Origin of the sequence: Streptomyces shenzhenensis (assembly GCF_021462265.1) — a bacterium.
Taxonomy (GTDB): Bacteria; Actinomycetota; Actinomycetes; order Streptomycetales; family Streptomycetaceae; genus Streptomyces; species Streptomyces shenzhenensis.
This window is the reverse complement of sequence record NZ_JAJONF010000001.1, coordinates 281581-336659: the sequence shown is the minus strand read 5'-3', so window position 1 is coordinate 336659 and position 55079 is coordinate 281581. Positions and strand designations below refer to the sequence as shown.

Annotated in this window: 52 protein-coding genes and 5 tRNA genes (1 of these 57 running past the window's edge); 20 read left to right on the top strand and 37 right to left on the bottom strand. The window is 72.1% G+C overall.

The window, feature by feature from the left end:
* Nucleotides 1–54: 54 nt before the first annotated feature.
* Together LQ326_RS01610 and LQ326_RS01605 are read right to left on the bottom strand one after the other, a co-directional pair.
* On the bottom strand, nucleotides 55–876 hold the full coding sequence (locus LQ326_RS01610; RefSeq protein WP_234531630.1) for an aminotransferase class IV: 822 nt from the start codon (nucleotides 874–876) through the stop codon (nucleotides 55–57).
* A 1-nt stretch (nucleotide 877) separates the two neighbouring features.
* A complete protein-coding gene (locus tag LQ326_RS01605) occupies nucleotides 878–1915 on the bottom strand; it encodes a chorismate-binding protein (protein ID WP_234531629.1) in 1038 nt (345 codons plus the stop codon).
* 178 nt (nucleotides 1916–2093) lie between these two features.
* Between LQ326_RS01605 and LQ326_RS01600 the strand changes: the two genes are divergently transcribed.
* From LQ326_RS01600 to LQ326_RS01580, 5 genes are all read left to right on the top strand, one after another.
* A tRNA-Gly gene (locus LQ326_RS01600) sits at nucleotides 2094–2166 on the top strand.
* 39 nt (nucleotides 2167–2205) lie between these two features.
* A tRNA-Cys gene (locus LQ326_RS01595) sits at nucleotides 2206–2279 on the top strand.
* Nucleotide 2280: 1 nt separating this feature from the next.
* Nucleotides 2281–2352: transfer RNA gene (locus LQ326_RS01590), tRNA-Val, on the top strand.
* Between the two features lie 34 nt (nucleotides 2353–2386).
* Nucleotides 2387–2458: transfer RNA gene (locus LQ326_RS01585), tRNA-Val, on the top strand.
* A gap of 34 nt (nucleotides 2459–2492) precedes the next feature.
* Nucleotides 2493–2564, top strand: a tRNA-Val gene (locus LQ326_RS01580).
* Nucleotides 2565–2614: 50 nt separating this feature from the next.
* Here LQ326_RS01580 and LQ326_RS01575 read toward each other — a convergent pair.
* The 4 genes from LQ326_RS01575 to LQ326_RS01560 all read right to left on the bottom strand — a co-directional run bounded on the left by LQ326_RS01575 (nucleotide 2615) and on the right by LQ326_RS01560 (nucleotide 5197).
* On the bottom strand, nucleotides 2615–2914 hold the full coding sequence (locus LQ326_RS01575; RefSeq protein ID WP_234531628.1) for a TFIIB-type zinc ribbon-containing protein: 300 nt from the start codon (nucleotides 2912–2914) through the stop codon (nucleotides 2615–2617).
* A gap of 196 nt (nucleotides 2915–3110) precedes the next feature.
* Nucleotides 3111–4034: a phosphotransferase family protein gene (locus LQ326_RS01570; protein ID WP_234531627.1), complete on the bottom strand. Its 924-nt coding sequence runs from the start codon at nucleotides 4032–4034 to the stop codon at nucleotides 3111–3113.
* 500 nt (nucleotides 4035–4534) lie between these two features.
* Nucleotides 4535–4711: a hypothetical protein gene (locus LQ326_RS01565; RefSeq protein ID WP_046726640.1), complete on the bottom strand. Its 177-nt coding sequence runs from the start codon at nucleotides 4709–4711 to the stop codon at nucleotides 4535–4537.
* 210 nt (nucleotides 4712–4921) lie between these two features.
* Nucleotides 4922–5197, bottom strand: coding sequence for a DUF8836 family protein (locus LQ326_RS01560; RefSeq protein WP_234531626.1), 276 nt, complete (start codon nucleotides 5195–5197; stop codon nucleotides 4922–4924).
* A gap of 196 nt (nucleotides 5198–5393) precedes the next feature.
* Here LQ326_RS01560 and LQ326_RS01555 point away from each other — a divergent pair, with 196 nt between their 5' ends.
* Nucleotides 5394–6725, top strand: a complete 1332-nt coding sequence (locus tag LQ326_RS01555) for a serine/threonine-protein kinase (RefSeq protein ID WP_234531625.1) — start codon at nucleotides 5394–5396, stop codon at nucleotides 6723–6725.
* A 6-nt stretch (nucleotides 6726–6731) separates the two neighbouring features.
* On the opposite strand, the gene LQ326_RS01550 is transcribed toward LQ326_RS01555, so the two are convergent.
* From LQ326_RS01550 to LQ326_RS01510, 9 genes are all read right to left on the bottom strand, one after another.
* Complete coding sequence (locus LQ326_RS01550; RefSeq protein ID WP_089103193.1) at nucleotides 6732–7550, bottom strand: TrmH family RNA methyltransferase; 819 nt, start codon at nucleotides 7548–7550, stop codon at nucleotides 6732–6734.
* A gap of 79 nt (nucleotides 7551–7629) precedes the next feature.
* Entirely contained in the window at nucleotides 7630–8862 is a 1233-nt protein-coding gene (gene cobA, locus LQ326_RS01545; protein WP_234531624.1) for a uroporphyrinogen-III C-methyltransferase, read from the bottom strand.
* Between the two features lie 363 nt (nucleotides 8863–9225).
* Nucleotides 9226–12993, bottom strand: coding sequence for a nicotinate-nucleotide--dimethylbenzimidazole phosphoribosyltransferase (cobT, locus tag LQ326_RS01540; protein ID WP_234531623.1), 3768 nt, complete (start codon nucleotides 12991–12993; stop codon nucleotides 9226–9228).
* A gap of 344 nt (nucleotides 12994–13337) precedes the next feature.
* A complete protein-coding gene (gene cbiE / locus LQ326_RS01535) occupies nucleotides 13338–14564 on the bottom strand; it encodes a precorrin-6y C5,15-methyltransferase (decarboxylating) subunit CbiE (RefSeq protein ID WP_234531622.1) in 1227 nt (408 codons plus the stop codon).
* Nucleotides 14565–14678: 114 nt separating this feature from the next.
* A complete protein-coding gene (locus LQ326_RS01530) occupies nucleotides 14679–15308 on the bottom strand; it encodes a GNAT family N-acetyltransferase (protein WP_234531620.1) in 630 nt (209 codons plus the stop codon).
* 173 nt (nucleotides 15309–15481) lie between these two features.
* Nucleotides 15482–16315 (bottom strand): MetQ/NlpA family ABC transporter substrate-binding protein, encoded by an 834-nt coding sequence (locus LQ326_RS01525; RefSeq protein ID WP_234531618.1) that lies wholly within the window; start codon nucleotides 16313–16315, stop codon nucleotides 15482–15484.
* 76 nt (nucleotides 16316–16391) lie between these two features.
* Nucleotides 16392–17102 carry a methionine ABC transporter permease gene (locus LQ326_RS01520; RefSeq protein ID WP_234531907.1) on the bottom strand — a complete coding sequence of 237 codons (711 nt, stop codon included), beginning with the start codon at nucleotides 17100–17102 and terminating at the stop codon, nucleotides 16392–16394.
* 20 nt (nucleotides 17103–17122) lie between these two features.
* On the bottom strand, nucleotides 17123–18166 hold the full coding sequence (locus LQ326_RS01515; protein WP_234531617.1) for a methionine ABC transporter ATP-binding protein: 1044 nt from the start codon (nucleotides 18164–18166) through the stop codon (nucleotides 17123–17125).
* 378 nt (nucleotides 18167–18544) lie between these two features.
* A complete protein-coding gene (locus LQ326_RS01510) occupies nucleotides 18545–19192 on the bottom strand; it encodes an HAD family hydrolase (RefSeq protein WP_234531616.1) in 648 nt (215 codons plus the stop codon).
* Between the two features lie 69 nt (nucleotides 19193–19261).
* Here LQ326_RS01510 and LQ326_RS01505 point away from each other — a divergent pair, with 69 nt between their 5' ends.
* Both LQ326_RS01505 and LQ326_RS01500 read left to right on the top strand, forming a co-directional pair.
* Entirely contained in the window at nucleotides 19262–19621 is a 360-nt protein-coding gene (locus tag LQ326_RS01505) for a hypothetical protein (RefSeq protein WP_234531615.1), read from the top strand.
* Complete coding sequence (locus LQ326_RS01500; RefSeq protein WP_234531614.1) at nucleotides 19602–20051, top strand: hypothetical protein; 450 nt, start codon at nucleotides 19602–19604, stop codon at nucleotides 20049–20051. The genes LQ326_RS01505 and LQ326_RS01500 overlap by 20 nt, the downstream gene beginning before the upstream one ends.
* Nucleotides 20052–20165: 114 nt before the next feature.
* On the opposite strand, the gene LQ326_RS01495 is transcribed toward LQ326_RS01500, so the two are convergent.
* From LQ326_RS01495 to LQ326_RS01485, 3 genes are all read right to left on the bottom strand, one after another.
* Nucleotides 20166–20663 carry a GNAT family N-acetyltransferase gene (locus LQ326_RS01495; RefSeq protein WP_181806979.1) on the bottom strand — a complete coding sequence of 166 codons (498 nt, stop codon included), beginning with the start codon at nucleotides 20661–20663 and terminating at the stop codon, nucleotides 20166–20168.
* A gap of 44 nt (nucleotides 20664–20707) precedes the next feature.
* Nucleotides 20708–21214 carry a sigma-70 family RNA polymerase sigma factor gene (locus LQ326_RS01490; RefSeq protein WP_234531613.1) on the bottom strand — a complete coding sequence of 169 codons (507 nt, stop codon included), beginning with the start codon at nucleotides 21212–21214 and terminating at the stop codon, nucleotides 20708–20710.
* 73 nt (nucleotides 21215–21287) lie between these two features.
* Nucleotides 21288–22472, bottom strand: a complete 1185-nt coding sequence (locus LQ326_RS01485) for a glycerophosphodiester phosphodiesterase (protein WP_234531612.1) — start codon at nucleotides 22470–22472, stop codon at nucleotides 21288–21290.
* Between the two features lie 320 nt (nucleotides 22473–22792).
* Between LQ326_RS01485 and LQ326_RS01480 the strand changes: the two genes are divergently transcribed.
* Both LQ326_RS01480 and LQ326_RS01475 read left to right on the top strand, forming a co-directional pair.
* Nucleotides 22793–23464, top strand: a complete 672-nt coding sequence (locus LQ326_RS01480) for a lysophospholipid acyltransferase family protein (protein WP_308401844.1) — start codon at nucleotides 22793–22795, stop codon at nucleotides 23462–23464.
* 180 nt (nucleotides 23465–23644) lie between these two features.
* A complete protein-coding gene (locus LQ326_RS01475) occupies nucleotides 23645–25291 on the top strand; it encodes a multicopper oxidase family protein (protein ID WP_234531611.1) in 1647 nt (548 codons plus the stop codon).
* A gap of 121 nt (nucleotides 25292–25412) precedes the next feature.
* Here LQ326_RS01475 and LQ326_RS01470 read toward each other — a convergent pair whose 3' ends face one another.
* From LQ326_RS01470 to LQ326_RS01450, 5 genes are all read right to left on the bottom strand, one after another.
* Nucleotides 25413–26927 (bottom strand): MFS transporter, encoded by a 1515-nt coding sequence (locus tag LQ326_RS01470; protein WP_234531610.1) that lies wholly within the window; start codon nucleotides 26925–26927, stop codon nucleotides 25413–25415.
* Nucleotides 26924–27475, bottom strand: a complete 552-nt coding sequence (locus LQ326_RS01465; RefSeq protein ID WP_234531609.1) for a TetR/AcrR family transcriptional regulator — start codon at nucleotides 27473–27475, stop codon at nucleotides 26924–26926. Before LQ326_RS01465 ends, LQ326_RS01470 begins: the two co-directional genes overlap by 4 nt.
* Before the next feature lie 84 nt (nucleotides 27476–27559).
* Nucleotides 27560–28531 carry an aldo/keto reductase gene (locus LQ326_RS01460; protein ID WP_234531607.1) on the bottom strand — a complete coding sequence of 324 codons (972 nt, stop codon included), beginning with the start codon at nucleotides 28529–28531 and terminating at the stop codon, nucleotides 27560–27562.
* A 115-nt stretch (nucleotides 28532–28646) separates the two neighbouring features.
* Nucleotides 28647–30074: an argininosuccinate lyase gene (gene argH, locus LQ326_RS01455; RefSeq protein ID WP_234531605.1), complete on the bottom strand. Its 1428-nt coding sequence runs from the start codon at nucleotides 30072–30074 to the stop codon at nucleotides 28647–28649.
* 70 nt (nucleotides 30075–30144) lie between these two features.
* Complete coding sequence (locus tag LQ326_RS01450; RefSeq protein WP_234531603.1) at nucleotides 30145–31341, bottom strand: argininosuccinate synthase; 1197 nt, start codon at nucleotides 31339–31341, stop codon at nucleotides 30145–30147.
* Nucleotides 31342–31525: 184 nt separating this feature from the next.
* Between LQ326_RS01450 and LQ326_RS01445 the strand changes: the two genes are divergently transcribed.
* From LQ326_RS01445 to LQ326_RS01435, 3 genes are all read left to right on the top strand, one after another.
* Nucleotides 31526–32389 (top strand): hypothetical protein, encoded by an 864-nt coding sequence (locus tag LQ326_RS01445; protein WP_234531601.1) that lies wholly within the window; start codon nucleotides 31526–31528, stop codon nucleotides 32387–32389.
* Nucleotides 32390–32508: 119 nt separating this feature from the next.
* Nucleotides 32509–33096: a pyridoxamine 5'-phosphate oxidase family protein gene (locus LQ326_RS01440; protein ID WP_234531599.1), complete on the top strand. Its 588-nt coding sequence runs from the start codon at nucleotides 32509–32511 to the stop codon at nucleotides 33094–33096.
* 3 nt (nucleotides 33097–33099) lie between these two features.
* Nucleotides 33100–33801 (top strand): L,D-transpeptidase family protein, encoded by a 702-nt coding sequence (locus tag LQ326_RS01435; protein ID WP_234531598.1) that lies wholly within the window; start codon nucleotides 33100–33102, stop codon nucleotides 33799–33801.
* A gap of 110 nt (nucleotides 33802–33911) precedes the next feature.
* Here LQ326_RS01435 and LQ326_RS01430 read toward each other — a convergent pair whose 3' ends face one another.
* Nucleotides 33912–35393 (bottom strand): sensor histidine kinase, encoded by a 1482-nt coding sequence (locus LQ326_RS01430; protein WP_234531596.1) that lies wholly within the window; start codon nucleotides 35391–35393, stop codon nucleotides 33912–33914.
* Entirely contained in the window at nucleotides 35390–36133 is a 744-nt protein-coding gene (locus LQ326_RS01425) for a response regulator transcription factor (RefSeq protein ID WP_234531905.1), read from the bottom strand. Before LQ326_RS01425 ends, LQ326_RS01430 begins: the two co-directional genes overlap by 4 nt.
* A gap of 150 nt (nucleotides 36134–36283) precedes the next feature.
* Here LQ326_RS01425 and LQ326_RS01420 point away from each other — a divergent pair, with 150 nt between their 5' ends.
* The 7 genes from LQ326_RS01420 (at nucleotide 36284) to LQ326_RS01390 (ending at nucleotide 43613) form a co-directional block, all read left to right on the top strand.
* Nucleotides 36284–37639 (top strand): ferredoxin reductase family protein, encoded by a 1356-nt coding sequence (locus LQ326_RS01420; RefSeq protein ID WP_234531594.1) that lies wholly within the window; start codon nucleotides 36284–36286, stop codon nucleotides 37637–37639.
* Nucleotides 37640–37649: 10 nt separating this feature from the next.
* Nucleotides 37650–38162 carry an FMN-binding protein gene (locus LQ326_RS01415; protein WP_234531584.1) on the top strand — a complete coding sequence of 171 codons (513 nt, stop codon included), beginning with the start codon at nucleotides 37650–37652 and terminating at the stop codon, nucleotides 38160–38162.
* A 60-nt stretch (nucleotides 38163–38222) separates the two neighbouring features.
* Nucleotides 38223–39605 (top strand): ferredoxin reductase family protein, encoded by a 1383-nt coding sequence (locus LQ326_RS01410; RefSeq protein WP_234531582.1) that lies wholly within the window; start codon nucleotides 38223–38225, stop codon nucleotides 39603–39605.
* A 46-nt stretch (nucleotides 39606–39651) separates the two neighbouring features.
* Nucleotides 39652–40473 (top strand): FMN-binding protein, encoded by an 822-nt coding sequence (locus LQ326_RS01405; protein ID WP_234531580.1) that lies wholly within the window; start codon nucleotides 39652–39654, stop codon nucleotides 40471–40473.
* Entirely contained in the window at nucleotides 40466–41269 is an 804-nt protein-coding gene (locus LQ326_RS01400; protein WP_234531577.1) for an FAD:protein FMN transferase, read from the top strand. The genes LQ326_RS01405 and LQ326_RS01400 overlap by 8 nt, the downstream gene beginning before the upstream one ends.
* Nucleotides 41270–41555: 286 nt before the next feature.
* Nucleotides 41556–41723, top strand: a complete 168-nt coding sequence (locus tag LQ326_RS01395; protein ID WP_234531575.1) for a hypothetical protein — start codon at nucleotides 41556–41558, stop codon at nucleotides 41721–41723.
* Nucleotides 41724–41798: 75 nt separating this feature from the next.
* Nucleotides 41799–43613 carry an ABC transporter ATP-binding protein gene (locus tag LQ326_RS01390; protein ID WP_234531573.1) on the top strand — a complete coding sequence of 605 codons (1815 nt, stop codon included), beginning with the start codon at nucleotides 41799–41801 and terminating at the stop codon, nucleotides 43611–43613.
* A gap of 65 nt (nucleotides 43614–43678) precedes the next feature.
* Here the strand turns inward: LQ326_RS01390 and LQ326_RS01385 are convergent, their stop codons facing one another.
* The 12 genes from LQ326_RS01385 to LQ326_RS01330 all read right to left on the bottom strand — a co-directional run.
* On the bottom strand, nucleotides 43679–44434 hold the full coding sequence (locus tag LQ326_RS01385) for a zf-HC2 domain-containing protein (RefSeq protein WP_234531571.1): 756 nt from the start codon (nucleotides 44432–44434) through the stop codon (nucleotides 43679–43681).
* A complete protein-coding gene (locus LQ326_RS01380; RefSeq protein ID WP_234531570.1) occupies nucleotides 44424–45011 on the bottom strand; it encodes an RNA polymerase sigma factor in 588 nt (195 codons plus the stop codon). The genes LQ326_RS01385 and LQ326_RS01380 overlap by 11 nt, the downstream gene beginning before the upstream one ends.
* A gap of 133 nt (nucleotides 45012–45144) precedes the next feature.
* A complete protein-coding gene (locus tag LQ326_RS01375; protein ID WP_181804439.1) occupies nucleotides 45145–45690 on the bottom strand; it encodes an arginine repressor in 546 nt (181 codons plus the stop codon).
* Nucleotides 45691–45697: 7 nt separating this feature from the next.
* Nucleotides 45698–46894 (bottom strand): acetylornithine transaminase, encoded by a 1197-nt coding sequence (locus LQ326_RS01370; protein WP_234531568.1) that lies wholly within the window; start codon nucleotides 46892–46894, stop codon nucleotides 45698–45700.
* Nucleotides 46891–47808 (bottom strand): acetylglutamate kinase, encoded by a 918-nt coding sequence (argB, locus tag LQ326_RS01365; protein ID WP_234531567.1) that lies wholly within the window; start codon nucleotides 47806–47808, stop codon nucleotides 46891–46893. The genes LQ326_RS01370 and argB overlap by 4 nt, the downstream gene beginning before the upstream one ends.
* Nucleotides 47805–48956 carry a bifunctional glutamate N-acetyltransferase/amino-acid acetyltransferase ArgJ gene (gene argJ / locus LQ326_RS01360; protein WP_234531566.1) on the bottom strand — a complete coding sequence of 384 codons (1152 nt, stop codon included), beginning with the start codon at nucleotides 48954–48956 and terminating at the stop codon, nucleotides 47805–47807. The genes argB and argJ overlap by 4 nt, the downstream gene beginning before the upstream one ends.
* Entirely contained in the window at nucleotides 48953–49981 is a 1029-nt protein-coding gene (gene argC, locus LQ326_RS01355; RefSeq protein ID WP_234531565.1) for an N-acetyl-gamma-glutamyl-phosphate reductase, read from the bottom strand. Before argC ends, argJ begins: the two co-directional genes overlap by 4 nt.
* Nucleotides 49982–50218: 237 nt before the next feature.
* A complete protein-coding gene (locus tag LQ326_RS01350; RefSeq protein WP_234531564.1) occupies nucleotides 50219–51040 on the bottom strand; it encodes a citryl-CoA lyase in 822 nt (273 codons plus the stop codon).
* Nucleotides 51033–52247 (bottom strand): CaiB/BaiF CoA transferase family protein, encoded by a 1215-nt coding sequence (locus LQ326_RS01345; protein ID WP_234531562.1) that lies wholly within the window; start codon nucleotides 52245–52247, stop codon nucleotides 51033–51035. The genes LQ326_RS01350 and LQ326_RS01345 overlap by 8 nt, the downstream gene beginning before the upstream one ends.
* Nucleotides 52248–52250: 3 nt before the next feature.
* Nucleotides 52251–53753 (bottom strand): amidohydrolase family protein, encoded by a 1503-nt coding sequence (locus LQ326_RS01340; RefSeq protein WP_234531560.1) that lies wholly within the window; start codon nucleotides 53751–53753, stop codon nucleotides 52251–52253.
* Complete coding sequence (locus LQ326_RS01335) at nucleotides 53753–54274, bottom strand: DoxX family protein (RefSeq protein WP_234531559.1); 522 nt, start codon at nucleotides 54272–54274, stop codon at nucleotides 53753–53755. Before LQ326_RS01335 ends, LQ326_RS01340 begins: the two co-directional genes overlap by 1 nt.
* On the bottom strand, nucleotides 54271–55079 hold the 3' portion of the coding sequence (locus LQ326_RS01330) for a dioxygenase family protein (RefSeq protein WP_234531558.1). 70 nt of this gene lie beyond the right edge of the window; the window shows 809 of its 879 coding nt (coding positions 71–879); its start codon lies off the right edge, out of view; the stop codon is at nucleotides 54271–54273. Before LQ326_RS01330 ends, LQ326_RS01335 begins: the two co-directional genes overlap by 4 nt.

The following is a 55079-nucleotide window of genomic DNA, read 5'->3' as shown; positions in this document are numbered from 1 at the left end:
CCCGACCAAGGACTCGGCCAAGGCCCGCCCGAATCGGCCGGCCGGGCAGGGCTCTCAGGGGTCCAGGTCCTCGCCCGACCGCTCGTCGAAGATGCGCATGGCCTTGGCGGTCACCGGGCCGGGAGCGCCGGGGAGTTCACGGTCGTCGACACGGTGCACGGCCTGGATGTCGCGCAGGGTGGAGGTGAGGAAGATCTCGTCGGCCCGTTCCAGGACGTCCAGGGGCAGATCGGACTCCCGGGCGCCGGTCCACTCGACGGTCAGGGCGCGGGTGATGCCGGCCAGGCAGCCGGAGGCGACCGGCGGGGTGTGGATCTCGCCGTCGAGGACGACGAAGACGTTGGAGCCGGTGCCCTCGCAGAGCTGCCCGACGGTGTTGGCGAACAGGGCCTCCGACGCGCCGTGTTGGTGGGCGCGCGCCAGGGCGACGACGTTCTCGGCGTACGAGGTGGTCTTCAGGCCGGTGAGCGCGCCGCGCTCGTTGCGGGTCCAGGGGACCGTGATCACGGCCGTGGAGTCGGCGCGGCGGCCGGTCTCGCCCAGGGCGACCACGAGGGTCGGGCCGCGGTCTCCGCGGTCGGAGCCGAGGGGGCCGTGGCCGCCGGTGTAGGTGATGCGCAGCCGGCCCAGCGGCATCGGGTTGGCCGCGAGGACCGCCTCGCAGGCCCGGCGGACCTCGTCGTGGTCGGGGTCGGGCAGGCCGAGGCCCCGGGCGGAACGGGTCAGCCGGTCGAGGTGCCGGGTGAGCGCGAAGGGCCGGCCCCCGGTCGCCTTCACCGTCTCGAAAATGCCGTCCCCCACGGTCAGCCCGTGGTCGAAGACGGAGACACGCGCGGACTCCACGTCCCGCAGTCCGCCGTCCAGCCAGATCTTCAACTCAGACCCCTCCGTTCACGTCGTACCTGCCCGACGCTACCGCGAGCAGCCGGGCGGCCTTCAGCTCGGTCTCCCGCCATTCGCCCTCGGGGTCGGAACCCCAGGTGATCCCGGCCCCGGTACCGAACCGGAGCGCGCCCGCGTCCCGGTCGATCCAGAAGGTGCGGATGCCCACGGCCAGCTCGCCGGTCCCCCGGTCCGCGTCCACCCAGCCGATGCCGCCGCAGTACGGGCCGCGCGGCGTGGTCTCCAGGGCCTCGATGATCCGCAGGGCGCTGGACTTCGGCGCACCGGTGACGGAACCGGGCGGGAAGGCCGCGGCGAGCAGTTCGGGCCAGCCGGCGTCCGCGTCCAGCTCGCCCCGGACCGTGGAGACGAGATGGACCAGCCCCGGGTGTTTCTCCACGGCGCACAGGTCGGGGACGGTCACGGTGCCGGTGGCGCAGACCCGCCCGACGTCGTTGCGGACCAGGTCCACGATCATCACGTTCTCGGCGTAGTCCTTCTCCAGGAGGTCCGCCTCGGTGCGGCCGGTGCCCTTGATGGGCCCGCTCTCGACGGTCCGCCCCCTCCGGCGCAGGAACAGTTCGGGCGAGGCGGTGGCTATCTCCACCTTGTGCTCCGGCAGGCGAATCGTTCCGGCATACGGCGCCGGGTTGCCGCGGGCCAGCAGGGCGGTCAGGGCGTCCACGTCGGCGTCCGGGGCGACCGGCGCGGACAGCACGCGGCAGAGGTTGGCCTGGTAGACCTCGCCGGCCGCGATGTGCGTGCGGATCCGCCGCACCGCGGACGTGTACGCGGCGCGGTCGAGGGACGACCTCCAGTCAGCGGCCGCCGGCCCGCGCCACTGCCCCGGCACCGGCGCGGGCACCGGCTCCTCCCGTACGTCACCGAAGCGGGCGCAGGTCAGGTGGCCCTCGAAATCCGCGCAGACGGCCCAGAAACCGGAGGAGTCGAGGGCCGCGGGATCGCTGGTGACGTCGAGCAGGCCGGTGGCGACGCGGCCGCCGAACCGGGCGAGAGGAGGGTGATGGAGCACGTCGTCGAGTCTATGGCGGGTGTCCTGGGGGTGACCCGGGCATGTCGTCAAGGGTGCCCTGACCACGTCATCCGCCGGGCCAGGCGCAGCACGCTGCGCAAACGCGTTTTTGTGCTGGCCCGGGAATCCGCTAGAGTTCAACACGTCGCCGGGCCGCGAGAGCGGTCCGAAACGACAGGCGGACGTAGCTCAGTTGGTAGAGCGCAACCTTGCCAAGGTTGAGGTCGCGAGTTCGAGCCTCGTCGTCCGCTCGAAGGAACCTAGGGGTCGTCCAGATCCCCTACACTCCTGGTGGAGTGGCCGAGAGGCGAGGCAACGGCCTGCAAAGCCGTCTACACGGGTTCAAATCCCGTCTCCACCTCCAAGGACGATTAGCTCAGCGGGAGAGCGCTTCCCTGACACGGAAGAGGTCACTGGTTCAATCCCAGTATCGTCCACTGGATCTTGGTCGGCAGACCGGAGATCTACCCCGCGCGATTAGCTCAGCGGGAGAGCGCTTCCCTGACACGGAAGAGGTCACTGGTTCAATCCCAGTATCGCGCACGCAGTGCCCGTGATCCCCGGATCGCGGCCCCGAGGACGATTAGCTCAGCGGGAGAGCGCTTCCCTGACACGGAAGAGGTCACTGGTTCAATCCCAGTATCGTCCACACAGCAAAGAGCCCCGGCCGTTCCACACGGCCGGGGCTTCTTCGTGCGGTCAGCTGGAGAAGAGCATGTGCGCCCAGCTCTTGTGGCCGTGACCGTGGCCGCCATAATGTCCGCCGTGGCCTCCGCCGTGGTGACCGCCACCGTGCGGGGCGCCCCAGGCAGGCGCGGGCGGGGCCGGGTACGCCTGCGGAGCCGGCGGGGCGGGCTTGGACCACTGCGCCTCCAGCTGGGTCAGCGCCTCCAGCTCGCCGTAGTCGAGGAAGATGCCCCGGCAGCCGCTGCACTGCTCGATCTGGACGCCGTTGCGGTTGTAGGTGTGCATCGGCGCATGACACTTCGGACACTGCATGGTCGGCTCAACTCCTCGCCGGTAAAAACTGCTTCGCGTTTCCCCCAGGACAGACTCCGTCCGTTCCCGGTCGGTTGCACCTTACTTCGGGAAATCGTGGATCAACCGCCCAGGGACCGAGGTCGTTCGGGAGCGGCGGGACCGTTCCGGGTTTGATCCGGCCTCGATCCGCGTTCGGTCCGGGATCAATCCAGGATCATTCCGGAGCCATCCGGGCACACGCGTCGATCAGGGACTGCTCGACCTCGTCCAGCGGGCGGTTCGCCGCGATCGCCTTCGCGAGGTAGCGGGCGCCGGTCTGGACGGTGAGGGCGCGAGCCGGGACGTCCAGGGCGGGCCACGGGTCGCCGTCCTCCGGCACGGCCGGACCGCCGGCCGCGCGGTAGGCGGTGAGGAAGCGGGTCCACGCGTCGGGCGGAAGCAGGCCGCAGGCATACCAGGACGCGGGGCGGGCCAGGTCCCAGGCAGGGGCGCCGACGCCGAGATCGTCGACGTCGATGAGCCGCCAGGGGCCGTTCGGCGCCGGATACCGGACCAGCTGGCCGAGGTGCAGGTCGCCGTGGCAGAGGGTGCCGGGGTGGTGGCCGGGCACGGGAGCCTCGGCGCGGGCCCACGCGGGCAGGGCGGACCAGGCACGGAAGACGGGCGGGGCGGCGGGGTGGGAGCCCGCGCCGGTCAGGGCTTTCCGGAGGCGGGCTATCGCGTGGGCCGCCTTGGCGGGGCCGCGCATCGGCGGTGTCGCGGGAGCGGGCGGGGTCCGGTGGAGCCGGGCGAGGAGGGTGGCGGCGGCTTCCCAGGGGGCGGCGTCCGGGGCGTCGGGGTCCACGGGGGCGCCGTACGGCCAGAGGGTGACCGGGCGGTCGTCGACGAAGGCGGCGGGGGCCGGGGCGAGAGGCGGGAGGAAGACGTCGGGGAGACGGGCGGCGGTGGCCAGGCGGAGGGTGAGGGCGGCGGGGTCGGTGCCGGGGGCGTGGACCTTGGCGACGGTTTCCGCGTGCCGGAGGACCGTGGTGTCGGGACGGTGGGCGAGGGTGGTGGTGGCGCAGGCACAGGGGGCCGCGTCGGGGTGGGCGGCGGCTCTGATCCTGGCGGTCAGCTGGGGTGTCACGTCTGTGGTCATGGGGTCCCCCGGGAAGTGCGGCTGTGCTGCGGTGAGGGTACGGGGGCGGGGCGGGCCGGGGTTCACAGCGGGTCGGGGCCGGGGTCGGAGCCTGGGTACCGGGATGCCGCTCACCCGCGCTCGCGGGGTGCTCCCCCAGGGGGAACCCAGCGCCCCACGCTTGGCTTCGCGCACGCGGAGGACCCTCAGCTCCCCAGCGTCACGACTGCCATCAGCCGAGCAGCCGACACTGCTGCCGACAGCTGAGGGGAGCCCCGTACGGCTGAGGTGCCCCGTGAGGGGCGTGGGGCTGAGCCGATGCGCGGCTCAGCGCGGTGGGCGCGGCCGGCCCCACCGGGCCGCGGGGCGCACAGCGAACGCCGCGGCCCCGCGGAAAAAGCAATGCCGGCGCAGCTCCCCAGCTGCGCCGGCATTTTGCCGTCCGCCGCACCCCCGTCCCCACGGGGTTTCATGGGTGGATGTCCCCGCCCGGACCGCTCTTCCGGGCCTGGGGTCGCCGCTCAGCGCCCCAGCATCACTCCCACGGACGACGCCTGTGTGGCCACCGTCTCCCAGCCGTCGAAGACGAGGAGGAGCAAGGCCGCCAGGGGAAGGGCCATCAGCGTCGCCACCAGCGGGTGGCGACGGCCCTGTCGGCGGGGGCGGGTGGTGTGTGTCCGCTGTGCCGTAAGGGCCATGGTCCCTCTCCTGACCGTTCTCAGTTGTCGTTGGCAGCGGCGGGTGTCTGACCTCGGGGGACGAGTGCTGCACCCGCCGCTTGACCTCAAATCTAGGCGCGTGGAGTCTTGCGGACGTCATGCCCTCGTATCGAATCGCGGGCCTCCGAGAGGATGAGCCGTGACCTGCGGTCTACTCCCCTGGGTGGAGACGGGGTACTGCGTCTCCACCTACCCCTCGGGGTCTTCCCGGAGGGGGTGCCCGGTCCTTCCCGGTATTTCCGAGCTGTCCTCGCGGGGCACCGGCTGCTCGACGAGAGCCAGGACCCGGGTCGCCATGAAGCGGGCGGTCCTGACGACCGTCCCGTTTCTCGTGACTTCGCTCACTTCCACCACCCCCCGCCGTACCGCTGTCTCCACCCGGCGCCCCGCCCTGGTAGCCACCACCTCATAGGTGCGGGTCGTGTCGCCGGCGTCCACGACTATCTCCACGCGGTCACCCTTCACAGCATCAATCCCCCTTCTGTGACGGCTTGTTGGAGCAGACGGGTGCTCAAAGGAGCAAATAACGGCACCTTCCTGAGCACTCCTCAAGTCTCGCACCCGACACTGACAATCCATCGGGCCGAGAGGGCGCGGCCTCTGCGCACGGGCGGCCCGGTAAACGTAAGCTGTGCCACGTCAAACGGACCGGGCAGCGGGGATGAACATGGCGATGATGCGCCTGAGGCGCGAGGACCCGCGCGTCGTCGGCTCGTTCAGGCTTCACAGAAGGCTCGGCGCCGGCGGCATGGGCGTGGTCTACCTCGGCTCCGACAAGAAAGGGCAGCGGGTCGCGCTGAAGGTGATCCGGCCCGATCTGGCCGAGGACCAGGAGTTCCGCTCCCGTTTCGCCCGTGAGGTCTCGGCGGCCCGGCGGATCAGGGGCGGTTGCACGGCACGGCTGGTCGCGGCGGATCTCGACGCCGAGCGGCCGTGGTTCGCCACCCAGTACGTACCCGGCCCCTCGCTGCACGACAAGGTAGCCGACGACGGCCCGCTGGGCGCGGCGGACGCGGCGGCGGTCGGCGCCGCGCTGTCCGAGGGCCTGGTCGCCGTGCACGAGGCCGGGGTCGTGCACCGGGACCTCAAACCGTCCAACATCCTGCTGTCCCCGAAGGGGCCGCGGATCATCGACTTCGGCATCGCCTGGGCCACCGGCGCCTCCACCCTCACCCACGTCGGTACGGCGGTCGGCTCCCCCGGGTTCCTCGCGCCCGAGCAGGTACGCGGAGCGGCCGTCACCCCCGCCACGGACGTCTTCTCGCTCGGCGCGACCCTCGCCTACGCCTCGACCGGTGACTCGCCCTTCGGGCACGGCAGTTCCGAGGTGATGCTTTACCGGGTCGTCCACGAGGAGCCGCAGCTGCACGGGGTGCCGGACGCGCTCGCGCCACTGGTGCGGGCCTGCCTGGCCAAGGACCCGGAGGAGCGGCCGAGCACGCTGCAGCTGTCGCTCCGGCTGAAGGAGATCGCCGCACGCGAGGCGCAGGGGCTGGCCGACGCACGGCCGCCCGCGCCGCGTGCCGCGGAGGCGGACCGGCCCACCGGGCGGCTCACCGACACCTACCCGGATCCGCAGCGCACCCAGCGCCGGCCGCGGTCCTCGTCGGGCGCGTCGGGCGCGCCGATGCGGGGCAACGCCCCCTCGCGCGGCGGCAGCGGTCCGCGCCCGACCGGCGGGCTGCCGTCACGGCCGAACGGCTCGCGCCCCACACCCGCCCCGCGCGGCAACGGCACCCGGCCCGGGAACGGAACCGGGAGCCGGCCCGCGTCGCGCGCCGGTGCCGGGCGTCCGGCGCCGCGTCCCACGGGTACCGGACGGCGTCCGGCCAATCCGCGGTTGCTGCGCCAGCGGCTCTTCGTGTTCGTCGTGGTGACCCTGCTGGTGGCGCTCGGGATCGCGCTGGCCCAGGGCTGTTCCGGGCCCGCGCACGGGCTGGGCGTGCCCGGTTCCGGTGTCGTGCCGGCGAAGGCCACGGCCCTCGAGGAGTAGGCAGTCCTACGCCTCGGGGCGGCCGGTGGTCACCGCGTAGAAGGCGACCGCGGCCGCCGCGCCCACGTTGAGGGAGTCGACGCCGTGGGACATCGGGATGCGCACCCATTCGTCGGCGGCGACCAGGGCCTGGGTGGAGAGGCCGTCGCCCTCCGCGCCGAGCATCAGGGCGACCCTGTCCATCCGGTGCGGGGCGGCCTCGTCAAGGCTGCGGGCCTTCTCGTCCGGAGTGAGGGCGAGCAGCGTGAACCCGGCCTCGCGGACCGAGTCCAGCCCCTTGGGCCAGGTGTCGAGACGGGCGTACGGCACGGAGAAGACCGCGCCCATCGAGACCTTCACGCTGCGCCGGTAGAGCGGGTCCGCGCAGTCCGGTGACAGCAGCACCGCGTCCATGCCGAGGGCGGCCGCCGAGCGGAAGATCGCGCCGATGTTGGTGTGGTCGTTGACCGACTCCATGACGACGACCCGGCGGGTGGTGCGCAGCAACTCGGCCGCCGTCGGCAGCGGCTTGCGCTGCATGGAGGCGAGCGCGCCGCGATGCACGTGGTAGCCGGTGACCTTCTCGGCGAGCTCCGGGCTGACCGCGTAGACGGGGGCCGGGAGTTCGTCTATGACGTCGCGCATGACGTCGACCCACTTGGCGGACAGCAGCATGGAACGCATCTCGTAACCCGCGTCCTTCGCCCTGCGGATGACCTTCTCGCCCTCGGCGATGAACAGGCCCTCGGCCGGTTCGCGCTTGCGGCGCAACTCGACGTCGGTCAGGCCCGTGTAGTCACGCAGGCGCGGGTCGTCGGGATCCTCAACGGTGATGAGATCGGCCACAGGGTGATACTGCCTTGTCCTGGGTGTGGTGCCAACGGGCTGGAAGGAGTTGTGTTACCCGGGGTTACGTCAGTGCTCTTCAGGACGCCGTCCGCGGGCCCACGGTCACGACCTCGCCGATCACGATGACCGCCGGGGGTTTCACTTCCTCCGCGCGGACGACCTCGGCGACCGTGGCGAGGGTCGCGTCGACCCGGCGTTGAGCGGCCGTCGTGCCTTCCTGGACCAGGGCGACGGGCGTGTCCGGGGACTTCCCGTGTGCGACCAGGGTCTCGGCGATCTTCCCTATCTTGTCGACGCCCATCAGGACGACGAGGGTCCCGGTGAGCTTGGCGAGGGACGGCCAGTCGGCCAGCGAGCGCTCGTCGTCCGGCGCGACGTGACCGCTGACCACCGTGAACTCGTGTGCGACGCCCCGGTGGGTGACCGGGATGCCCGCGGCGGACGGTACGGAGATCGAGCTGGAGATGCCGGGGACGACCGTGCAGGGGATCCCGGCCTCGGCGAGCGCCTGGACCTCCTCCATGCCCCGGCCGAAGACGTAGGGGTCGCCACCCTTCAGCCGTACGACCGACTTGCCCTGCTTGGCGTGCTCGATCAGGGCGTTGTTGATGGCCTCCTGGGCCATGTAGCGGCCGTACGGGATCTTCGCCGCGTCGATCACCTCGACGTGCGGCGGGAGTTCGGCGAGGAGGTCGCGGGGGCCGAGGCGGTCGGCGATGACGACGTCGGCGGCCGCGAGCAGGCGGCGGCCGCGGACCGTGATGAGGTCGGGGTCGCCGGGGCCGCCGCCCACCAGGGCGACGCCGGGGATCCGGGTGCGGTGGTGGGGGGCGACCAGGGTGCCGTCGCGCAGGCCCTCGACGACCGCGTCCCTGATGGCGGCGGTGTGCCGGGGGTCGCGGCCGCGCGCGTCGGTGGTGAGGACGGCGACGGTGACGCCCTCGCTGTGGCCGGTCGCCGGGGTCCAGGCGGTGGCCTGGTCGGCGTCGTCGGAGCGGACGCACCAGACCCGGTGGCGCTCCGCTTCGGCGGAGGCGGCGGTGTTGGCGGCGGGGTCGCTGGTCGCGATCAGCGCGTACCAGGCTTCGCCGAGGTCGCCGTCCTGGTAAGGGCGCCTGGCCCAGGTGATCTCGCCGGCGTCCGCCATCGCCTCGACGGAAGGGGTGGCTTCCGGGGACACGAGGGTGATGTCGGCGCCTGCCGCGATGAGGGCGGGGAGGCGGCGCTGGGCCACCTGGCCGCCGCCGAGGACGACCACCTTGCGACCGGTGAGGCGGAGGCCTACGGGGTAGGCGGGGTGTTCGGCCATGAGGTGCGGCTCCTCTTTCGGCGGCGGTGCGGTGGCCCTGACGTGCAGATTTTACGGGGCGGGGGCTGGGGACGGTTCCGGTGTCCAGTGGCTGGGCTGCGTGACCGGGTGCGCGGCTGTCGGTGGTTGTGCCCACCCGTTCCGCCAGAGGGAGTCCCCCGGGCCCTTGAGACAGAGGGGAGGAGCGACTGCCCACAAGCACCGGTCGGCCGCCAAGGAACCCGGCGCCGCCGTCCCGCAGCCGCCGGCCGCCGGGCCACAGCCACAGCCACAGCCACAGCCACAGCCACAGCCACAGCCACAGCCACAGCCACCAACGACCGGCCGGCCGCCGCGGGAACCCGGGACCGCCGTCCCCTGCTTCTACTTCTCCGTGACGCCCGCCGAGTCGAAGGTCGCCACCTCGTGCATGGCCCTCGCCGTGCTCTGGACCAGGGGAAGCGCGAGCAGGGCGCCCGTGCCCTCGCCCAGGCGGAGGTCGAGGTCGACGAGGGGGCGCAGGCCGAGTTTGTTCAGGGCTGCCACGTGGCCCGGTTCCGCGCTGCGGTGGCCTGCGATGCAGGCCGCGAGGACCTCCGGTGCGATCGCGCGGGCCACGAGGGCGGCGGCGCCCGCGCTGACGCCGTCCAGGATCACCGGCGTACGCAGGGACGCGCCGCCCAGCAACAGGCCCACCATCGCCGCGTGTTCGAAGCCGCCGACCGCGGCGAGGACACCGATCGGGTCGGCCGGGTCCGGCTGGTGGAGTTCCAGGGCGCGGCGGACCACCTCGGTCTTGCGGGCGAGGGTCTCGTCGTTGATGCCGGTGCCGCGGCCGGTGACCTCGGCGGGGTCGGCGCCCGTGAAGACGGAGATCAGGGCCGCGGACGCGGTGGTGTTCGCGATGCCCATCTCGCCGGTGAGAAGCGCCTTGTTGCCGGCCGCCACCAGGTCGCGGGCGGTCTCGATGCCCACCTCGATGGCCTGCTTGGCCTCCTCGCGGGTCATCGCCGGGCCGGTCGTCATGTCGGAGGTGCCCGCGCGCACCTTGCGGGGCAGCAGGCCCGGCGTGGCGGGCAGTTCGGACGCGACACCGACGTCCACCACGCAGACCTCGGCGCCCACCTGACTCGCGAACGCGTTGCAGACCGCCCCGCCGCCCAGGAAGTTGGCCACCATCTGGGCGGTGACCTCCTGCGGCCACGGCGTGACGCCCTGGGCGTGCACCCCGTGGTCACCGGCGAAGATCGCGACGGCCGCGGGCTCCGGGATCGGCGGCGGGCACTGCCGGGACAGGCCGGACAGCTGGGCGGAGATGATCTCCAGCATGCCGAGCGCACCGGCCGGCTTGGTCATCCGCTTCTGCCGTTCCCAGGCCTCGCCGAGCGCCTTGGCGTCCAGCGGACGGACACTCGCGACGGTCTCGGCGAGCAGGTCGTGCGGGTCCTCACCGGGCAGCGCGCGGCGGCCGTACGTCTCCTCGTGCACCACCCAGGACAGCGGGCGGCGCCTGGACCAGCCGGCCTGCATCAGCTCGGGCTCGTCCGGGAACTCGTCGACGTACCCGACGCACAGGTAGGCGATGACCTCCAGGTGCTCAGGCAGACCGAGGGTGCGGACCATCTCGCGCTCGTCGAAGAAGCTGACCCAGCCGACACCGAGGCCTTCGGCACGCGCGGCGAGCCAGAGGTTCTCGACGGCGAGGGCGGCGGAGTAGGGCGCCATCTGCGGCTGGGTGTGCCGGCCGAGGGTGTGGCGGCCGCCGCGGGTCGGGTCGGCGGTGACGACGATGTTGACCGGGGTGTCGAGGATGGCCTCGATCTTCAGTTCCTTGAACTGCTTCGCGCGGCCCTTGGGGAGGGACTTGGCGTAGGCGTCGCGCTGGCGCATAGCCAGTTCGTGCATCGTGCGGCGGGTGTCGGCCGAGCGGATGACCACGAAGTCCCAGGGCTGGGAGTGTCCGACGGAGGGCGCGGTGTGGGCGGCCTCCAGGACGCGCAGCAGCACCTCGTGCGGGATGGGGTCGCTGCGGAAGCCGTTGCGGATGTCACGGCGTTCGCGCATGACCTTGAGAACGGCCTCGCGCTCGGCGTCGTCGTAGGCGGGTGCGGCCGGGCCGGTGGACTGACGTGCTTCTGCCACGGGGGCCGTGCTTTCTTCCTGGTCGGCCGCCCTGGTGTCCAGGTCCTCCGCCTGCTGTACGACATCGGGGTGCTCCGGCGGCGAAGCGGGTTCGGCCTCGCGGGGCGCGGGGACCGTCGCGGTCTGCTCGGGCAGCGACTCGCCGCCCTGGTCCTGCGCGGGGAGGACCAGCGGGTGGGGCGGGGTCGGGGCGAGATGCGGGGAGGTCGGAACCTGGCCGTCGACGGGGACGAACTCGCCGAGCGGCGGCTCCGGCGACGGTTGCGCCGGGACGGCGGCGGCCGGGGACTCCGGGGCCGCCGGGGCCTCGGCGGGGGCGGGCGCGGCGCCCTGGATCTGCGGGCCCGCGAGGTGGACGGGTGCGTCCACCGGCTGGGCGGGCTGCGCCTCGGGGGTCTCGGCCGGAGGTACGACAGCCGCCCCGGGGACCTGGGACGGGGCGGACGGGGCCGGCGGGGCGACCTGCTCGGCCTCCTGGACGGCCGCCGCGAGGGCTTCCGGCGACTGGGGCGGCTGCGGGACCTCGGCGGCGGGGGCTTCTGGGGCTGCGGGGGCTGCCGGGGCGGGTACCTCGGCGGCGGCCGCCTCCGGCGGCACCGGCGCGGGCGGCGCGGCGGGCACCGGCTGGGCGGGCTCGGCGGCGACAACGTCCGGGGCGGGAAGGGACTCCGGCGCGACGGCTTCCGGCGCGACGGCTTCCGGTACGACCGCTTCCGGTACGACCGCTTCCGGTACGACCGCTTCTGGCGCCGGGCCGGGCTCGGCGGCCTCGGTCTGCGTGACCTGCTCGGCCCCGGCCGCGGCCACGACCTGGGGCTCCGGATCGGTCACCACGGCCTCGGCGACCGGCTCCGCGAGCTGCTGGGCGGTCTCCTCCACCACCGGCGCGGCCTCGGTCACGGCAGGTCCACCGGACGCCGTGTCGGCGCCGGGAGCCCGCACCGCCTCCGGAGCCTCCGGGCTCACCGCGTCCGCGGGAGCCGCCTGCGTCGGCCCCCCGTCCGGCCCCTGCGGAACCTCGGCGGCCACCGAGACCTCCGGGACCTGAGGGGCCTGCGGTACCTGAGGAGCCTGCGGCACCTGCGCGACCTGCGGCGCGACCGGCTCGGCTGCCGGTTCGGACACCGGCACCGGGGCGCCCCCGTCGGCCGGCCCGGCCACGCCCTGCGGACCGTAAGCGTTCTCGGGCTGCACGGCGACGCCGGCCGCCGGGGCCTGCGGCTCGGCCGCGGCGCCGGTGGCCACGGCCGCCGTGGCGAGCCGGGCGACGGCCGCCTGCGCGGGGTCGGACGGGTCGGCCGCGTGCTGCTCGTACGCGACCGCGGGCTGCGGCTGCGGCTCCGGAACGGCGGGAGCGGCAGCGGCGGCGGGAGCCGCGACAGCAACCGGCTCCGCAACCGCGGCGACCGTTTCGGCGGCCGGGGCCTGTGCGGCCGCCTGGGCCACCGGAGCGGCCTGCGGCACCGGCTGCGGGACGCTCTGCGGCGCACCCCAGGGCGCGGCGGACTGCGGCACGGCCTCGTGCGCCGGCTGGACGTCGAGGTACTCGGGACCGCCCGCCGGTGCGCCCGGCTGCCGTGCCGGCGCGCCGGCCGGCCCGCGGTCGGCGAGGGAGCGGACCGGACTGGCGGAGGCGTCGGGGATCGGCGGTCCGAGGTGCAGCGGACGGCGCGGAGCCGGGGCGGCCGCCGGGTCGTGCGGCACGGAGAGGATCGGGGACGCCGGTACGGAGTTGGGCAGCCGGACGGCGGAGAGGTCGACCGCGCCGCTGTCCCGGCCGCTCATCTCGTGCGGGCCGGGCTCGTGGACGGCCTCGACGACCGGCTCCGGGGCCGGCGGCGGCACCTCGTTGCCCCAGGCGCCCTGGGCGCCGGGGAGCAGCAGGTCTTCGTCCTCGGCGGGCGACTCGGAGAGGTAGGTGTACGCGCCGTGCGCCGGAACGCCTGGCTGTTCCACCATGCCTGCGCTCTCCGGCAGTCCCTCGCCCGGGACCTGGCCGGTGTCCGTCATGCGTACCCCTCGCCCATCGGTTAGTGCCTTCTACGACCAGCTCGCCCGGGGCGGCGCACCGACCGCCCCACTGTGAAGAACGAGCGTGCGTGCCCAGCGGCACGAACGACCCGCCAGAAAAGGCGACAAAGCCATTCAGTGGCATTGTCCCGGCCGTCCGACCGTCGCGACAGCGTGATCCGCGACAGTCCGCTGTGGACTGCGCCACGTTGCGCGTCCCCGGTTCCGCCGTACCACACCCGCCCCAAAAGGGGCGTGTTTTCCGGACATTGACGAACGAATCTCCGGGCCACCGGTGTAGTGCAGCGATCGGCCAGCCTACCGCGCGCAGTATGACAACAGGATCACGGGGCGCGGTCGGGCAGCACGCCGCTGAGCAGGAACGCGACGTTCCGCTCGGTCTCCGTCCAGGCCCTGGTGTCGAGTTCGAGAGACTGCAGCAGGGCGCACTCGACCTGGTATCCGTGCTCGGTCAGGCCGCGGCCGACGAGTTCGGCGGCGTCGCGGGTGGCGGCATGGGTGACGATGCGCTGCGGGCGGCGGTCGGCGACCGCGTTCACCACGGCCGCTCCCCCGCCGCCGACCCGGACGACGTCGGGTTCGGGCAGGTCCTCCAGCACGTGCGGGGCGCCGCCGTGCACGATCTGCAGCTGGACCCCGAACCTGCGGGCGGCCGAGTCGCTGCGGACGCAGGCCGCGAGGTCCCGGTCGACCGCGATGACGGCGGCGCCGGCGCGCGCGGCCTCGGTGGCGAACGCGCCGCTGCCGCAGCCGATGTCCCAGACCAGGTCCCCCACCCGGGGGCCCAGCCGGACGAGTTGCGCGGCCCGCAGCAGATCCGTTTCCCCTTCGCCGAGCGCGGCCCCCTCGCCGTACTCCGCGTCGGGCTGCACCCAGCCGCGCGGGCCGGCCGCCGGATCCCGGCCGGCGATCCAGCCGCCGCCCTCGGGCACCGCCGCCGGTCCGGTCGTGCCGCCGATGACGATGACGACGTTGGGGTCGCGCCAGGCGTGGTCGGCGGCCTTGTCGGAGGTGACGACGCTGACCTGTTCGCGGTCGGTGCCGAGTTCCTCGCAGATGACGAAGGTGCGGTGAACGCCCTCCATCAGCAGACCGAGTTCGGCGGGTCCGGCGCCGGGTGAGGTGAGGACGGCGACCTTGGTGTGGGCGCGGCACACATTCACCGCGCGCCGCAGGGTGCGTCGGTGCGCGACGACCACCTGTGCGTCGTCCCAGGGCATGCCGGCACGGGCGAAGGCGGCGGCCACCGAGGAGACAGCGGGGACGACCTCGACCTCCAGGCCGAACTCGGGGGCGCGCAGGGTCCGTACCACGCCGAAGAAGCCGGGGTCGCCGTCGGCGAGCACCACGGCGGTGCCGCGGTGGCCCGCGATGCGGCGGGCGGCGAGGGCGACGCTGCCGAGGCGGATGCGTTCGGCGCCGGGCGGCACCTCGGGGAGGTCCAGATGGTGGGCCGCGCCCGCGACGAGCGTGGCGGCGCCCAGCGCCCCGCGCCCTGCGGCGGTCAGGGGCGAGCCGTCCCAGCCGATCACCGTGACCCGGTCGGCCATCTTCGTCAGTCTCCAGGGTTTTCGCGGGTCGTCAGGGTCGGGGCCCAGAGGGCGGGCTCCGTGAGAGTACCTGGCGGAGGGGTGGGGGGCGCGACGGGGCGGGTCCCGTCGCCGTCAGTTCCAGGAGGTGAAGCCGTCGCTGCCGGCGAGTTCCTCGCCCGCGCCCTCCAGGTCCTCCGGGAGCAGGCTCCACACGATGTAGTCGCTGCGCACGTCCGCCCAGGTGCCGTCCTCGGTGCGGACGTGGACTATGCAGGCGCTGCGCAGCACACCCTCACTGATACAGCCGATCTTCTGTGCCACCTGCTGCGCGGCGGCGTTGTCGGCGGCGGTGCGCAGTTCGATGCGCTCGAACTTCTGGTCACCCAACAGCCATTGGGCGGTGGCGAGCGCGGCCTCGGAGGCGTAGCCCTCGCCACGGGCCCAGGGGGCGATGATGTACGACAACTCGGTCGAGCGGATGTGCCAGTTGGTCTTGGTGAGCCGGACGAGGCCGACCAGGCGCTGGGTGAGGAACTCGGTGACGGCGAGGTCAAGGCCCCGGCCGGCGAGCCGCTCGGCCGACGCGTACTCGGTGATCCAGCGCCGGGCGGCGTCCTCGCTGTACGGCTGGGGCACGCTCGTCCAGGCCCCCACCTGCTCGTCGTTCATCATTTCGGTCAGGGCGGGCACGTCGTCCTCGTCGAGGGGCCGCAGCACCAACCGCTCCGTGCTGATGGAGATGTTGGGGAAGGTGCTTGTCATGCGCCGCTCCGTAACCTTCGGAAATCCTTCAGGGCCAAACCGTCAGGGCCTGCGAACTGCCCAGCATGCAGCATGAAACCACTGAACCGCACGACGGGGTCCACCCGTGGTGACCGAGTGGACCCCGTGCGTGGCGATACGCCGTATACGTGCCGCCGTGCGGGCGGCACGGCTCAGAAGGAGGGGATGACCGAGCCCTGGTACTTGTCCTCGATGAACTTCTTCACCTCGGGCGAGGTGAGGAGCGCCGCGAGCTTCTTCACCCGGGGGTCCTTCTCGTTGCCCTTCTTGACCGCGAGGAAGTTGCCGTACGGGCTGTTCTTCGCGGACTCCAGGACGAGGGCGTCCTGGGCGGGCTTGATGCCGGCCGAGATGGCGTAGTTGCCGTTGATCACCGCGGCGTCCACGTCGTCCAGGGAGCGCGCGGTCTGGACCGCCTCGACCTCCTTGAACTGGAGGTTCTTCGGGTTCTTCGCGATGTCCTGCGGGGTCGCCTCGCTGCCGGCGCCGCCCTTGAGGGTGATGAGTCCGTTCGCGGCGAGCAGCTTGAGGGCGCGCGCCTCGTTCACGGAGTCGTTGGGGACCGCGACGGTCGCACCGCTCTTCAGCGCGTCGACGCTCTTCACCTTGTGGGAGTAGAGGCCGAGCGGCTCCAGGTGCACCGTGACGACGGGCACGATGTGGGTGCCGCGCTTCTTGTTGAAGTCGTCGAGGTAGGGCTTGTTCTGGAAGTAGTTGGCGTCCACCGAGCCGTCCTCGGTCGCCGTGTTCGGCGTGATGTAGTCGGTGAACTCCTTGACCTCCAGGTCGAGTCCGGCCTTCTTCGCCAGGTTGTCCTTGATGTAGTCGAGGATCTCGGCGTGCGGGGTCGGGCTCGCGGCGACGACCAGCGGACCGCTGTAGTCGGCGGAACCGGCGGAGTCCTTGCCCGAGCCGCAGGCGGTGAGCCCGAAGGTGAGGGCTCCGGCGGCGAGGACGGCGGTGGTGAGCTTTGCGGTGATACGCACGAAAAGTGCCTTTCCTTGAGGGTGGAGCGACCCCGCGGCAGGTGGTGCGGGGAAAACGGAGGGGGGTGTCGGGGGCTCAGACGCTCTTGCCGGTGGCCGTCGAGGCCTTCAGCAGGCGCAGCCTCGGCACCGGGCCGGTCTGACCGCCCCGGCGGTGCAGCGAGCGGGCCGCGTAGTCGCCGGCGAACTGGATGACCGAGATGACGACGGCGAGGATGGCGACCGTGATCCACATCAGCCCGGTCTCGAACCGCTGGTAGCCGTAGCGGATGGCGATGTCGCCGAGCCCGCCGGCGCCGACCGTGCCGGCCATGGCGGAGTAGCCGATGAGCGCGACGATCGTGGTCGTGGTGGAGGAGATGAGCGAGGGCAGCGACTCGGGTACGAGGACCTTGCGTACGACGGTCCAGGTGTTGCCGCCCATCGCCTGCACGGCCTCGACCAGTCCGCCGTCCACTTCGCGGACAGCTGTCTCGACCAGGCGGGCGAAGAACGGGATGGCGCCGATCGCGAGCGGCACGATGGCGGCCTCACGCCCGATGGTCGTCCCGGTGATCCAGCGGGTGAAGTTCATCAGCGCGACCATCAGGATGATGAACGGCATCGAGCGGGCGACGTTCACGATCTGCCCGATGACCTTGTTGGCCGGCGTGTTCTGGAGCAGGCCGCCCCGGTCGGTGAGGACGAGCAGGACGCCGAGCGGCAGGCCGCCGGCGACGGCGATCAGCGTGGACCAGCCGACCATGTAGAGCGTGTCCCAACACGCCTGGGAAAGCAGCGGCCGCATCGCGGACCAGTCGGTCCAGGTCACTGGGCACCGTCCTTCACCGGCAGGGCCTCCCGGCCCAGTACGTCGATCTGCAGGCCCTGCTCGCGCAGGAAGCCGATGGGCACCACGTTGTCCTCGTAGCGGCCGGGCAGCTCGATGCGCATCCGGCCGATCTGGAGGCCGCCGACGGTGTCGACGGCGGCGCCGAGGATCGATATGTCGATGTTGTAGGTGCGGGAGAGCCGGGAGACGACCGGCTGGGTGGCGGCCTCGCCGTGGAAGGTGACGTCGAGGACGGTGCGGTCGTCGCCGGAGGCCTCGCCCGCGACCGGGAAGAGCGCGGCGGCCAGTTCGGAGCCAGGGGTCGCGAGCAGCTCGCTGACGGTGCCGTGTTCGACGATCCGGCCCTTCTCCATGAGGGCGGCCGAGTCGCAGACCGTCTTCACGTCGTCCATCTCGTGCGTGATGAGCAGGACGGTCAGGCCCAGCTGCCGGTTCAGGTCGCGCAGCAGCTGGAGGACGGAGCGGGTGGTCTCCGGGTCGAGGGCGCTGGTGGCCTCGTCGGAGAGCAGCACCTTGGGGTCGCCGGCGAGCGCGCGGGCGATGCCGACGCGCTGCTTCTGACCGCCGGAGAGCTGGGCCGGGTAGGCCTTCGCCTTGTCGGCGAGTCCGACGAGGTCGAGCAGCTCCAGCGCCTTGCGGGAACGTTCCTTCCCCGACTTCCCGAGGATTTCGAGCGGCAGCTCGACGTTGTCCTGGACGGTCCGGGAGGACAGCAGGTTGAAGTGCTGGAAGACCATGCCGATCCGGCTGCGCGCCTGCCGCAGCTCCTTTCCTGCCCGGGGACCGCGCCCGGCGAGGGCGGTGAGGTCCCGCCCGTCCACCGTCACGGTGCCGGAGGTGGGGCGCTCCAGCAGGTTGACGCAGCGGATCAGCGAGGACTTGCCGGCGCCGGACTGGCCGATGACGCCGTACACCTCGCCTTCGCGGACATGGAGATCGACGCCGTCGAGGGCGGTGACCTCGCGGCCGCGCGAGCGGGGGGACCGATAGGTTTTCGTCAGGCCCGTTGTGGTGATCACGTGGGTTTCCGTCACTGTCGAGTGCGCGGGCATGGCTGTGCCCTGGTGCACGGGTGCGTTCGTTCAGGGACGCGGCACGGTTCTCGCAGGGGCGCTGAACCGGGGAGAACAAGTGCGCGGGGGGGGGCGGCCTGAGTCACATGCGGGCGTCGTGGCGCCGTACGGACATGCCACCGGTCTCGCTTCGGGGCGCGAGCTCTGGGGTGGTGCGGGGGCCCTCTAGAAGGCGCACATTCGACACATACAACGAGCACCGGGCGTCATGGTCGCCTCGGTCGCAGGGGTGCGGTCGCTCGTCGTGGTCATGCGATCAGTAAACCAGACCTACGGTCCTGACAGGCCGCCGCTGTCCGCATCCTGGACAGCGGCGGACACCCTTCAGCCGCGGGCCGATATCTCGACGGCGCGGTCGGTGACCAGTGCGGACAAGGCCGAGAGGTCCCGCACCACGAGGTCCGCGTCCAGCTCGTGCGCCTCATGGGTTGTGGCCAACGCCACGGTGGTCATGCCGGCCGCGCGGCCCGCCTGCAGTCCGGCGGGGGCGTCCTCGAAGACCACGCAGTGCGCCGGGTCGGCGCCGAGCCGGCGGGCGGCGAGGAGGTAGGGCTCGGGGTCGGGCTTGCCGCGGGTGATGTCGTCGGCGCAGATCAGCGTCTTCGGCCGGATCCCGACCGCTTCCAGGCGGGCCTCGGCCAGCCGGCGGGTGGCGGAGGTGACGACGGCCCAGCGGTCGGCGGGCAGGGAGTCGAGGAGGGCGACGGTGCCGGGAAGCAGGCGGACACCGCCGTTTGGGACGTCCTCCACCTCCAGTTGTTCGATGCGGGCGACCGCCTCCGGCACCAGGGCCGGCGGGAGCAGGTCGGCGACGATGTCCGCGGCGGGCCGTCCGTGCAGTTCGACTCGGGCGAACTCCCCGGCGACGCCGTACTCCGCGGCCCAGAGGGTCCAGCAGCGCTCGACCGATTCGAGGGAGGAGACCAGGGTGCCGTCGTTGTCGAAGAGCAGGGCTTGTGCGTGGAGCGTCATGGTCCAGACCCTACGGTCCACGGCAGGGGCGGCGGCATCGGGCCGTTTCGGCCGTAATAAGGTCACCGCATGCTCAATGCCCTGCTGCTGGTGACCGGAGTCGCCGCGCTGCTGCTCGCCGCGTGGTGCGGCTGGGCGGCGTACCGGGACCAGCCGACGAAGGACTGGCACTTCATCGGGATGGCCGTGGTGACGGTGCTGGCGCTGATCCAACTGATCGCCGGGATCGTGCTGCTGACGCGGGGCGGGAAGCCGGAGCAGGGGACGACGATCTTCGTCGCCTATCTGCTGGGCGCGTTCGCTTGCGTGCCTGCCGCGGGGTTCATGTCGCTCGCCGAGCGGACCCGGTGGGGTTCCGTGACGGTCGCCGCGGGCGGTGTGGTGCTGGCCGTACTGGAGGTGCGGCTCTATGACATCTGGGGAAGGTGAGATGACGGCCGTGGAAGAGGGGCCGAAGCGGCAGCGGCGGCTGACCAGCGGGCCGGGGACGCTGCTGGTGTGGTTCTACGGCGTGATGGTCGTCGGCGCGGTGTCGCGGTCCGCGTACCAGATCGCGACGGAGTTCGGCCGGGCGCCGCTCGCGTACGCGCTGTCCGCCGTCGCCGGGGTGGTGTACGGGTTCATCACGTACACGCTGGTGAGGGGCGGCGAGACGGCCCGCAGGGTGGCGCAGGTGTGCTGCGCCGCCGAGCTCGCGGGGGTGCTGATCGTGGGTACCTGGACCCTCGTCGATCCTTCCGCCTTCCCGGATGCGACCGTGTGGTCGGACTACGGGATGGGGTACGTGTTCATTCCGGTGCTGTTGCCGGTCTCCGCGTTGTACTGGTTGCGGAAGGGCGCCGAGAGGGCAGGGACCTGAGGAACGTGCGCGACTACCGGTGCGTGGTGGCTTGTCGCTCCCACGCGGCGGTAGTCGCACATCAGACGCAGCCCCGCGCCCCTGAAGGGGCGCTCGGCCAAGGGGGTTGAGAAGTCACGCCGTTGTCGCGTAAGTACTGGCCGGCTTCTCCAGGACGATCATCGGGACGCCGTCCGCACCCTTCGAGGTGCCCACGGTTTCGTAGCCGACCCGGCGGTACAGGCGGAGGTTGCCCTCGCTGCGGTGGCCGGTGAACAGGCGGAACTTCTTGGCGCCCCGCTCCTCCTCCAGCGCCCCCTCGGCCGCGCGCAGCAGCCTCGCTCCGATGCCGTGGCCCTGGAGGCGGGGGTGGACGCAGAGTTTGCCGATGGCGGCGGCGCCGTCCTCGGTGACCGAGCCGCGGACCGAGCCGACGACCTCCTCGCCGAGCCGGGCGACGAAGACGCAGTCGGTGGCGAGCTCCTGGCGGACCGAGTCGAGGCTCTGGACGAGCGGGTCGATGCGATAGTTGCCGTACAGCGCCGCCTCACTCTGGAAGCACAGGTACTGGAGCCTGAAGATCTGCTCTGCATCCTGCTCGGTCGCCACCGAGATGGTCACGCTCATGCCCATGTGCGCACGCCTCCCGCTCACCTGATCACCTGTCGTTCCCACTCCTATCCCCGCGCTTCGCGGGGTGCAACCTCCGGCGTCAACAATCGGCGTAGACATCCCAGACATCTGGCACGTTCCGGGCCGATACTGCCCTGTGAGATACCCAACTCCCCCGCGATCTCCGGGTATGTCAGGTCATTGGGGGAGAGCAGGGCCTGAAGGAGACGGGGGCAGCGGCCGGGCAGGCGGGTCACCGCCTCGCGCAGGGCGCGGTGGCGGGCGGAGATGAGGACACGCTGTTCGGGGGTGAGGGTGGCCCGGTCGGCGGGGTCGGTGGCGTAGGGGCGTTCCCGGCGGGAGGTGCGGCGGGTGCGGCGGGACTCGGCGCGGACCGCCCGGCGCAGCCAGTCCTCGGGGGCGCGGGGTGGGCCGTGGGTCGCCAGGCGTTCCAGCAGGCGCAGCCAGACAGTCTGTTCCAGGTCGCGGGGGTCGCATCCGGACGCGTGTGCCTCGGCCGAGGCTTCGGCGGTGAGCAGCGGGCGCAGGGCGGTGACCAGGTCGTGCGTCATGTGCGAAACGACGCGGCCGCCCCGGGGCAGGTTGCCGGGGCGGCCGGGAGAGACCCGAACGGGGTGTGGTGGCTCAGCCGTTGACGAAGTCGGCGCGGGCCAGCAGCGCGGTGTCGGCGTTGTCGGTGAAGACGCCGTCGATGCCGGTCTCGAAGTACTTCTGGAAGACGGCGAACACGTCGCCATAGGCGTCCGCGGCGCTGCCCTTGCGGTAGGCCGGGGGCAGGAAGGGGTTCTCGTTGCGCATGGTGTACGGGTGGAGGATCAGGCCCACCTTGTGGGCGTCCGCGACCAGCGTGCTCGGCGTGGTGAGGTTGCCGGCCGCGTCCTTGGGGATGATCAGGTCGAGGGTCGGGCCGATGCCCTGCGCGTAACCGGCGATCTCCCGCAGGCCCTTGGGGGTGACCAGGTCGGCGACGGTGCGCGGGTCGCCCGTCGCGACGAAGTCGTAGGGCCGGGTGCCGGCGGCGGAGAGCAGCACCACCAGCGGGTTGTCGAGCAGTGTGTTCAGGCGCTGGATGCTGGACGGCTCGAAGGACTGCAGGATGACCGGCGAGTGCCGCTTGTCCTTGCCGTGCTTGCGCAGCAGCTTGGCGACCCGCTCCTCGAGGCCGAGGCCGAGGCCGCGGAAGTAGGTGGGGTGCTTGGTCTCGGGGTAGATCCAGACCTGCTTGCCGCGCTTGCGGGTCTGCTCGTCCTGCCACCTGAGGACTTCCTCGAAGGTGGGGATCTCCCAGCGGCCGTTGTAGAGCGTGTTGTGCGGGCGGTTGGCCGGGATGCGCTCGACCGCGCGCAGCGTCTTCAGTTCGGCGAGCGTGAAGTCCTCGGTGAACCAGCCGGTGGTGGGCACGCCGTCCAGCGTCTTGGTGGTCCTGCGGTCGGCGAACTCCTTGTGGTCGGCCACGTCCGTGGTGCCGCCGATCTCGGGCTCGTGGCGGCAGACCAGGTGACCGTCCTTGGTGGGGACGAGGTCGCCGGCCTCGACGACGTCGGCGCCGAGGTCCAGTGCGAGGTTGTAGGAGCCGAAGGTGTGCTCCGGGCGGTAGCCGCTGGAGCCCCGGTGGCCGATGATCGTCGGCTTGGGAAGGCTCTTGAGGCCGCTGCTGCCGTGGCCGGCCTGGCCGGCCTCGGCCGCCCTGGCCGCACCGGGCAGCCCGAGGACCGCGCCGCCGGCCCCGAGCACCGCGGCGCCGAGCAGCGCCCGCCGTCCGGTCGCACCGTTCGCCTGCGTCCGCTTGTCCGAGTCGTGCGTGTTCATGAGCGCTCTCCTGACCTTCGCCCTTCGATGCCGGCTGATCGTAGGGCGGCGCATGTGGCCGAAGGGAGACCGCCGGCCCAACGGCCGGATGACGCCGTATGGCTGATGGGCGGCGGGGGGTGACGGCCCGTCGGCGACTTCCGTCACATCGCCGGGCGCCCGCCGCGGCCCGGCGGCGGGGCGTCACCGCAGGTAAACCAGTGTCAACACTACGTAAGACCTCGGTGAACCGGCCGTTCCCGATGTGCGCTTCCCATGGAGCCGCGAGTAATGTCCTCACCTGCACAGACTCATACCGCCCCTCGACATCGGAGGACCCGTTGTCCCGCTTCGCGCTCATCAAGGCAGTGCTCGGACCGATCATGCGTCTGATGTTCCGCCCCCAGGTGGAGGGCGTGGAGCACATCCCGGGGGACGGCCCGGTCATCCTCGCCGGCAACCACCTCACGTTCATCGACTCGATGATCCTGCCGCTCGTGAGCAAGCGGCAGGTGTTCTTCATCGGCAAGGACGAGTACGTCACCGGGAAGGGCTTCAAGGGCCGGCTGATGGCCTGGTTCTTCACCGGTGTCGGCATGATCCCGGTGGACCGGGACGGCGCGAGCGGCGGGGTCGCGGCGCTGATGACCGGCAAGCGGATCCTGGACGAGGGCAGGATCTTCGGGATCTACCCGGAGGGCACCCGCTCCCCCGACGGCCGGCTCTACCGGGGCCGTACCGGGATCGCGCGGCTGACGCTGATGACCGGCGCGCCGGTGGTGCCGTTCGCGATGATCGGCACGGACAAGCTGCAGCCGGGCGGCGCGGGCATCCCGCGGCCGGGCAAGGTCACCGTCCGGTTCGGTGCGGCCATGGAGTTCTCGCGGTACGAGGGGATGGACCGGGACCGCTACGTGCTGCGGGCCGTGACCGACTCGGTGATGGCCGAGGTGATGCGGCTGTCCGGGCAGGAGTACGTGGACATGTACGCCACGAAGGCGAAGGCCGCCTGACGGCGCGGTCCAGCCGGCACTCTTTCGGCTCAGGGGCACGGACCAGTGGTCCGTGCCCTTCTGTCTGCCATCTGCCTGACACCCGTTCGGGGTCCGCCTGCTGGTGGAATCTGCCCCGACACATCAGTCAATCATTCGCATTTACCAGCCATATGAGCACACAGCATGTCTTATTTAGATATGCAGAAACCTTCTCGGCGTACCCTGCTCCGTGCTCCGTTCGCTGCCGCCGGCGCGGCGCTTCTCGCGGCGTGTAGCGACTTCGGCCCCGAATCCCGTTCGGGCCCGCAACACACGGCCGGCACCATGGCGTTCGTCCCACAGGGACCCAAGGGGTACGTCAACCCGTCGGACCCGGAGGTGCTCGCGGCCGAGCGGAAACGAGGGTCCGGTCCCGTCCGCATGGTCCGGTTCACGGCCGCCAGGAGCATGCTGGACCTGGGCGGGCGGTCGGTCCACAGCTGGGCGTACAACGAGACGGTCCCGGGACCGCTGGTCCGCGTCACCGCCGGTGACGTGCTCAGCCTGACCCTCTCCAACCAGCTCACCGAGAAGACCACCCTGCACGCCCACGGGGTGCGGCTGCGCAACGACATGGACGGTGTTCCGGACCTGACCCAGCCCCCCGTCGCGCCGGGGACGGACTTCGTCTACCGGTTCGTCGCCGCCCACCCGGGTACGTACCTGCTCCACTCGCACGTCGGCATGCAGCCCGACCGGGCCCTCTACGCGCCGCTGATCGTCGACGACCCGAAGGAGCCGCTCGCCTACGACCAGGAGTGGGTCGTCGTCCTGGACGACTGGGTCGACGACATCGACGGCTCCAGCCCCGAGCTGGTGCTCGACCAGCTCAAGCCGGGCGGGGCCAAGGCGATGAAGATGGGCATGGGCATGGGCCCCGGCCACGACAGTCCGAGCCCCCACGGATCGGCGCACGCGCCCGCCTCCCCGTCCAAGTCCAGGTCCAGGTCCAAGACGCCGACGGGCCCCGACCGGGTGCTGCGCAACTCCCACAGCGCTCTGCTCCACGGCGAGGGCGGCAACGTCGCCTACCCGTGCTACCTGGCCAACGGGCGTCTGCGCACCAATCCCTCCGTCTTCCGCTGCCGCCCCGGCGACCGGGTGCGGATCCGCCTCATCAACGCGGGCTCCGAGACGGCCTTCCGGGTCGCGCTCGGCGGCCACGCCATGACCGTCACCCACACCGACGGCTATCCCGTGCAGCACAGAAGGACCGACGCGCTGCTCATCGGCATGGCCGAGCGCTACGACGTCCTCGTCACCGCCAAGGACGGCGTCTTCCCGCTCGTCGCACTCGCCGAGGGCAAGAAGGGCAAGGCGCTCGCGATCCTCCGCACCGACAAGGGCAGAAACCTTCCCGCGCCGGATGTCCGCCCGGCCGAACTGGACCGCGAGATCGTACCGGCGCGCCGCCTGCTGCCGGCCGAGTCCGTCGCCATGGACGACCGGGTCCCCGACCGCGACCTGCTCATCCGGATCACGGGGACGATGGAGAGGTACGACTGGGGGTTCGACCACAAGCAGTACGACGTGCGGGAACGGCATGCGGTGCGGGCCGGGGAGCGGGTGCGGCTGACGCTCGTCAACGCGACCGACATGTGGCATCCGATGCACCTGCACGGGCACACGTTCTCGGTCACCGGGATCAGCTCGACGGGAGCGCGCAAGGACACGACGATCGTGTTGCCGCACCGCAAGCTGGTGCTCGACTTCGATGCCGACAACCCGGGGTTGTGGATGCTGCACTGTCACAACCAGTACCACTCGGAGAGCGGGATGATGACGGTGCTGGGTTACAAGAAGTGAGGAACGGCCCTCGGTGGTGTTTCGGGTGCGGGCGCGTGGGGGCTGATCGCGCCCGCGCCGCGGTGGCCGCACATCGGATACGGCCCCGCGCGCCTTACGGGGCGCTGCCCCACAGAGGTGCTCAGAGTTTCTGGTTCTTCAGCAGGAACCAGGCCACCACTGCCGTTGCCAGCAGGACCGCGGAGCCCGCGCCCGAGGCCAGGTGGAGGCCGTGGGTGAAGGAGTCGCGGGCAGCGGTCAGCATGGTGGTCGCGGCGGGGGCGGGCATGGTCGTCGACGCCTCCACCGCCGCGCCCAGCGATTCACGGGCGCCGGCCGGGGTGCCCGGCGGGGCCGTGAAGCCGCGGTAGACGCCGGTCACGATCGAGCCGAGCAGGGCGATGCCCAGCGCGGCGCCCAGTTCGTACGCCGTCTCGGAGACCGCCGAGGCGGCGCCGGCCTGGTCCTTGGGGACGCTGGAGAGGATGACGTCCGCCGTGACCGTGAAGGAGAAGCCCGCGCCGACGCCGACCACCAGGAGGGCGGCGCCGAGGACCGGGTAACCGGTGGACCGCGAGAGGGTGGTCAGGGCCGCCAGCGCCACGCCCACGGCCGCCAGGCCGCCGGAGACCACCACCCGGACCGAGTGGCGGCGGGCCTGGTGGCCGGCCACCCGGCCCGCCGCAACCGCGCCGACGGCGGCCGGGAGTTCGGCGAGGCCCGCCTCGAACGGGTGCCTGCCCTGGACCAGCTGCAGGAACTGGGAGAGGAAGAACACCAGGCCGGACATGCCGAGCACGGTCAGCAGGTCGGCCAGGACCGCGCCGCTGAAGCCGCGGTTGCGGAACAGCCGCATGTCCAGCAGGGGCCTGGGCATCGTGAGCTGGCGGCGGACGAAGCCGTGAAGGGCCGCGCTGCCGAGGAGGGCGGCGGCCGCGGTCACGCCGGTGAGGCCGTGGGCCGCGGCCTCCTTCACCGCGTACACGACGGCGATCATGCCGACCAGCGACAGCACGACGCTGAGCAGGTCCCAGGGGCCGGGGTCGGGGTTGCGGGATTCGGGGAGCGTCCTGACGCCGACGAGGACCAGGAGCACCATCACGGGCAGGTTGATCAGGAAGACCGAGCCCCACCAGAAGTGCTCGAGGAGGAAGCCGCCCGCGATCGGGCCGACGGCCGTACCGGCCGAGGCCGCCGCGCCCCAGACGCCGACGGCGAGACTGCGCTCGCGCGGGTCGTGGAAGAGGTTGCGGATCAGCGCGAGGGTGGCGGGCATCAGGGTCGCGCCCGCGACGCCGAGCAGGGCGCGGGCCGCGATCAGCATCCCGGGGGTCGTCGCGTACGCGTTCAGGACGGACACCGCGCCGAACGCCGTGGCGCCGACGAGCAGGATCCGCTTGCGGCCGATGCGGTCCCCGAGGCTGCCCATCGAGACCAGCAGACCGGCGATGACGAACGAGTACACGTCGCCGATCCAGAGCAGCTGGGTACCGGAGGGATTGAGGTCTTCGCTGATGTAGGGGGTCGCGAGACCGAGGACGGTCGCGTCGACGGCCACCAGCAGCACGGCGAGCACGAGGGCGGAGAGCGCGAGCCAGCGGCCCGGCCGCTTCTCCTCCGTCTCCGTCACGCGCGCCGGCTGCAGGGTGCTGGTCATGATTCCTCTCTTCGCAGTGCGCCGCCGAGCAACAGCTCGACGATCATGTGGGTGAAGTCCTTGCGGGCGACCCGGCCTTCGGAGACCGCCCAGGCGGCGGAGGCCAGCAGGCCGTACAGCGCCTCGGTGAGCCAGGCGGGCGTGAGGTCGATACGGAACTCGCCGCTGCGCTGACCGCGCCGGAAGAGGCCCGCGACACGGTCGTCGATCCGCGTCCAGCCCTGGTTCTGTTCCTCGCCCTCGAACAGCTGGTTCTCGGTGTAGAGGAAGGCGAGCAGGCCGGCGGCCGGTTCGATCTCGCGGACCAGGCGGTGCACGGCGTCGGTCGCGGGGCCCTCGTCCAGGCGGGCCGCGTCCAGGGCCGCCTCGCACTCCTCGATGCCGAGTGCCTCCAGCGCGCGCACCAGCGCGTCGCGTCCCGCGAAGTGCCGGTGCAGGGTGGCCCGGCTGATGCCGGCGGCCCTGGCGACCTCGTCCATGGTCGCGGTGGATTTGCGGGTCAGCAGGGCGGCTGCGCTGCGCAGGACGTGGTCACGGTCGAGGGCCATGAGACAAGGATAACCCAGGTGAGACATTCATGTCTCACCTGGGGCATGTGGGAATCATAAGGGCTGGTCGGAGGTGGTTTCGCGTCAGTGCCAGGGCAGGCTGCCGCGTCGCTCCCAGTAGACGCGCGGCTCTTCGGCCAGGGTGGCGAGGCGGGTCAGCTGGTCCGCGTCGAGGTCGACCACGGCCGCGTGCAGGTTGGAGGCCAGCTGGGCGACCGTCGCCGCGCCGGAGAGGACGACGCCGGCCCAGGGCTGGCGGAGTACGACCGCGAGGGCGACGGCGTCGCAGCCCAGGCCGGTCTCCTCGGCCACGGCCCGCACGACGTCGGGGGCGTGCGGGGCGGCCAGACGGCCGTTGGCCATGCCCTCCTTCACGATCACCGTCAGGCCGGCGTCGTGCGCCTCGGCGAGCGCGGGGCCCGCCGAGGTCTCCAGGGCGTTGTACGTCGACTGGACGGTACGGAAGAGGGGCTCGCCGTCGACCGTGACGGCGAGCGCGGCGCGAATGGCGTCGGCCTGCGCGGGGCCGCTGGTGGAGAAGCCGACGGTGATGCCGGTGGCGGCCGCTTCGGCGAGGCGGGCGTGGAGTTCCTTGTCGGTGAGCGCGGGACTGTCCGGGGTCACCGAGTGGATCTGGTAGAGGTCGAGGCGGTCGCCGAGCAGTCCGGCGGTCTCGGCCCGCTGCCGGTCGTAGGTCTGGACGCTGTGGTCCTTGACCTCGTGGGTCTCGGCGTCCGCGGACCAGCCTGCCGTGTAGGTGTAGCCCCACTTGCTGCCGATGACCACGTCGTCGATGCCGGGGTGGGCGGTCAGCCAGTCGGCCAGGAACTCCTCGCTGCGGCCGTAGGAGCGGGCCACGTCGAAGTAGCGGACGCCCTGGGCGTAGGCGGCGTCGAGGAGTTCGTGGGTCCGGGTGCGGAGCGCGGCCACGCTGCGATCAGTGCCCAGGTCCTCTTCACGGCCGAGGTTGATGTAGCCGGGGCGGCCGACCGCGGCGAGGCCCAGGCCGATGTGGCAGGTGGGGGTTGTCGCTGTTGCCAGTCGGGCGAAGGGCATCGCGGGCTCCGTTTCGGTCGGCTGCGTCGGACTGACGACCAACGTAACCCGCGATGACCTTTGGTTCGCAGTTCAGCTCGGGGGCGCGGGGCGCCCCCCGGCCGCTCGAAGCGTTCTACTTCTTCGCGTCGGCCCAGGCGTGCTGCTGGGCCACGTCCGCCTTGACCTCCGCCAGTTGTACCGCCACCGCGCTCGGTGCCGTGCCGCCGCGGCCGTCGCGGGAGGCGAGGGCACCCGGGACGTTGAGGACCGTGCGCACCTCGGGGGTCAGGTGGGCGGAGATCTTGGCGAACTGGTCGTCGGTCAGCTCGTCGAGTTCCTTGTTCTCGGCCTCCGCCGCCTTGACGCACTCGCCGGCCACCTCGTGTGCGACGCGGAACGGCACGCCCTGCTTGACCAGCCACTCCGCGATGTCGGTGGCGAGGGAGAAGCCGGCCGGGGCCAGTTCCTCCATGCGCTCGCGGTTGACGGTGAGGGTGGCCATCATGCCGGTGAAGGCCGGGAGCAGGACCTCCAGTTGGTCGCAGGAGTCGAAGACCGGCTCCTTGTCCTCCTGGAGGTCCCGGTTGTAGGCGAGGGGCAGCGCCTTGAGGGTGGCCATGAGACCGGTGAGGTTGCCGATCAGGCGGCCGGACTTGCCGCGGGCCAGCTCCGCGATGTCGGGGTTCTTCTTCTGGGGCATGATCGACGAGCCGGTGGAGAACGCGTCGTGCAGGGTCACGAAGGAGAACTCCTTCGTGTTCCAGATGATGACCTCCTCGGCGATACGGGAGAGGTTCACGCCGATCATCGCGGTGATGAAGGCGAACTCCGCCACGAAGTCGCGGGAGGCCGTGCCGTCGATGGAGTTGCCGACGCTGCCGTGCTCGAAGCCGAGGTCGGCGGCGACCGCCTCCGGGTCCAGGCCGAGGGAGGAGCCCGCGAGGGCGCCGGAGCCGTACGGGGAGACCGCCGTGCGCTCGTCCCACTGGCGCAGCCGCTCGGCGTCCCGGGACAGGGCCTGGACGTGGGCCAGGACGTGGTGGGCGAAGAGGACCGGCTGGGCGTGCTGGAGATGGGTGCGGCCGGGCATCGCCACGTCCGGGTGGGCCTCGGCGAGGCCGATCAGGGCGTCCTGGAGGTCGGCGATCAGGCCGCCGATGGTGCGGGCGTGGTCCCGCAGGTACATCCGGAAGAGGGTCGCCACCTGGTCGTTGCGGGACCGGCCGGCGCGCAGCTTGCCGCCGAGGTCGGGGCCGAGCCGCTCCAGGAGACCGCGCTCCAGAGCGGTGTGGACGTCCTCGTCGGCGATCGTGCCCACGAAGGATCCGCCGGCGACATCGGCTTCGAGCTGGTCGAGGCCGGCGATCATGCGCTGGAGTTCGTCCTCGGTGAGCAGGCCCGCCTTGTGCAGCACGCGCGCGTGGGCACGCGAACCAGCGATGTCGTAGGGCGCGAGCCGCCAGTCGAAGTGGACGGACGCGGACAGTTTCGCCAGGGCCTCGGCGGGACCGTCGGCGAAACGCCCGCCCCAGAGCCGTACGTCACCGCTGTTGCTGCTCACTTGCGTTGCTCCTAGAGAGGGTTGACGGGTAGCCGGGATCCTTGCAGATCCAGGCGAGGTCTGCGTCGGGCTATGCCCGCGGCTGACGCCGCGCCGCGATCTTCGACGAGAGGCTGTAGATGTCGATGAAGCCCTTGGCCGCGGCCTGGTCGAAGGTGTCGCCGGTGTCGTAGGTGGCGAGGTTGAAGTCGTAGAGGGAGGCCTCGGAGCGGCGGCCGGTGACGACCGCGAGGCCGCCGTGCAGGGTCATCCGGATGTCTCCGGTGACGTGCTGGTTCGCCTCGTCGACGAACCCGTCCAGGGCGCGCTTGAGCGGGGAGAACCACTGGCCGTCGTAGACGAGTTCGCCCCAGCGCTGCTCCACCTGCCGCTTGTAGCGGGCGAGTTCACGCTCGACGGTGACGTTCTCCAGCTCCTGGTGGGCGGTGATGAGCGCGATCGCGCCAGGGGCCTCGTACACCTCGCGGGACTTGATGCCGACGAGACGGTCCTCGACCATGTCGATACGGCCGACGCCCTGGGCACCCGCGCGCTCGTTCAGTTCCTGGACCGCCTGGAGCACGGTGACCGGCCTGCCGTCGATCGCGACCGGGGCGCCCGCCTCGAAGGTGACGACCACCTCGTCGGCCTCGCGCGGGGTGGCGGGGTTCTGGGTGTACTCGTAGATGTCCTCGATCGGGCCGTTCCAGATGTCTTCCAGGAAGCCGGTCTCGACGGCGCGGCCGAAGACGTTCTGGTCGACGGAGTACGGGGACTTCTTGGTGGTCGCGACCGGGAGGCGCTTCGCCTCGCAGAAGGCGATGGCCCTGTCGCGGGTCATCGCGTAGTCACGGACCGGGGCGATGCAGGTCAGGTCGGGGGCGAGGGCGACGATCCCGGCCTCGAAGCGGACCTGGTCGTTGCCCTTGCCGGTGCAGCCGTGGGCGACCGTCGTGGCGCCGTGCTTGCGGGCCGCGGCGACCAGGTGCCTGACGATGGCCGGCCGGGAGAGGGCGGAGACCAGCGGGTAGCGGTCCATGTAGAGGGCGTTGGCCTTGATCGCCGGGAGGCAGTACTCGTCGGCGAACTCGTCCCTGGCGTCGGCGACCTCCGCCTCGACCGCGCCGCAGGCCAACGCGCGCTTGCGGATGACGTCCAGGTCCTCGCCCCCCTGACCGACGTCCACCGCGACGGCGATGACCTCGGCGCCCGTCTCCTCGGCGATCCAGCCGATGGCGACGGAGGTGTCCAGCCCGCCGGAGTAGGCGAGTACGACGCGCTCGGTCATGGTTCCCTCCTCACATACAGCCGCTATGCATGAGTATGCAGAGCACTGCATGATTCGTCAATCCGGCGGGTTCTCCCGGCGGACGCAAAAAAGGTTTGAACAAACGAAACCGCTTGCCCGTACCCATCCCTGAACGCTGGCGCCGCGTTGGTAAACCCATCTCTGACCCGAGTGAGGCATCCGCATGTCCAGGGCTCTTCCGAAGTACAACAAGCGTCGTGTCGTGCTCATCGGCGGTGCCGCCGCCGTGGCCCTGTCCGGCGCGGTCATCGCCGGTTCGGCCCTCGCCGGTACGCCCGGTGGCAGCAGTGGCACGAACAACGCGCGCACCTTCGCCGCCTCGCCCGGCACCATCACCTGCCCGGACGTCGCCTCCAAGCTCCCGGCGATCCCCGCCTCCGCGCAGGCGGAGGTCTCCCGCAACCTCACGCTCCTGCAGACGCAGATCCAGGAGGCCAACAAGCGGCTGGTCGACACGGTGGGCCAGGGTGGCCCGAACTTCGTGAACAACGCGATCCTCGGTCCCCTCAAGGACAAGCGCGTGGCGACCGTCAACCGGATCGCGACCGCGATCGGCCGTACGGCCGCCAAGCCGGCCGGCCTGGACTCGCTGGCGCCGTGCGCCCTGAACGCGGGCGGAACCGGCACGAACACGGGCGGCGGTACGGCGACGGGCACCGGCTCCGCCGCGCCGGGCACGGCCGCGACCCAGCAGCAGTCCACGGGCAGCACCGGCGGCACGAACAACAGCGCCGTGGGCACCATCACCTGCCCGGACGTCGCCTCCAAGCTCCCGGCGGTCCCCGCGTCCGCGCAGGCGGAGGTCTCCCGCAACCTCACCCTGCTCCAGACGCAGATCCAGGAGGCCAACAACCGGCTCCAGAGCACGGTCGGCCAGGGCGGCCCCAACTTCGTGCAGAATGCGATCCTCGGCCCGCTGACGGACAAGCGGAAGTCGACCATCGACCGCATCGTCATCGCGATCGGCCGGACGTCGGCCAAGCCCACCGGCCTGGACTCCCTGGCCGCCTGCACGCTCACCAAGTGACGTGACAGGCAGCTGCGGCCGCCCCGTGTACAGCGCCGGCCGGGGCGGCCGCAGTGGGGCCTGTCCGGATCGCGGAATTCGTTAGACGTGCGAAGTAAGTGCGCCGATAATTTCCAGGTATGGGAAAGACCTATGAGCGCATCGACGGCAGGCTCCGCACGTTCATCGAGGAACAGCCCCTGTTCTTCACCGCCACCGCCCCGCTCGCGGGCGACGGCACGGTCAACCTCTCCCCCAAGGGCCTCAAGGGCTCCTTCGCGGTGCTCGACGAACTGACGCTCGCCTACCTGGACTTCGCCGGCTCCAACGCCGAGACCGTCGCCCATCTGCGGGAGAACGGCCGCATCACCCTGATGTGGTGCGCGTTCCAGGGCCCGCCGAACATCGTGCGGGTGCACGGCCGCGGCGAGGCGGTCTTCCGCGACGACCCGCGCTTCCCGGAACTCCTCACCCGTTTCCCGGACATCGACCCGGCCCCGCACGGCCTGCGCGCGATCATCGTCGTGCACGCCGAACTCATCCGGGACACCTGCGGTTACGCGGTCCCCTACATGGCGTACGAGGCCGACCGCGAGCTGCACGGGAAGCGCTTCGCACGCGAGGACGACGCCTCGCTGAGCGCGTACTTCGAGAAGAAGGACCACATCGCGGTGAGCCTGGACGGCCTACCCGGGCTGCCACTGCCGCTGCCTCCGTCTACCGTCTGAGCCATGCGTCCAGGCGTCGTCACCCTTGTCTCCGCGTCCCTGCTGCTGCTCGGTGCGGCACCGGGGGCCGGGGATCCGCCACCGCTGCCCGCCCGGATGGCCGACACCGGCGGCGGCAGCCAGCTGATCACCGCGGAGGCCCCCGCACTGGGCTCGACCTCGGGGACCCTGACCTGGTGGGAGCGGCGGGACGGGGCATGGGAGCGGGTGGGGTCGGCCGCCGCGCGGTTCGGCGCGAAGGGGCTGGTCGAGGGGGCCGAGCGCAAGCAGGGTACGAACACGACGCCGACGGGGCTGTACGACCTTCCGTTCGGCTTCGGCATCCAGGCGGCGCCGGCCGGGACCGCCGTCGAGTACCGGCCGGTGACGGCGGACTCGTGGTGGTGCCAGGACAACGACTCGGCCTCCTACAACCGCTGGGCCGAGCCGCTGCCCTCCGACTGCCGGGCCGCCGAGTCGGAGAAGCTGTCGTCGTACGGGACGCAGTACGGGTACGCGCTGGTGATCGGGTTCAACTACCGGCAGCCGGTGCGGGGGCGGGGGGCCGGAATCTTCCTGCACGTCAACGGGGCGGGTGCCACCGCGGGGTGCGTGTCCGTGCCGGAGGACGCGATGCGGCGGATTCTGCAGTGGGCGGATCCGGGGAAGGCGCCGCACATCGCTGTCGGGACGGTGGGCGGGGACACGGGGCTCACCCGGTACTGAGGTCGCGGTCGCGCCGCAGGGGCGCGCGACGTGGTGGCGGGTGCGGGCCGTCCTGGGCTGGACGCGCCCACGCGGCGGAGCCGCGCATCGATACCGCCCCCGCGAGCCTTCTAGGCAGTAGCAGTTGCCGCCAGCCTCACGGTGAATGTCGTCGATCCTGGAGTGCTCTCCAGAACCACCTTCCCACCATGCGCCTCCACCACCGCCGCCACGATCGACAGGCCCAGCCCCGCTCCGCCGCCGGGAGCGTCCGCGCGGCGGCGGTGTTCGGCCCGGGTGAAGCGTTCGAAGACGCCCGGCTGGATGTCCTTCGGGACGCCGGGGCCGTCGTCGTGGACCTGGAGGACCGCTGTACGGCCCTCCGTTTCCAGGGTCACCGTCACCTTCGTGCCGGCCGGTGTGTGCAGCCGGGCGTTGGCCAGCAGGTTGGCCAGGACCTGGTGCAGGCGGTGGGTGTCGCCGGTCACCGTCACGGGTTCCTCGGGGAGGTCCAGGGTCCAGCGGTGGTCGGGGCCCGCGGCGCGGGCGTCCGTGACCGCGTCCAGGATCAGGTGGGTGAAGTCGACCGGTTGGCTCTCCAGGGGGCGGCCGGCGTCCAGGCGGGCCAGCAGCAGGAGGTCGTCGACCATCTCACCCATGCGGGAGGACTCGGCGGTGATGCGCTGCAGGGCCCGGGTGATCTCGGGGGGTACCGGGCCCGGGTGGAGCAGCGCCAGTTCCGCGTGGCCGCGGACAGAGGCGACCGGGGTGCGCAGCTCGTGGCTGGCGTCGGCCGCGAAGGTGCGCAGGCGCTCCTCGCTGGCGTGGCGTTTGGTGAGGGCGTCCTCGACGTGGCGCAGCATGCGGTTGAAGGCGGTGGCCATCCGGCCGACCTCGGTGCGGGGGTCGGACTCCGGGGCGCGGGGTGGCAGGGCCACCTCGCCGCTGGCGAGCGGGAGCTCGCTGACCCGGGTGGCCGTGTCCGCGACGCGGCTCAGCGGGCGCAGGGACCAGCGGACCCAGAGGGCGCCGGCCACCCCGGCCACGGCCAGGGCCAGGCCGAAGACGGCGGCGGAGACCAGTTCCAGGCGGTGCACGGCGGCCCGTACCGGCTCCAGGGGCAGTCCGATGATCAGGACGTCGCCGTCGCGGCCCGCCCAGGCCAGCAACCGGTAGCCGCCGATCGAGGCGAGGCGGACCGAGTGGCCACGGCCGTCCGCCGGCAGTCCGGCGAGGGCCGCGCGGTCGCGGGCCGTGAGGCCGACGGTCAGGTCCGGGTCGTCGTCGGCGGGGATGAGGGCCGCGTTGGTGACCTGCCCCTTCACCAGGCGGGCGCCGAAGGTGCCGGCGGCCTGGCGGCGGGTGTCCCCGTGCTCGTCGCCGTCCCGGTCGCTGGGCCTGAACTGCCCGTGTTCGAGGGACTCCGGGAAGCTCGCGCCGGTCTGCTGGAGCTGCTGGTCGAGGCGGCCGGTGAGAAAGCCGTTCAGCTCGATCACGGCCGCGACGCCCACCGCCGCGCAGCTCACCGCGAGCAGCACGACCAGGCCCGTGATGAGGCGGGCGCGGAGGGTGCGGGGGCGGGGCAGGTGCCGGAGCCGTCGTAGCAGGTTCATTTGGTCACCGGTTTGAGGACGTACCCGGCGCCGCGGACCGTGTGGATCATGGGCTCACGGCCCACGTCCACCTTTTTGCGCAGGTAGGAGATGTACAGCTCGACGACGTGGGCGCGGCCGCCGAAGTCGTAGGACCAGACGCGGTCGAGGATCTGCGCCTTGCTGAGGACGCGGCGCGGGTTGCGCATCAGGAAGCGGAGGAGTTCGAACTCGGTCGGGGAGAGCTCGATCAGCTCGCCGGCCCGGGTCACCTCGCGGGCCTCCTCGTCCATGGTCAGGTCGCCGACGACCAGCCGGGGGCCGTCCTCCTCCTGCTGGCGGGCCATGCCGGCCCGGCGCAGCAGTCCGCGCAGCCGGGCGACCACCTCCTCCAGGCTGAAGGGCTTGGTGACGTAGTCGTCGCCGCCCGCGGTGATGCCGGCGATGCGGTCCTCGACGGCGTCCCGGGCGGTGAGGAAGAGCACACATACGTCCGGCTTGACCCCGTGCAGCAAGCGGAGCACGGCGAAGCCGTCGGTGTCCGGGAGCATCACGTCCAGAACCACCGCGTCCGGCATCAGCTCCCGGGCCGCGGTCAGCGCACCGGCACCGTCGCCGGCCGCGCGGACCTCCCAGCCCTCGTAGCGCAGGGCACCGGTGAGGACCTCCGCGAGGTCGGGGTCGTCGTCGACGACGAGAACGCGGAGCGGGGTGCCGTCAGGGCGAGTGAGGGCGGGGCGGCCGGAGCGGGTCGTGTTCATCGCGTCTACCAGCATCCCTCCTTCCGGAAGCAAGGAGTGGCCCCGTGCGCTCTGAGTTTCCTCTGAGCCGGTTCAGACGGTGCCGCTTCAGAAGGTGCTCAGAAGTTCGGGCGGCACAGTGGCGGCCTGACCGGAGAAAGGACACGACTCATGACGACCGTGGACGAACGGAGTACGGCACGTGCCGTCCCCGTGGCCACGCGCCGCTCCCCCGCGGGTGCCGTGCTCGCCCTGCTGTGGGCCGGTGCGGCGGCCGTGGTCCTGCTGTGGTGGTCGGACACCGGCTCCGTCGTGGGTTCGGCGGGCTGGCTGACCGGTGCCGGGCGGATCGCCGGCCTGCTGTGCGGATACTCCTGCGCGGTGCTCGTCGGCCTGATGGCCCGGGTGCCGCTGCTGGAGGTGCGGGTCGGCTCGGACCGGGTCGCCCGCTGGCACGCGATGGCCGGCCGGTACACGGTGTGCCTGCTGGTCGCCCACGTCGTGCTGATCCTCGCCGGGTACGCGGCCCAGGACCGCGCCTCGATCGTGCACGAGACGGTGACCGTGGTCCTGGACTACCCCGACATGCTCAAGGCGACCGCCGGCACGGTGATCCTCTTCGCCGTCGGCATCACCTCGATGCGCGCGGCGCGCCGCCGTACCAGCTACGAGTTCTGGTACTACGTCCACCTGCTCACCTACGCGGCCGTCTTCCTCGCCTTCTTCCACCAGCTGACGCTGGGCAACGACTTCAACGGCAAGCCGGTCGCCACCGCCTTCTGGTACGCGCTGTACCTGGGGGTCGCCGCGCTGGTGCTGTGGTTCCGGATCCTGGCGCCCGTGCGGCTCAACCTGCGGCACCAGCTGCGGGTGCACTCGGTGCAGAAGGAGGCGCCCGGCGTGTACTCGGTCGTCATCCAGGGCCGGCGGATCGGGGAACTGGGCGCGCAGGCCGGGCAGTTCTTCCGCTGGCGGTTCTTCGGCGGCGACGGCATGGGCCGCACGTCGACTCCGTACTCCCTGTCCGCGCCGCCGCGCGGCGACCTGCTGCGCATCACGGTCAAGGCACTCGGCGACCACAGCACGGCGGTGGCGCTGCTGCGCCCGGGCACCCGGGTGTGGGCCGAGGGCCCGTACGGCGCCCTCACCGCGGACCGGGCGAGCAGCCACCGGACCCTGCTGATCGCGGCCGGCGTCGGCGTCACGCCGCTGCGGGCGCTCTTCGAGACCCTGCCCGGCGACGTCACGCTGCTCTACCGGGCACGGACCGCCGAGGACCTGGCGCTGGGCAGCGAGCTGGAGGCGATCGCGCGCTGGCGCGGGGCCCAGGTGCTGTACGCGCTCAACGGCCCGCGGGGCGAGCGCCCCGCCCTGACCGCGGAGTCGCTGCGGGCGAACTTCCCGGGCCTCGCCGGCTACGACGTGTACATCTGCGGTCCGCACCCCTTCGCCCAGGAACTGTACGGGGCGCTGCGCGCCGCCGGGGTGCCCGACCGCCGTATCCACCACGAGTCCTTCGAACTGTGAGGCCGCTGCCGTGCACGCACTGAACAAGAACCGTCCTCTGCGCCGCGTCATGCTGGCGAGCGCCGCGACCGTCTCCGGGATAGTGATGCTGCTGGCGCTGAAGCCGCACACCGCCCCGACGGTGATCACCGATTCGGCGGCCCCCGCCCCGTCGGTCGGTTCCAGCGCCTCGCCGGGCGCGAGCAGCGGGTCCGGCAAGTCCGGCACGTCCAGCGGGTCCGGCAAGTCCGGGAGCAGCAGCACCGCCACCAAGACCGTCACCGGGAACACCGTCCAGACCCGCTGGGGCCCCGTCCAGGTGAAGGTGACCATCAAGAACGGCAAGATCACCGACGTCACGGCGGTGCAGTACCCGTCGGAGAACCCGCGGGACCAGCAGATCAACGACTACGCCCTCCCGCAGCTGCGCAGCGAGGCGCTGGCGGCACAGAGCGCGAGCATCGACACGGTCTCCGGGGCCACCTACACCAGCGAGGGGTACCAGCAGTCGCTCCAGTCGGCACTGGACTCCGCGGGTCTCTGAACACTCGGGCAGTACGGCACGTATCTGTGGGCCAAGGGTCAATTCCCTACGGAGGAACCCGTGACCACCACGCTCGCAGGCGGACGTGCCGCCCGCCGACAGACGATGCGCCGCATCCGCCCGCGCCGCTCCCCGGCAGTTCCGCTGCTGCTCGCCGTATGGGCGGGCGCGGCGGCCGTGCTGTGGCTGTGGTGGGACAACACACCGTCCATCGCCGACCAGAACGGCAAGATCCTCAACGCGGGCCGGATCACCGGCCTGCTGGCCGGCTATCTGATGGCTCTCGTGGTGCTCCAGATGGCCCGGGTGCCCGCGCTGGAGCGGCGGGTCGGCTCCGACCGCGTCGCCCGCTGGCACGCGATGAGCGGCCGCTACACGCTCTGCCTGGTCTTCGCGCACGTCTTCCTCATCATGTGGGGCTACGCGCTGCAGGCCGGCAAGACGCTCAACGACATCGTCCAGCAGACCGTCGACTCCGTGAACCAGCTCCCCGACATGGGCAAGGCCGCCATCGGGACCGGCCTGTTCGTCGTCATCGGCCTGACCTCGATCGGCCCGGTGCGGCGCAGGATGCCGTACGACACCTGGTACCACGTGCACCTGCTCACCTACGCGGCGGTGTTCCTGACCTTCTGGCACCAGATCACCACCGGCAACGACTTCGCCCTCACCCCAATGGCCAAGACGTTCTGGTACGGGCTGTACGGCGCGGTCACCGCGCTGGTGGTCTGGTACCGGATCCTCACCCCGATGCGGCTCAACCTGCGGCACCGGATGCGGGTCGAGGCGGTCATCGAGGAGACGCCGGGTATCGTGTCGGTGCTGATCGGCGGGCGCAAGCTGCACCGGATGGGCGCGGAGGCCGGCCAGTTCTTCCGCTGGCGGTTCATGGCACCCGGGATGCGGTTCAGCTCGCACCCCTACTCGCTGTCGGCGGCGCCTCGCCCCGACATGCTGCGGATCACCGTCAAGGCGATCGGCGACCACAGCGCGCGGCTGCGCGAACTGCGGCCCGGGACCAGGGTGTGGGCCGAAGGACCGTACGGGGCGATGACCGCGTCCCGGCGCAGCCGCGGCAAGGTCCTGCTGGTGGCGGGCGGCGTCGGGATCACGCCGATGCGGGCGCTGTTCGAGACGCTGCCCGGCGCCGCGGGCGACCTGACCCTGCTCTACCGGGCCAACACCACCCAGGACCTCGCCCTCTGGGACGAGCTGTCCAAGATCGCCAAGGAGCGCGGGGCCCGGCTGATGTACGCGGTCAACAGCCCGGAGGGCGAGCGGCCGGACATCTCCGCGGAGAACCTCCAGCGGAAGATCCCGGACATCGACGACCACGACGTCTTCATGTGCGGCCCGCCCGGGTTCGCACAGGGCGTGTACGAAGCACTGCGCGGCGCGGGGGTGCCCGCCCGCCGCATCCATCACGAGTCGTTCGAGATGTGAGCGACGGGACCACACGGGAATCCAGGGAATCGGGAGTTCGGGAACGATGAGGAAGACTCACCCCATCAGGCGTGTGGTGCTGGCCACCGCGGCGACCGTGTCCGGTGTCGTGCTGCTGCTGTCGCTGAAGCCGTCGTCGGACCCGACGTCCACGTCGGCGGCCGGCGCGGCACCGTCGGCCGCGGCGGCCGGGCAGGCGTCGCCGCAGGGCGGCACCGGGACCGCCGGGGCCACCACGGTGGACGGCGACGCGACCCAGACGCAGTACGGGGTCGTCCAGGTCCGGCTGACCGTCGCGGGCGGGAAGATCACCCAGGCCCAGGCGATCCAGGCGCCCAAGGGCGGCACCAGCGACCAGAAGACCGCGCTGTCGGTGCCGCAGCTCAACAAGGAGACGGTGGCGGCGCAGAGCGCGAACATCGACTCGGTCTCCGGGGCGACGTACACGAGCACCGGCTACAAGCAGTCCCTGCAGTCGGCGCTGGACAAGCTGAAGAAGGCGAGCGCGTCTTCGTCGGGCTCCTCTTCGTCGGGCTCCTCTTCTGGCTCCTCTTCCTCGGGCTCGTCCTCGTCGTCGGGGTCCGCGCAGGCACAGGCCAAGACGGTGACCGGGCAGGTCGCGCAGACCCAGTACGGGCCGGTCCAGGTCCGGATCACCGTCTCCGGCGGGAAGATCACCAAGGCGGAGGCGGTACAGGCGCCCAGCGGCGGCCTCAGCGACCAGAAGACGGCGCTCTCCGTCCCGAAGCTCAACCAGGAGGCGGTGGCGGCCGGCAACGCCACCATCGACTCCGTCTCCGGGGCCACCTACACCAGTACCGGCTACAAGCAGTCCCTGCAGTCGGCGCTGGACCAGGCCGGTGGCTGAGGCGGTGGCGGAGTCCGCGGAGGCTCCCGCCGCGGTGCGTCACGCGGAGGAGGTCATGGGGACCGTCTTCTCCTTCGACGTCCGCGGCGAGGATCCGGCCGCCGTGCGGGCGGCCCTCGACGAGGCGGTCGCCGGGCTGCACCGGGTCGACGAGGTGTTCAGCACCTACCGCGAGGACAGCCAGGTGTCCCGGCTGGCGCGGGAGGAGATCGGCGTCGCCGAGTGCGATCCCGAGGTCGCCGAGGTGCTGGAACTGGCGGCCGAGGCGGAACGGGTGAGCGACGGCTGGTTCAGCACGCGCTACCGGGGGCGGCTCGATCCCACCGGGATCGTCAAGGGCTGGTCCGTGGAGCGGGCGGCGCTCACGCTCCGGCGGGTGGCCGGGGTCAGCGGGGTGAGCGTGAACGGCGGCGGGGACGTCCAGATGTTCGGCGCGCCCGAGCCGACCCGCGCCTGGCGGGTGGGGATCGCCGATCCGCTGCGGCCGGGTGGGCTGGCGGCGGTGATCTCGGCGGCGGGGGTCGGCGAACTGGCGGTCGCGACGTCGGGGACGGCGGAGCGGGGCGCGCACATCGTCGATCCGCGGACCGGGAAGTCGGCCGTGACGGATCTGGTGGCGGTGACGGTGGTGGGGCCGCGGCTGACGTGGGTGGACTGCTGGGCCACGGCGGCGTTCGCGATGGGGTCGCGGGCCGGGTTGGCGTGGCTGGAGTCGCTGCCCGACGTGGAGGGGTTGCTGATCACCGCGGGGGACGAGGTGCGGTGCACCGGGGGGCTGGCCGCGCGTCTGGGCTGAGGCGGGGGGTGGGGACCCTCACCGGCGCTCGCCGGGTGCCCCCAGGCCCTTGAGGCACTGGGGGAGGCACGACTGCCCGCGGCTGTATGAGACACGGCTGGGCAGCGCGCCCCAAAGGGGCCCGGGGCTGTGTCAATGTGCGGCTCCGCCGCGTGGGCGCGACCAGCCCCCACCGGCGCGCAGACGTAGAACACGGCCGCAATGTTTTCTGATTCGTCCCGAAAAACGCCATCCGAACTCCCTCCCCGGCCGTACCCCCTGTGAAGCAATTTCCGGGAGGAACACCATGGCCGTCTTCAGCAACCTGATGCCGTTCAGGCATCGGGACCACGACCACCACTCGTCCGACCACGGTCACGACCACGGCGACCGCCACGGTCACGGCCGCGACCACGACGACGACCGCCACGGTCACGGTCACCGGCACGACCGGGACGACCACGACCGCTACTGACCACATCCGAAGGCTGAGCGGGCCGGCGGCCGAGGCGGCCGGCCCGTCCGGACGGCCGTTTCCGAGGAACCCCTCATGGCGCATGTGCTGCGGCGTCTGCTGTCGGCCGGCGACCCCTCAGACACCGTCGTCGCGGCCGCTCCCCCGGTCCCGCCGCGCGAGGTCTTCCGGCGGTTCTGGCCGTACACCCGCGGCGGCCGCCGCTGGCTCGTGCCGCTCGTCCTGCTGAGCCTGACCGCCCCGGCGGTCGACGCGGCGGAGCTCTGGCTCTTCAAGCTCGTCGTCGACGACGTGCTGGTGGCGCGGCAGCTGCGGCCCTTTCTGTGGATCGCCCCCGTCTACCTCGGCCTCGTCCTGTGCTCCGGCGCCCTCGGCTTCGCCGACGACGTGACGTCCACCTGGGTCGGCGAACGCTTCCTGCTCACGCTGCGTTCCGAGGTGTTCCGGCACGTCCAGGGACTCTCGCTCAACTTCTTCGAACGCCGGCGGCTCGGGGACGTGCTGTCCAGGATCACGGGCGACGTCGACGCGGTGGAGGCGTTCCTGCTCTCCGGCGTCGCGGACGCCCTGTACTACGTGATCCGGCTGGCCGTGTTCCTCGGTCTGCTGTTCTACCTCCGCTGGGACCTCACCCTGCTCGCCCTGGTCGTCGTACCGCTGTTCTGGGGCGCGGCCCGGCACTTCTCGCGGCTGATCAAGGACGCCTCACGGGAGCGCAGGCGGCGCGGCGGGGCGCTCGGCGCGATCGCCGAGGAGACGCTGGGCAACGTCGTACTCGTGCAGGCGTACAACCGGCAGGCATGGGAGGCGCACCGGTTCGAGCGGGAGAACGCCGGCAGGTTCCGGGCGGCGATGGCCTCCGCGCGGATCCACGCGGTGTACGAGCCCGCGGTCGAGTTCGTGGAGGTGACCGGCGGCCTCGCGGTGCTGGCCCTGGGCACCTGGAAGCTGGCCCAGGGCCAGCTCACGCTCGGTGGCCTGCTGGTCTTCCTCGCGCTGATCGGCAAGCTGTACAGCCCGGTCCACGGGCTGTCCGGGCTCGGCACCACGTTCTACGCGGCCTCGGCCGCCGCGGAACGGATCATCGAACTGCTCGACGAGCGGCCCCAGGTGACCGAGGCGGCCGGGGCGCGGCGGCTCCGCCGGGCGCGAGGTGCGGTGGAGTTCGACGGGGTGTGGTTCCGCTATCCCGGTACGACGGACTGGGCGCTGTCGGACGTGTCGTTCCAGGCGGCTCCCGGCCAGACGCTGGCGCTGGTCGGGACGAGCGGGGCGGGCAAGTCCACGGTCGCGAAGCTGCAGTTGCGGTTCTACGACCCGGACCGGGGTGCGGTCCGTCTCGACGGGACCGATCTGCGCGAGCTCAGCCTGTCCGACGTCCGGGAGAACGTCGCGGTGGTGCTGCAGGAGACGCTCGTCTTCCATGGCACCGTGCGGGACAACATCGCCTACGGCCGGCCGACGGCCACGCAGGCGGAGATCGTCGCGGCGGCGCGGGCCGCGGACGCCCATGAGTTCGTCGAGCGGCTGCCGGACGGCTACGGCACGCTCGTCGGGCAGCGCGGCCGGACGCTCTCCGGCGGGCAGTGCCAGCGGCTGGCGATCGCCCGGGCGATGATCCGGGACGCGCCGGTGCTCCTTCTGGACGAGCCGACCGCCGGGCTCGACGCCGGCTCGGCACGCCGGATCATGGAGCCGTTGCGCCGGCTCATGGCCGGGCGGACCACCGTGGTCATCTCGCACCAGTTGCTGACCGTCCGGGACGCCACCCGGATCGTGGTGCTCGGCCAGGGCCGGGTGGTCGAGGACGGCGCGCACGCGGAGCTGCTCGGGCACGAGGGGCCGTACGCCCGGCTGCACCGGCTCAGCTCGGGAGCGGTGCTGTCCTGATTCCCGCCGTCGAACGTCGCACAGGGGCGGGGGCAGGGGCGGGACCGGGTGCCGCGGCTCGTGGGTCACGCCTGCGGGGCCTCCACCTTCCCCTTCTGGAACTGGGCGGTGGCGAGGACGGTGCCGTCCGCGGAGGTGAGGCGGGCGGCGGAGTACTTGGTGAGGTCGACGGGGACCGCCACGCCCCAGTTGCCGCGTCCGTCGCGCACGGGGAAGTCGCCGAGCCGCGTGGTCGTGCCGTCGGCGCGGGCGAGGAGGCAGGTGACCCTGCCGTTGCTCGTGCTGCCGCCGAGGGCGACGGAGACGAAGATCCAGGCGGGGCTGCCGGGGTGGGCGTAGACCTCGCCGACGGACTGCCCGCCGCCCGCCGGGATCATGTCCCCGACCAGTACGGGCTCGGACTCGACGGCCGGCGACGAGGAGGCGGTGACGGCCCCCTCGACGGCGCTGCCGACCGCCCAGCCGGCGAAGCCGACCGCGACGGCGAGGGTGGCGGCCGCCGCCGCGAGCCGCAGCCGGACGCGCCGGACCCGGCCGCGCCGGACCCGGGCGGCACGGGCGGGCCGGGCCGACTGAGGCCCCGCCGCCTGCTCGGCCAGGCTGCGCGCCACCCGGGTACCGAAGCCGGGCGGCGGCTCCCTCTCCGGCAGCAGACCGATCAACCGGTCGCCGATCATGGTGAGTTGGCGTACGTACTCCCGGCAGTCCGCGCACCCGTCCAGGTGGGCGACCGCCTCGGCCCGCTCGCGGCCGGGCAGCACGCCCAGCGCCAGTTCGGCGCCGGCCTCGCGCAGCTTCTCGCAGTGCGCGTCACCGGACATGGCCGCCTCCCTTCGGGGACGCGAGCGCCGTGCGGAGTTTCGCCATCGCCGCTCTGATCCGCGTCTTGGCCGTGCCCAGCGGGATCCCCTCCACGTCGGCGATCTGCTGGGCCGTCATGCCGTAGACGCCGGCCATCAACAGGGCCCGGGCCTGTTCCCGGGGCAGCCGGGCCAGGGCGGCCCGGAGCTGGGTGGAGGCCTCGTCGGCCAGCGCCCACCGCTCGGGGGTCTCGGTGACGGCGCCGAGGAGGGGGGCGAGGTCCTCGGGTGCCATCGGTTCCGTCCGCCGGGCGCGGACGGCGTCGACGGCCAGGTTGTGCGCGATGGTCGTCAGCCAGGTCCCGACCGAGCCGCGGCGCGAGTCGTAGATCTGGGCATGCCGCCAGGCGCGCTCGAACGTCTGCTGGGCGACGTCCTCGGCGAGTTGCTGGTCCCCGGTGACGGCCATGGCGACCCCGAAGACCCGGTGCTGGAATCTCCGTACGAAGATCTCGGCAAGCTCCGGATCTCCGGTGGCCAGCCCGGACAGCAGAGCCTCGTCCGGGAGGCGGCCGACGGGGAACCGGAATCCCGACACACCTCTGTGTACGTTTGACGGCCGCCAGGGGATTGCCCGCCCGCCTGACCGCTCGCCGCGGAAGATCACACCGCCATTGTCCGCCGCCGGGCCGGGCCCCGCACGCGGGTCGCGTGCGGGCCCGCAGGCCCTGTCAGTGGCCGTTCTGGGCGAGCCGCAGCAGGTGGTCCGCGAGGGCCTGGCCGCCGGTCGGCTCACGGCTGATGAGCAGCAGCGTGTCGTCCCCGGCGATGGTCCCCAGGATGTCGTGCAGCTCCGCCTGGTCGATCGCCGAGGCGAGGAACTGGGCCGCGCCGGGCGGGGTGCGCAGGACGACCAGGTTCGCCGAGGCCTCCGCCGAGATCAGGAGTTCCTGGGAGAGGCGGCGCATCCGCTCCTCCTTCGCCGACTCCCCCAGCGGGGCACGGGGCGTGCGGAAGCCGCCCTCGCTCGGCACCGCGTAGATCAGCTCGCCGTCGGTGTTGCGGATCTTCACCGCGTTCAGCTCGTCGAGGTCCCGGGAGAGCGTCGCCTGGGTGACCGTGAGCCCGTCGTCGGACAGCAGTTTCGCGAGCTGGCTCTGCGAGCGCACCGGCTGCCGGTTGAGGATGTCCACGATCCGGCGGTGCCGGGCGGTCCGGGTCTGCGGCACCGCGGGCCCCGCCCCGCCCGACTGGTCGTACTCCTGCGCCTGGCTCATCGTCGTCTCATTCTCCGGATCGTCCGTCCCCGCTCGCTGCGTCGAGGATGCCGGGCAACGCCCCGAGCAGCGCGTCCGCCTCGGCGTCGCGGAGGTTCAGCGGCGGCATCAGCCGTACGACGTCCGGGGCGGGCGCGTTCACCAGGAACCCGGCCTCCTGAGCCGCCTGCTGCACCTGCGCTGCCAGCGGCTCGGTGAGCACGATACCCAGGAGGAGACCCGCGCCCCGGACATAATCGATCAGCCCGTGGCCCAGAGCCTCGATTCCGTCCCGCAGCCTCTCGCTCTGCCGTTTGACGTTCTCCAGCAACCCCTCGTTCTCGATGGTGTCGAGGACGGCGAGGCCGGCGGCGCAGGCGACCGGGTTGCCGCCGAAGGTGGTGCCGTGGTGGCCGGGCCGGAGCAGGTCGGCGGCGCGGCCGAAGGCCACGGTCGCGCCGAGCGGCAGCCCGCCGCCGAGCTGCTTGGCGAGGGTGACGACATCGGGCAGCACGCCCTCGTGGGCCTGGTACTCGAACCAGGTGCCGGTGCGGCCGACGCCGGTCTGCACCTCGTCGAGGACGAGCAGCGCGCCGGTGGCGGCGGTGATGGCGCGGGCCGCCTTGAGGTAGCCGGCCGGGGGCACGATGACGCCGTTCTCGCCCTGGACCGGCTCGATGACGACCAGGGCGGTGTCCTCGGTGACGGCGGCGGCCAGCGCCTGCGCGTCGCCGTAGGGCACGTGCGTGACATCGGCGGGCAGCGGACGGAAGGGGTCCTGTTTGGCGGGCTGTCCGGTGAGCGCGAGGGCGCCCATGGTCCGGCCGTGGAAGCCGCCGTCGGTGGCGACCATGTGGGTCCGCCCGGTCAGCCGGCCGATCTTGAAGGCGGCCTCGTTGGCCTCGGCACCGGAGTTGCAGAAGAAGACCCTGCCCTCCCTCCCGAAGAGCTGGATCAGCCGCTCGGCGAGGGCGACGGTGGGCTCGGCCATGAAGAAGTTGGAGATGTGGCCGAGGGACGCGATCTGCCTGCTGACGGCTTCGACGATCGCGGGGTGGGCGTGGCCGAGCGCGTTGGTGGCGATGCCGCCGACGAAGTCGAGGTACTCGTGGCCCTCGGTGTCCCAGACCTTCACGCCCTCGCCGCGGACGAGGGGCAGCCGCGGGGTGCCGTAGTTGTTCATGAGCGCGCCCTGCCAGCGCGCGGTCAGTTCCTGGTTGCTCACGGCTGCTTCCCCTGTTGCTCGTCGGGCACGACCATCGTGCCGATGCCTTCGTCGGTGAAGATCTCCAGCAGGATCGAGTGCTGGACCCGGCCGTCGATGACGCGGGCGGTGTTGACGCCGTTGCGCACGGCGTGCAGGCAGCCCTCCATCTTCGGCACCATGCCGGAGCTCAGCTCCGGCAGCAGCTTCTCCAGTTGGGAAGCGGTGAGGCGGCTGATCACCTCGTCGGAGTTCGGCCAGTCCTCGTAGAGGCCTTCGACGTCGGTGAGGACCATGAGGGTTTCGGCGCCCAGAGCAGCAGCGAGTGCCGCAGCCGCCGTATCAGCATTGACGTTGTAGACATGCCCCAGATCACTGTCGTCCTCGGAGCGGGCGATGGAGGAGACGACCGGGATCCGGCCGTCGGCGAGCAGGGCCTCGATCGCGCCCGTGTCGATCGCGGTGATCTCGCCGACCCGCCCGATGTCCACGAGTTCGCCGTCGATCTCGGGCCGGTGCTTGGTCGCGGTGATGGTGTGCGCGTCCTCGCCGGTCAGGCCGACGGCCAGCGGGCCGTGCTGGTTGAGCAGGTTGACCAGCTCGCGCTGGACCTGCCCGGCGAGCACCATCCGTACGACGTCCATGGCCTCCTCGGTGGTGACCCGCAGCCCGGCCTTGAACTCGCTGACGATGCCGTGCCGGTCGAGGGCGGCGCTGATCTGCGGTCCGCCGCCGTGCACGACGACCGGCTTGAGGCCGGCGTGGTGCAGGAAGACGACGTCCTGGGCGAAGGCGGCCTTCAGGTCCTCGTCGATCATGGCGTTGCCGCCGAACTTGATCACGACGGTCTTGCCGTTGTGACGGACCAGCCAGGGCAGCGCCTCGATGAGGATCTGCGCCTTGGGCAGCGCGGTGTGCTTACGCGTGACGCTCATGACGAGTATGCGCTGTTCTCGTGGACGTAGTCGGCGGTCAGGTCGTTGGTCCAGATGGTGGCGGTCTCGGAGCCGGCGGCGAGGTCGGCGACGATGTGCACCTCGCGGTAGCGCATGTCGACCTTGTCACGGTCCTCGCCGACGCCGCCGTTCTTGCACACCCAGACGCCGTTGATGGCGACGTTGAGCCGGTCGGGCTCGAAGGCGGCCCTGGTGGTGCCGATGGCGGACAGGACGCGCCCCCAGTTGGGGTCCTCGCCGTGGATGGCGCACTTGAGGAGGTTGTTGCGGGCGATCGCGCGGCCCACCTCGACGGCGTCGTCCTCGGAGGCGGCGTTGACCACCTCCACCCTGATGTCCTTGCTGGCGCCCTCGGCGTCCCGGATCAGCTGCTGGCCGAGGTCGTCGCAGACGGCGCGGACCGCCTCGGCGAACTCCGGGTACTGCGGGGTGACGCCGGAGGCGCCGGAGGCGAGCAGCAGCACGGTGTCGTTGGTGGACATGCAGCCGTCGGAGTCGACCCGGTCGAAGGTCGTCCGGGTGGCGGCACGCAGCGCCTTGTCCAGGGACTCGCTTTCGACTGCCGCGTCCGTGGTGAGGACGACCAGCATGGTGGCGAGGCCGGGGGCGAGCATGCCCGCGCCCTTGGCCATGCCGCCGACCGTCCAGCCGTCCTTCGTCACGACGGACGTCTTGTGCACGGTGTCGGTGGTCTTGATGGCGATGGCGGCCTTCTCGCCGCCGTGCTCGGAGAGCTGGGCGGCGGCGGTCTCGATGCCGGACAGAAGTTTGTCCATGGGCAGCAGCACGCCGATCAGACCGGTCGAGCAGACGGCCACCTCGATGGGGCCGCGCCCCAGCACCTCGGCGGCCTTCTCGGCCGTCGCGTGGGTGTCCTGGAAGCCCTTGGGGCCGGTACAGGCGTTGGCGCCGCCGGAGTTGAGGACGACGACCGAGACCTGGCCGCTCTTCATGACCTGCTCGGACCACAGGACCGGCGCGGCCTTCACGCGGTTGGAGGTGAAGACGCCCGCGGCGGCGCGGCGCGGCCCGTCGTTGACCACGAGGGCCAGGTCCGGGTTGCCGCTCTCCTTGATCCCGGCGGCGATGCCCGCGGCCGTGAATCCCTTCGCTGCCGTCACGCTCACGGCGCAACTCCGATCGTGGTCAGTCCCGTGGTCTCGTCGAGTCCCAGGGCGAGGTTCATGCTCTGGACGGCACCGCCCGCGGTGCCCTTGGTCAGGTTGTCGATGGCGCTGATCGCGATGATGCGGTCCACGGACTCGTCGTACGCGACCTGCACCTGAACGGCGTTGGAACCGTAGACGGACGCCGTCGCGGGCCACTGGCCCTCGGGGAGCAGGTGGACGAAGGGCTCGTCGGCGTAGGCCTTCTCGTAGGCGGCGCGGACGGAGTCGGCCGTCACTCCGGCCGTGGCTCCTGCCGTGCAGGTGGCGAGGATGCCGCGCGGCATCGGCGCCAGCGTCGGCGTGAAGGAGACGGCGATCCGCGCCCCGGCCACCGCGCTGAGGTTCTGGATCATCTCGGGGGTGTGCCGGTGGCCGCCGCCGACGCCGTACGGCGTCATGGAGCCCATCACCTCGCTGCCCAGCAGGTGCGCCTTGGGCGCCTTGCCGGCGCCGGAGGTGCCGGACGCGGCGACGATCACCGCCTCGGGCCCCGCGAGGCCGGCGGCGTAGGCCGGGTACAGGGCGAGGGAGACGGCGGTGGGGTAGCAACCGGGTACCGCGATGCGCTTGGACCCCTCCAGCGCGGCGCGGGCACCCGGCAGTTCGGGAAGGCCGTAGGGCCAGGTGCCGGCGTGCGGGGAGCCGTAGAAGCGCTCCCAGTCGGCCGGGTCCCGCAGCCGGAAGTCGGCGCCCATGTCGACGACGAGGACGTCCGGGCCGAGTTGCTCGGCGACGGCCGCGGACTGGCCGTGGGGCAGGGCGAGGAAGACGACGTCGTGCCCGGCGAGTGCCCCGGGCGTGGTCTCCGCCAGCACCCGGTCGGCCAGCGGCAGCAGGTGGGGCTGGAGCGCGCCCAGGCGCTGGCCCGCGTTGGAGTTGCCGGTCAGGGTGCCGATCTCGATCTCGGGGTGGGCGAGGAGCAGGCGCAGGAGCTCTCCGCCCGCGTATCCGCTCGCTCCGGCAACCGCCGCACGTACCGCCATGTCCATCCTCCTCCAGATGGCATGACTATACGGTTCACTGCAGTTTTATGCAACGCTTCCTTTCGGCCGTCGCGGACGGACGCATACGGTCGCCAGCATGCCACCGCGACCTGTTCAGGTGGCCATCAAGGCTGTTGAGGCCCCTGGCTGGAGGCGCTCGGCGCGGCGCCCGCCGACGCGGACGCCGATCCGGAGGGCCACGAGTTCCGCATCCTCGCCCGGTCGTGACGACGGCCGTCAGGCCGGTGGCTCGTACGGGCGGGGCGGCACCGCGCGGTTGTTGAGGTCCACCGAGAGGAAGATGTCCCGCGCGACCGGTTCACGCAGCTCCTCGGCGAGCTGGCCGATCAGTCCGGCGGTGCGGGCGAGCAGGGCGAAGGCGCGCAGCAGCTCCAGCGGGAGTCCGAGGTCGGCGAGCGCGGCGCCGCACGTCCCCGCGCCGTTGAGCGGCAGGGTCCGGCCCAGGATCTCGGGGTGGACCCTGCCGATCGCGGCGAACAGCGACAGGTGCGGGCCGACGAGCCCCTCCTCGGCGGCGATGGCGAACAGCCTCGGGGTGCGCGGGTCGCCCTGCTTGTGGACGTGGTGCCCGAGGCCGGGAATCAGCCGGCGGGTCTCGCGCGCGGCGCGTACGGCGGTGCGCGCGAGCTCGTCCCAGCCGGCCTCGTCGGCGGGGTGGCCGCCCTCGGCCGCGGTCAGGACGTCGTGCAGGTACCGGCCGCAGTCCTCGGTGACGCCCAGGAAGCGCGAGCCGCCGCCCAGCAGCCCGGCGGCGATCGCGCCCTGGACCGAGTCGGGTGCGGAGAGGTACGTCAGCCGGGCCGTGATCGCGGTCGGCGTGAAGCCGTGGTCGGCGAGTGCGGCGAGGACCGCCTCGAAGACCCGGGTCTCGCCGGGCGCGGGACGGCGCTGCGTGGCGAGCCAGAAGGCGAGTTCACCGAAGCCGACCTCGCCCATCACGTCGGCGGCGAGGTCCCGGCCCAGCAGGGTGATCCGGTCGACGGAGGAGGCGCCCAGCGCCGTCGGGTACTCGGGCCTGTCCCCCGGATGCTCAGACATGGTCGTCCTCCGGTCCGCTCGCGAGCCAGGTGCGCAGTTCGGTGCCGTGTTCGTCGAGTTCCGGCGGGGGCAGCCGATAGGTCGGGGGCGTCTCGGAGAAACGGATCGGATGCCGGGTGGTGGGCACCGCCCGCTCTCCCTCGCCGACCTCGACGACGGGGTCCAGGCCGAAGCGCTCGGCCATGGCGAACCCGCCGTCGATGGTGTTGATCGGCCCGCACGGGACCCCGGCGGCCACGAGCAGGTCGAACCACTCCAGGGCGGTGCGGGTGCTCAGCCGTTCCACCAGGACCGGGCGCAGTTCCGCGCGGTGGGCCGTGCGGTCGGCGTTGTGCCGGAAGCGGGGGTCGTCGGCCGTCCCCGGGATGCCCAGCACCTCGCACAGCTTTCGGAACTGGCCGTCGTTGGCGGCCGTCACGATCAGTTCCCGGTCGGCCGCAGGCAGCGGCTCGTAGGGGAAGACGCTGGGGTGGGCGTTGCCCATGCGGTAGGGCACGCTGCCGCCGGCGACGTACGCCGAGCTGTGGTTGACCAGTCCGGTCAGCGCCGAGGAGAGCAGGTTCACCTCGACGAGCTGGCCGCGCCCGGTGCGGTCGCGGTGCCGCAGCGCGGCCAGGATGCCGATGGCCGCGTGGTTGCCGGCCATCACGTCGAACACCGAGATGCCCGCACGGTAGGCGGGACCCTCCGGGTCTCCGGTGAGGCTCATCAGCCCGGAGATGGCCTGCACCATCAGGTCGTAGCCGGGCACCTCGCGTCCGGCGCCGGTGCCGAAGCCGCTGATGGAGGCGTACACCAGGCCCGGGTTGCCGGCGCTGACCGAGTCGTAGTCCAGGCCGTACCTGGCCAGTCCGCCCGGTTTGAAGTTCTCGATGACCACGTCCGCGCGCCGGGCCAGCTCCCTGGCCAGGCCCGCGTCCTCGGCGTCCCGGAGGTCGAGCGCGATCGACCGCTTGCCGCGGTTGATCCCGAGGTAGTAGGTCGACACCCCGTCGCGGACCGGCGGCATCCAGGAGCGGGTGTCGTCCCCCGCGGGGGACTCGACCTTCACCACCTCGGCACCGAGGTCCGCGAGCAGCATGGTCGCGTACGGGCCCGCCAGGATGCGCGAGAAGTCGGCCACCAGCAGCCCGTCGAGCGGTCCGGGACCTCGGTCGCTGCCCCCGCGGTCGTCGCCGTCCCGGGTGCCGTCGTTCCGGTCCGTCATGGTTTACACGTCCTCCGTTCGCTGGACGGCGACGCCCTCGCCGCGGTAGTCGCTGTAGGTGTACGGGTTCGCGATCGGCTCGGTCTCCGGGATCTCCGGCGCCATGGCCTCCCGCCAGGCCTCCTCGCCCAGCGTGCGGCGGGTGTGCTCGACGGTGGCGGCGACGGCGTCCCGGGCCCTGCCGAGGTCGACGCCGACGAGCCGGTGCCGGTGCTTGACCACCCTGCCGTTGACGAGGACGGTGTCCACGTCGGCGCGTCCGGCCTGGTAGACCACGTGCCCGTAGGGGTTGAGGAGCGGGAACATGGCCGGGTTCCGGTCGTTCCTGAGCAGCACCAGGTCGGCCTGCTTGCCCGGGGTCAGCGAGCCGATCCGGTCGTCGAGGCCGAGGACGCGGGCGCCGCCGATGGTGGCCCACTCCACGACGTCCCGGGCGCGCAGCCGGTGGTGGGCGACGGTCTCCCCCGCCGTGTGGGCCTCCAGGTGCTCGCGGGCACGGTCGGCGGAGAGCGTGGCGCGCATGGCGGAGAACAGGTCGGCGCTGAACCAGACGCTGGTGTCCATGGACAGCGACACGGGGATGCCGTGGCGGCGCAGCCGCCAGGTGGGCGGGTACCCCTGGCCGGCGTTCTGCTCGCTCTCCGCCGACACCGACACCGTGCCGCCGGAGGCGGCGATCCGCTGGTAGGAGTCCTCAGCGAGGGTGGCGGAGTGCACGTAGGTGACGTCGGGGGTCATGAACCCGTGTTCCCACATCAGCCGTATGCCGTCGTCGTTGGTGGCGCCCCACACCCCGGCGTGGGTGGTGACCGGCAGGCCGAGCTCGCGGGCCGCCTCGAACGCGGCCTTCTCGGGGAAGGCCTGGTCGCCCGTGACGTCGAAGGCGAGCTGGAGGCCGAGCAGGTCGTCGCGGGACGAGAAGTGGCGGTCCACGAAGGCCCGGAACTCGGGGGCGTTGGCCCACTCCCAGGGGGCGCCGAGGAGGTTGCCGTAGGCGAGGACGAACCGGCCGGGTACGGCGCGCAGGGCCTCGACCGCCGCGTCACCGTGCTCGGGGGTCCGCAGGCCGTGGGACCAGTCGACGGTGGTCGTGACACCGGTGTCGAGCGCCTCGACCGCGGAGAGCAGGTTGCCCGCGTGGATGTCCTCGGGGCGGAAGATCCCGCCCCAGTTGAGGTAGTAGAAGACGAAGTACTGCGACAGCGTCCAGTCGGCGCCGAAGCCGCGCAGCGCGGTCTGCCACATGTGCCGGTGGGTGTCGACCATGCCGGGCATCAGGATGCCGCCGGTGGCGTCGACCACGACGGCGTCCTCGGGGGCCGGCAGGTCCCGCCCGACGCTCTCGATCCGCTCGCCCCGCACCAGGACGTCGCCGCGGTCGAGCAGACCGATGGCCGGGTCCATGGACAGCACGGTCGCGCCGCGGAAGAGGATCGGACGGCCGGCGGGGAAGTCGCCGGAGCGGGTCACGTCCGGGTCGCCGGGGCGTGGGGTGTCGGTGTTCATCAGGTCACCTCGTCGTGATCTGCGTCCCGGGCGCGCAGCACCCGGGAACGGAATGTCAGCGGTACGGCGGCGGTGGCGAGCCCCAGCGCCAGCGCGCCGGTCCCCCACCCGTAGCCGTCGAGTCCGTCGAGCCCGGCGGCGTGGTCGAGCGACCAGGCGCCGGGCCCGGTGAAGGCGAGCACCGCGGCCACGGCGCCGTACCAGAACGGGACCTCGCAACCGCCCTGCTGGGCCCAGAAGCCGCTCGGCGCGGTCGCCGCCGCGGCGACGGTCATGGTGCCGACGACGACCGCGCAGCCGCCGGGGGTGAGCAGTCCGGCGGCGATGGAGGCCGCTCCGGTCAGTTCGGCCGCTCCGGCGAGCAGCACCAGGCGGCGGCCGGGGACGAAGCCCCAGCGTTCGAAGACGGCGGCGGTGCCGTCGGGTCCGGCGCCGCCGAACCGGCCGAACAGCTTCTGGGCGCCGTGGCCGCACAGCAGCGCGGCCAGCAGCAGCCGCAGCAGGAGCAGCCCGAGGTTCACGGCCGGGTCCGGTCGGCGGCGGCGTTGAGGACGAAGTCGTACTCGGCGTGCAGCCAGGGCCCGGTGAGGGTGCCGCCGTCGGGGGTGGGGCCGGCCGGCCGCTCGGTGAAGCTCACGACGAGCCGGTCCTTGGTGCCGAAGACGACGTCGCTGTCCAGGTAGTCGGAGCCCTCCTGGAACAGGTGGGTGATGAGCCGGTCGTGGCCGGGGTGGTCGATGAGGAAGTGGATGTGCGCGGGACGGAAGTGGCTGATCGCGGTCCGGCCGATCAGGTCGCCGACCGGGCCGTCCATCGGGATGGCGTAGCCGCGCGGGGCGATGGTGCGGACGCAGTAGGTGCCGTCGGCGCGGGTGCGGTACTTCGCCCGCAGCCGGGCCTCGTCGACCTCCGGGAGCTGGGCCTCGTAGGCGCCGTCGGCGTCGGCCTGCCACACGTCGAGGACGACGTCCGGCAGCGGGGTGCCGTCCGGGCCGAGGACCCTGCCGGTGACGAACAGCGGGACGCCGGGGATGCCGTCGGACATGTCGGCGCCGAAGGGCGCGTCCGGGGAGCCGTCGATGTGGAACGGGCCGAGGACGGTGGCCGGGGTGGCCTCGGGCGCGAACCGGTTGTTGAGCTGGACGACGAGGGTGCTCAGGCCGAGCACGTCGGAGGCGAGGATGAACTCCTGGCGCTTGTCGTCGCTGATCCGGCCGGTCGCGGCGAGCCATCCGACGGCGGCGGCCCACTCGTCCTCGGTGAGGTTCACCTCGCGGGCGTAGGCGTGCAGGTGCCGCACCAGCGCCGTCATCAGCTCGGCGAGCC

Excerpts from the sequence above, each read along its gene's own strand:
- LQ326_RS01440 (WP_234531599.1), top strand. The coding sequence starts at position 32,509 with ATGGGAAAGACCTATGAGCGCATCGACGGCAGGCTCCGCACGTTCATC.
- cobA (WP_234531624.1), bottom strand. The coding sequence starts at position 8,862 with ATGGCCGAACACCCCGCCTACCCCGTAGGCCTCCGCCTCACCGGTCGC.
- LQ326_RS01345 (WP_234531562.1), bottom strand. The coding sequence starts at position 52,247 with ATGACGGACCGGAACGACGGCACCCGGGACGGCGACGACCGCGGGGGC.
- LQ326_RS01420 (WP_234531594.1), top strand. The coding sequence starts at position 36,284 with ATGACGACCGTGGACGAACGGAGTACGGCACGTGCCGTCCCCGTGGCC.
- argC (WP_234531565.1), bottom strand. The coding sequence starts at position 49,981 with ATGGCGGTACGTGCGGCGGTTGCCGGAGCGAGCGGATACGCGGGCGGA.
- LQ326_RS01405 (WP_234531580.1), top strand. The coding sequence starts at position 39,652 with ATGAGGAAGACTCACCCCATCAGGCGTGTGGTGCTGGCCACCGCGGCG.
- LQ326_RS01505 (WP_234531615.1), top strand. The coding sequence starts at position 19,262 with ATGCTCAATGCCCTGCTGCTGGTGACCGGAGTCGCCGCGCTGCTGCTC.
- argB (WP_234531567.1), bottom strand. The coding sequence starts at position 47,808 with ATGAGCGTCACGCGTAAGCACACCGCGCTGCCCAAGGCGCAGATCCTC.
- LQ326_RS01520 (WP_234531907.1), bottom strand. The coding sequence starts at position 17,102 with ATGCGGCCGCTGCTTTCCCAGGCGTGTTGGGACACGCTCTACATGGTC.
- LQ326_RS01575 (WP_234531628.1), bottom strand. The coding sequence starts at position 2,914 with ATGCAGTGTCCGAAGTGTCATGCGCCGATGCACACCTACAACCGCAAC.
- cobT (WP_234531623.1), bottom strand. The coding sequence starts at position 12,993 with ATGACGGACACCGGCCAGGTCCCGGGCGAGGGACTGCCGGAGAGCGCA.
- LQ326_RS01435 (WP_234531598.1), top strand. The coding sequence starts at position 33,100 with ATGCGTCCAGGCGTCGTCACCCTTGTCTCCGCGTCCCTGCTGCTGCTC.
- LQ326_RS01555 (WP_234531625.1), top strand. The coding sequence starts at position 5,394 with ATGAACATGGCGATGATGCGCCTGAGGCGCGAGGACCCGCGCGTCGTC.
- LQ326_RS01565 (WP_046726640.1), bottom strand. The coding sequence starts at position 4,711 with ATGGCCCTTACGGCACAGCGGACACACACCACCCGCCCCCGCCGACAG.
- LQ326_RS01445 (WP_234531601.1), top strand. The coding sequence starts at position 31,526 with ATGTCCAGGGCTCTTCCGAAGTACAACAAGCGTCGTGTCGTGCTCATC.
- LQ326_RS01390 (WP_234531573.1), top strand. The coding sequence starts at position 41,799 with ATGGCGCATGTGCTGCGGCGTCTGCTGTCGGCCGGCGACCCCTCAGAC.
- LQ326_RS01490 (WP_234531613.1), bottom strand. The coding sequence starts at position 21,214 with ATGACGCACGACCTGGTCACCGCCCTGCGCCCGCTGCTCACCGCCGAA.
- LQ326_RS01485 (WP_234531612.1), bottom strand. The coding sequence starts at position 22,472 with ATGAACACGCACGACTCGGACAAGCGGACGCAGGCGAACGGTGCGACC.
- LQ326_RS01395 (WP_234531575.1), top strand. The coding sequence starts at position 41,556 with ATGGCCGTCTTCAGCAACCTGATGCCGTTCAGGCATCGGGACCACGAC.
- LQ326_RS01350 (WP_234531564.1), bottom strand. The coding sequence starts at position 51,040 with ATGTCTGAGCATCCGGGGGACAGGCCCGAGTACCCGACGGCGCTGGGC.
- LQ326_RS01510 (WP_234531616.1), bottom strand. The coding sequence starts at position 19,192 with ATGACGCTCCACGCACAAGCCCTGCTCTTCGACAACGACGGCACCCTG.
- LQ326_RS01430 (WP_234531596.1), bottom strand. The coding sequence starts at position 35,393 with ATGAACCTGCTACGACGGCTCCGGCACCTGCCCCGCCCCCGCACCCTC.
- LQ326_RS01465 (WP_234531609.1), bottom strand. The coding sequence starts at position 27,475 with ATGGCCCTCGACCGTGACCACGTCCTGCGCAGCGCAGCCGCCCTGCTG.
- LQ326_RS01570 (WP_234531627.1), bottom strand. The coding sequence starts at position 4,034 with ATGACCACAGACGTGACACCCCAGCTGACCGCCAGGATCAGAGCCGCC.
- LQ326_RS01500 (WP_234531614.1), top strand. The coding sequence starts at position 19,602 with ATGACATCTGGGGAAGGTGAGATGACGGCCGTGGAAGAGGGGCCGAAG.
- LQ326_RS01460 (WP_234531607.1), bottom strand. The coding sequence starts at position 28,531 with ATGCCCTTCGCCCGACTGGCAACAGCGACAACCCCCACCTGCCACATC.
- LQ326_RS01340 (WP_234531560.1), bottom strand. The coding sequence starts at position 53,753 with ATGAACACCGACACCCCACGCCCCGGCGACCCGGACGTGACCCGCTCC.
- LQ326_RS01530 (WP_234531620.1), bottom strand. The coding sequence starts at position 15,308 with ATGACAAGCACCTTCCCCAACATCTCCATCAGCACGGAGCGGTTGGTG.
- LQ326_RS01385 (WP_234531571.1), bottom strand. The coding sequence starts at position 44,434 with ATGTCCGGTGACGCGCACTGCGAGAAGCTGCGCGAGGCCGGCGCCGAA.
- cbiE (WP_234531622.1), bottom strand. The coding sequence starts at position 14,564 with ATGGCCGACCGGGTCACGGTGATCGGCTGGGACGGCTCGCCCCTGACC.
- LQ326_RS01375 (WP_181804439.1), bottom strand. The coding sequence starts at position 45,690 with ATGAGCCAGGCGCAGGAGTACGACCAGTCGGGCGGGGCGGGGCCCGCG.
- LQ326_RS01470 (WP_234531610.1), bottom strand. The coding sequence starts at position 26,927 with ATGACCAGCACCCTGCAGCCGGCGCGCGTGACGGAGACGGAGGAGAAG.
- LQ326_RS01495 (WP_181806979.1), bottom strand. The coding sequence starts at position 20,663 with ATGGGCATGAGCGTGACCATCTCGGTGGCGACCGAGCAGGATGCAGAG.
- LQ326_RS01450 (WP_234531603.1), bottom strand. The coding sequence starts at position 31,341 with ATGACCGAGCGCGTCGTACTCGCCTACTCCGGCGGGCTGGACACCTCC.
- LQ326_RS01475 (WP_234531611.1), top strand. The coding sequence starts at position 23,645 with ATGCAGAAACCTTCTCGGCGTACCCTGCTCCGTGCTCCGTTCGCTGCC.
- LQ326_RS01425 (WP_234531905.1), bottom strand. The coding sequence starts at position 36,133 with ATGAACACGACCCGCTCCGGCCGCCCCGCCCTCACTCGCCCTGACGGC.